Consider the following 54,942-nt stretch of genomic DNA (forward strand, 5'->3'; position numbering starts at 1 on the left):
GCCGATGGTACTGCAGGGGGGACCCTGTGGGAGAGTAGGACACCGCCGGACACCATTCACGATGGCCACCCAGAAATGGGTGGCCATCGCTGTTTAACCGGTCGGTCTCTGTTCGAGGACGAACAGGGCCGGCCGGAGCGACGATGACCGTCGTCGCCCGACTCCGGAACGAGGAGCAGCGATGACTCAGCACGACCCGACGCCCTCTCCGGAATCGAGGCCGCTCCAGAACGGCTTCGACGTCGTGGAGGAACACGTCCTGTCAGACGAGCTCCTCCGGATCGAGCAGACTGCGCTCGACAAGAGGGCAGCCGGATACGTCCAGCTGCAGGAGCAGCTGCGCATCCGACTCGAGAACGCCGACCGCGACCGATGACCGAAGACTCGCGACTCGACTCGGCTCTCGCCGAACGGGGCATCGCCCGGTCCCGCACCCATGCCGCTCGGATGATCGCCGACGGTCTGGTGACGGTGGACGGCGTCCCTGCACTGAAGCCCTCGATCCGCGTCCGCGACGATCAGGACGTCGCGGTCGCCGGCCTCGACCACTACGTCAGCCGGGCCGCCCACAAGCTGCTCGCCGCCCTCGACACCTTCGCGACGGTGCGAGTCGCCGGCCGGAACGCTCTCGACGTCGGGGCGTCGACGGGCGGGTTCTCGCAGGTCCTGCTCGAGCGCGGCGCCGCCTCGGTGATCGCCCTCGACGTCGGGCACGCGCAGCTCGCTCCCCGGATCCGGTCCGACGATCGCGTCCACGTGGTGGAGGGGTTCAATGCGCGGGATCTCACCGCCGCCCGGCTCGCCGAAGCCGCCAGGACCGAGATCGTCCCGGACCTGGTCGTGTCCGACGTGTCCTTCATCTCCCTGCGGATGGTTCTGCCTCCCGTCGCCGCCGCCGTGGATCCGCTCGCCGACTTCGTGGTGCTGGTGAAGCCGCAGTTCGAGGTCGGCCGCTTGGGAGTGCGGGAGGGGATCGTCCGGGATCCGGAGCTGCGTCGCGAGGCCCTCTCGGACGTCCTGTGGTCGGCGTGGGACCTGGGGCTCGGCGTCGTCGGGCTGGCCGAGTCGCCACTCCCGGGGGGCGCTGGGAATCGCGAGTATCTGGCGCACCTCCACCGCGACCGCGGAACGATTCCGACAGAATGGAGGGACGCGGTCACCGCGCTCACCACCGGATGACGCGATCGTGTCCGCCGCTGTCGACCGACCAGAAGGACACACCCTCGATGCAGTCCCCTCGTGACGAGCGCAACATCCTCGTCGTCGCCCACACCGGACGGACGGACTCCCTCGATGCGGCGGTCCTCGTCGTCGAGCGCCTCCGGAACTCCGGCGCCCACCCCGTCCTCTGCGCCGACGACAAGGGCGACATCGTCGCGGTCGCTCCGGATCTGAGCGACGTCGCCGTGCTCGGGTCCGACGTGCCGCTCGAGTCCATCGAGCTCGTGTTCGTGCTCGGCGGGGACGGGACCATCCTCCGCGCGGCGGAGATCGTCCGGTCCGGGACGGCCCCTCTGCTCGGCGTGAACCTCGGCCACGTCGGGTTCCTCGCGGAGAGCGAGCGGGACGATCTCGACGACGCCGTCGCCCGTGCGCTCGACGGCGACTACGCGGTCGAGGAGCGGATGACACTGCAGGTGCGCGTCAAGATCGACGAGGCCGTCGTCTACGAGACCTGGGCGCTCAACGAGGCCACCGTCGAGAAGGGCAGTCGCGAGCGGATGCTCGAGGTCATGGTGGGCGTCGACGGACGTCCGCTGTCGAGCTTCGGCTGCGACGGCATCGTCGTGTCCACTCCGACCGGTTCCACCGCTTACGCCTTCTCCGGGGGCGGCCCCGTCGTGTGGCCGACCGTCGAGGCGATGCTCCTCGTTCCGCTCAGTGCCCATGCGCTCTTCGCACGGCCCCTCGTCGTGGGCCCGTCGTCGAGCCTCGCCGTCGAGGTCAAGGAGAGGACCGACGGCGTCGGCGTCCTCTGGGCCGACGGCCGGCGCGCCTACGAGCTGCCGCCGGGAGCGCGCGTCGTCTACCGTCGCTCGCCCGTGCCCGTGCGCTTCGCGCGCCTGCACGACGCCCCCTTCACCGATCGACTCGTGCACAAGTTCGGTCTCCCCATCCGCGGATGGCGGGGGTCGGCGGAGACGGAGTAAGGCCCGATGCTCGAAGAGCTGCAGATCCGCGACCTCGGAGTGATCGCCGAGGCGACGCTCCCGCTCGGACCGGGCTTCACCGCGGTCACCGGCGAGACCGGCGCCGGCAAGACGATGGTGGTCACGGCGCTCGGCCTCGTGCTGGGCGCGCGCTCGGACGCGTCCGCGGTGCGCTCGGGAGCGAAGCAGGCCTGGGTGTCGGGGCGCTGGCTGGTCCCCGAGGAGGGCCCGGTCGCCGAGCGCGTCCACGACGCCGGCGGCGATCTCGACGGCCCGGAGCTGCTCCTCGCGCGGTCCGTCTCGGCGGAGGGACGCGGGCGAGCCGTCGTCGGCGGCCGGAGCGCACCGGTCAGCGTGCTGAGCGAGCTCGCCGATCAGCTGGTCGTCGTGCACGGGCAGTCGGACCAGATCCGCCTCCGCTCCGCCGCGGCGCAGCGCGAGGCGCTCGACCGGTTCGGCGGACCCGGTCTCGCCGACGCCCTCCGCGACTACGCGAGCGCCTTCGAGCGCTGGCGGGCCAACCGGGAGGAGCTCGACTCGCTCACCGAGGCCCGGGAGACGCGCGCCCGCGAAGCCGAACGGCTCCGCTCCGCCCTCGCCGAGATCGAGGTGGTCGCCCCCCAGCGCGGGGAGGACGTCGAGCTCGCGGCGCAGTCCGCCCGGCTCGGGAGCATCGAGCAGCTCCGGCTCGCCGCCGGCGAGGCCCGCGAGGCGATCTCGTCCGAGGAGCTGGACGGGCGGGACGCGCTCGGGCTCCTCGAGACGGCGCGGCGCGTGCTGGAACGGGCGGCCGAGCACGACGCCGCCCTGCAGCCGACGGTCCAGACGCTCGGCGAGGCGGCGGTGCTCCTCGTCGACGCCGCCGGCGGGCTCTCCTCGTACCTGGCGGAGCTCGACCTCGACGGCGCGCACGACCTGGAGCTGATCGAGAACCGGCGCGCGGAGCTGTCTCTGCTCGCCCGCACCTACGGACCGACGCTGGACGACGTGCTCGACCTGGTGGACTCCTCCGGACTCCGCCTGCTCGAGCTCGACGGCGACGACGAGAGGATCGCGGCTCTCGAGGCCGACACCGCGGCCGACGCGGACCTCGTCGACCGCCTCGCGACCCGGCTGACCGAGCTGCGGACCGCGGCGGCCGCCGAGCTGGGGGAGCGGGTCAGCGACGAGCTCACCGCGCTGGCCATGGCGGATGCGCGCCTGCACGTGAAGGTGACGGCCGCGGGGGAGCCGAGCATCCACGGGCGCGACTCCGTCGAGATGCTGCTCCAGCCGCACACCGGGGCCGCACCCCGGCCCCTCGCCCGCGGAGCCTCGGGAGGCGAGCTCTCGCGGGTGATGCTCGCGATCGAGGTCGTGGTCGCCGCCAACGACCCCGTGCCGACGTTCGTCTTCGACGAGGTCGACGCAGGGGTCGGCGGAGCGGCGGCGATCGAGATCGGCCGACGGCTCGCGCGGCTCGCCGAGACGTCGCAGGTCATCGTGGTGACCCACCTCGCGCAGGTCGCCGCATTCGCCACGAACCACCTCCGCGTCGAGAAGGGCTCGGACGGCGCGGTGACCTCGAGCGCCGTGACGCAGCTCGACTCCGAGGAGCGGGTGTCCGAGATGGCGCGCCTGCTCTCGGGGCTCACCGATTCCGCCAACGCTCTCGCTCATGCGCGGGAGCTCCTCGAATCGAGTCGGCGGGGCTGATCGCGAGCGGCCCGGGACGACATCGATCCGTCCCGGGCGGTCCGCCGCCGCCGTTCTGCTGTTACGGTGGAACCCCGTGGTGGACTTTACGAACGCGGGCCTTTCCTCTTCTTCTCCCTCGGATCCCGAGGGCTCCTCCGGGTCCTCGACCCGGAGCGCTTCGACGGCCGGGCAGGACGCCCCCTCGAAGATCACGAAGCACATCTTCGTCACCGGCGGTGTCGTCTCCTCGCTCGGCAAGGGACTCACGGCCGCGAGCCTGGGCAACCTGCTGACCGCGCGCGGGCTGCGCGTCGTCATGCAGAAGCTCGACCCGTACCTCAACGTGGACCCGGGGACGATGAACCCGTTCCAGCACGGCGAGGTCTTCGTGACCGACGACGGCGCCGAGACCGATCTCGACATCGGCCACTACGAGCGCTTCCTCGACATCAACCTGAACCAGGCCGCGAACGTCACGACCGGCCAGATCTACTCGCGGGTCATCGCGCGCGAGCGCGCCGGCGAGTACCTCGGCGACACGGTCCAGGTCATCCCGCACATCACGGACGAGATCAAGCGGCGCATGCGCCTCCAGTCGGAGGACGACCCGCAGCCGGACGTCATCATCACCGAGATCGGCGGCACCGTCGGCGACATCGAGAGCCAGCCGTTCATCGAGTCGGCCCGCCAGGTCCGCCACGAGCTCGGCCGCCGCAACGTCTTCTTCGTGCACGTCTCGCTGGTGCCCTTCATGGGCGCCTCCGGCGAGCAGAAGACCAAGCCCACCCAGCACTCCGTCGCGGCGCTGCGCTCGATCGGCATCCAGCCGGACGCGCTGGTGCTGCGGAGCGACCGGCCCGTGTCGGAGTCGAACAAGCGCAAGATCGCGCTGATGTGCGACGTCGACGAGCAGGCCGTGGTCAACGCCAAGGACGTCGCGTCGATCTACGAGATCCCGCAGATGCTCAACGAGCAGGGCCTCGACGCCTACATCATCGACCAGCTGGGCCTCCCGGCCGGCGAGGTCGTCTGGGACGGCTGGTCGCGACTGCTCGAGGCCGTGCACGAGCCCAAGCACGAGGTCACCATCGGCCTGGTCGGGAAGTACATCGACCTGCCCGACGCCTACCTCTCCGTGACGGAGGCTCTGCGGGCCGGCGGCTTCGCGCAGCAGACGAAGGTCGCCATCCGCTGGATCGCCTCCGACGGGCTCGAGGACCCCGAGGCTGCGGCCAAGGCGCTCTCCGAGCTCGACGGCATCTGCGTGCCCGGCGGCTTCGGCATCCGCGGTATCGAGGGCAAGCTCGGCGCGCTGCGCTTCGCGCGGGAGAACGGGATACCGACCCTCGGGCTCTGCCTCGGCCTGCAGTGCATGGTCATCGAGTACGCCCGCAACGAGGCCGGCCTCGAGGGGGCCTCGTCGTCGGAGTTCGACCCGGAGACGGAGTTCCCCGTCATCGCGACGATGGCCGAGCAGGTCGAGATCCTCGCGTCCGGGGACATGGGCGGCACGATGCGCCTCGGCCTCTACACGGCCGAGCTCGCCGAGGGCTCGATCGTCGCCGAGGTGTACGGCGCACCTGAGGCTGCCGAGCGCCACCGTCACCGCTACGAGGTCAACAACCGCTACCGCGACCGGATCGCCGAGGCGGGGCTCTGGTTCTCGGGCCTCTCGCCCGACGGCCACCTCGTGGAGTACGTCGAGCTGCCCCGCGAGAAGCACCCCTACTACGTGGGCACGCAGGCGCACCCGGAGCTCCGCTCGCGCCCGAACGCCGCGCACCCGCTCTTCCGCGGCCTCGTGACCGCCGCCCTCGAGCGCCAGGAGGCCTCGCGCCTCTTCCCGGCATCGGAGGCGGGCGCCGATGAGTGAGCCGCTGTCGGACGAGCTCGTCGAGCCGGAGGTCCTGACCAGTGAGCGCGTCTTCGACGGGATGGTCTGGGGCGTCCGCGCCGAGACGTTCCGCTACGGCGGCGGCGAGCTGCGCCGGGAGTTCCTCGATCACACGGGAGCCGTCGCCGTGCTGGCCCTCGACGACGAGGACCGCGTCGCCCTGATCAAGCAGTACCGGCACCCTGTCCGCACCCGCGAGTGGGAGATCCCGGCCGGCCTGCTCGACGTCGAGGGCGAGGATCCCCTGGTCGCCGCTCAGCGGGAGCTGGGCGAGGAGACGGACCTGCAGGCCGAGCGCTGGGACCTGCTCTCGGAGTTCGCCACCTCGCCGGGCGGCAGCGACGAGGTCATCCGGATCTACCTGGCCCGCGGGCTCTCGTCCACCGGCTCCGCCTTCGATCGCGAGGCGGAGGAGGCGGACATGGAGCTGCGGTGGGTGCCGCTGGACGAGGCGGTCGAGGCGGTCCTCGCCCGCCGGGTGCAGAACCCCTCGCTGACGATCGCGGTGCTCGCGGCGCACGCGTTCCGCTCGCGCGGCTGGGACGGGCTGGGCGACGCGTCCTCGCCGTGGACGCGCCACCCGCGGGTCCGCCACCCCCGGGGGTGAGCCCCCGCGCCTGCGCCGAGGCGTACCTCCGGCAGGCGAGCGTGGAGCGCGGGCTCTCGGCGCACACGCTCGCGGCCTACCGGCGCGACCTGGAGCTCTACCTCGGCTGGCTCGAGGAGCGCGGCACCGTCGATCTGGCGCAGCTCGGCCGGGTCGACGTGGGGGCGTTCTCCTCCTGGCTGGCCGCACGCCCGGAGCGGCCGCTCGCGGCGAGCTCGCGCGCACGGATCCTCTCGAGCGTCCGAGGGCTGCACCGCTTCGCCCTCGAGGAGGGGGTCGTCGCGGACGACGTTGCCCGGGACGTGATGCCGCCGAAGGTCCCGATGACCCTGCCGAAGGCGGTCACGGTCGAGCAGATGGCGGCACTGCTCGACGCGGCGCGCGGCGAGGAGCTCGCGGACCTGCGGGACCGGGCCCTGCTGGAGCTGCTCTACGCGACGGGCGCGCGCATCTCGGAGGCGGTGGACCTGAACGTCGACGACGTGGTCGCCGCGGAGGTGGTGCGGCTGACGGGCAAGGGGTCCAAGCAGCGGATGGTGCCGCTCGGCCGCTTCGCCCGCGAGGCGGTCGACGAGTACCTCGTCCGTGCGCGGCCCGAGCTCTCGCGGAGGGGGCGCGCGACGCCGGCGCTCTTCCTGGGGGTCCGCGGGAGCCGCCTGTCGCGGCAGAGCGCCTGGCTGGTCATCCGCGCCGTCGCCGAGAAGGCCGGGCTGGACCGGGAGATCTCGCCGCACACCTTCCGGCACTCGTTCGCGACCCACCTGCTCGCGGGCGGTGCCGACGTCCGCGTGGTGCAGGAGCTCCTCGGGCACGCCTCGGTGGCGACGACGCAGATCTACACGCTGGTGACGGCGGACACGCTCCGGGACGTCTACACGTCCGCGCACCCGCGAGCGCGGCGCTAGAGCCGCGGCCCCGCGCGGCGGGGCGCGGCGGCCGAGGAGCGGGGCGCCGGTACACTCGTCGGAGGCCGCGCGGGAGCGCACGCCGCCACGGAAGCGAGGACGACGCAGGTGACACGCAAGACGGACGACAAGGCCGAGCTCACCGGTCTCGAAGCCCCGACGCTCGGCCCGACCGGCCGCCCTCTGCGCGACTTCCCGCTGCCGGTGGAGCTCACCGGTCACGGCCCCGCTCGGATCATCTCGCTCTGCAACCAGAAGGGCGGCGTCGGCAAGACGACGACGACCATCAACCTGGGCGCGACCCTCGCCGAGTACGGCCGCCGCGTGCTGGCCATCGACTTCGACCCGCAGGGCGCCCTCTCGGCCGGCCTCGGGGTCACGACCTACGACGCCATCACGATCTACGACCTGCTCCTCGGCACCGTGAAGGACCCGGCCGAGGCGATCCGGAGGACCCGCGTGCCGGGCCTGGACGTCATCCCGGCCAACATCGACCTCTCCGCCGCCGAGGTCCATCTCGTCAACGAGGTCGCGCGCGAGCAGATCCTCGCTCGCGTGCTCCGCAAGGTGAGCGCGGACTACGACGTCATCCTGATCGACTGCCAGCCCTCGCTGGGTCTGCTCACGGTCAACGCGCTCACCGCGAGCCACGGCGTCCTCATCCCGCTCGAGTGCGAGTTCTTCGCGCTGCGCGGCGTCGCCCTGCTGATCGAGACGATCGACAAGGTCCGCGACCGGCTCAACCCGGTGATCGAGCTCGACGGCATCCTGCCCACGATGTACGACTCCCGCACCCTGCACTCGCGTGAGGTGCTCGACCGGGTGGTCGACGCCTTCGGCGACAGCGTGCTCGAGACGGTGATCGGCCGCACGGTGAAGTTCCCGGACGCCAGCGTGTCCGGCGTCCCGATCACCCAGTTCGCGCCCGAGCACAACGCCGCGAAGGCGTACCGCAAGCTCGCCAGGGAGCTGATCTCGCGTGGCGCGGTCGCCTGAGGTCCTCCTCGAGGAGCGCGCCGCTCCCACCGGGTTCCACCTCGCGCTGACCAACTTCGAGGGTCCGTTCGACCTCCTGCTGAGCCTCATCGCGAAGCAGCAGGTCGACATCACCGAGATCGCGCTGAGCGCCGTGACGGACGAGTTCCTCTCGTACCTGCACGGGATCGACTCGCTCGAGGGGCTGGACCGCGCGTCGGAGTTCCTCGTCGTCGCCGCGACGCTCCTCGACCTGAAGATCGCCGGACTCCTGCCCCAGGGCGAGCTCGTGGACGCGGAGGACGCGGCGCTGCTGGAGGCGCGAGACCTGCTGTTCGCCCGGCTCCTGCAGTACCGGGCCTTCAAGCAGGTGTCGTCGTGGTTCGCCGAGCGGATCGCGATCGAGACCGCCCGCCACGTGCGGGACGTGCCTCTGGAGGAGGAGTACCGGTCCGCGAAGCCGGAGCTCGTCTGGACCCTGTCGCCCGCCGACTTCGCCGCCCTCGCGACCGTCGCCCTCGCTCCGCGCGAGCTGCCGACGGTGGGCCTGGACCACCTGCACGCCCCGCAGATCAGCATCCGGGAGCAGGCCGCGCACGTCGTGGCGATGCTGCGCGCCCGCGGGAGGGCCACGTTCGGCGAGCTGATCGCGGACGCCGACGAGAAGGGCGTGATCGTCGCGCGCTTCCTGGCCGTGCTCGAGCTCTACCGGCACGCCGTGATCTCGTTCGACCAGCCGGAGCCGCTCGGCGAGCTCACGCTGCGCTGGGTCGCCGAGCAGTGGAGCGATGCGAGCCTCGCCGCGCTCGGAGCCGACTATGACTCCTGACGCCGGCCCCGGGACCGTCGCGTTCGAGATCGACCGGGCGGTCGAGGCGATCCTGATGGTCGCGGACGAGCCGCAGCCGCTCGCCTCCCTCGCGACCGCGCTGTCGAGGCCGATCGCCGTGGTCCGCCAGTCGATCGAGCGCCTGGTCGCCGACTACGACGGCGCCGACGGGGCGATCCGCCGGGGCTTCGAGCTGCGCGAGGTCGGTGCCGGCTGGCGGATCTACGTGCGCCGCGAGTACGACCCGGTGGTCAAGGACTTCGTCCTGACGCAGAACCCGACGCGGCTCTCGCAGGCGGCGCTCGAGACGCTCGCCGTGATCGCCTACAAGCAGCCGGTCTCGCGCGGTCAGGTCGCGCAGATCCGCGCGGTCAACGTCGACTCCGTCGCGCGCACCCTCCTCGGCCGCGGCCTCATCGCGGAGGTCGGCCACGACCCCGAGACGGGCGCGGTCCTCTACGGCACCACCGAGCAGCTGCTCGTGCACCTCGGCCTCACCTCGCTCGACGAGCTGCCGAAGATCTCCCCCCTACTGAGCGACGGAAGAGACGGATTCGATGAGCGCGCCTGACAGCGGCCCCGACGGCGAACGACTGCAGAAGGTCCTCGCGGCAGCGGGGGTCGCCTCCCGACGAGTGGTCGAGGAGATGATCGTGGCGCGGCGGATCCGCGTCAACGGCGAGGTGGCGGACGAGCTCGGCCGCCGCATCGATCCGGCGACCGACCGGATCGAGGTCGACGGGGTCGCGGTGCAGCTGGACACCTCGCGCCGCTACGTCATGCTCAACAAGCCGATCGGCGTCGTCAGCTCGCTGGCGGACGAGAACGGACGCACCGACCTCAGCCTCTACACGAAGAACTTCGAGGAGCGGCTGTTCAACGTCGGGCGCCTCGACGCCGAGACCTCGGGCCTGCTCGTGCTGACCAACGACGGCGAGCTCGCCCACGTCCTCGCGCACCCGTCGTTCGGAGTGACGAAGACCTACATCGCGAAGGTGCACGGGCAGGTCCTCCCGCAGACGATCGCGACGCTGACCTCCGGGATCGAGCTCGACGACGGACCGGTGGCCGCCGACAAGGCGCGTCTCCTCGGCCGGCCGGAGGGCCGCTCGAACGCCTCGCTCGTCGAGATCACCCTGCACTCCGGTCGCAACCGGGTCGTGCGCCGGATGATGGCGGCGGTCGGCCACCCGGTGATCGAGCTCGTCCGGCGCCAGTTCGGGCCGCTGCACCTGGGCACCCTGCGCTCGGGCGATCTGCGCGACCTGACCCGGGAGGAGCTGGGCGCGCTGCTCACGATCGCGCGGCAGGGCGGCGAGGCGGTGGCGGCCGCTCCCGCGGTCCCCTCGAAGAAGGCGAGCGCGGGTGCGCGGCGGCCCCGGCCTGACAGCGGCGAGCGCGTCGCCCCGGCGGAGCGCGGCTCGGCCGGGCGATCCTCGGATCGCGGCGGATCGTCCGGACGGTCGTCCGACCGCGGCGGCTCGGCGGGACGGTCGTCCGATCGCGGCGGCTCCTCCGCCGGCGGCGGGCGGAGCGACGGTCCTCCGCGCCGGTCCGGCGCCGACAAGCAGCGCCGCGCCGATCGCTAGGCTGTCGGGGTGAACGAGCTCCTGCACCCCGCGCCGCCCGCGATGCGGACGACCGGGACGGTGCGGGTGGTCGGCTCCGGACTGCTCGGCGCCTCCATCGGCCTCGGCCTCGCCTCCCGCGGGATCGACGTCGTCCTCGACGACGCCTCGCCCGCGAGCCTCTCCCTCGCCATCGACTACGGGGCCGGCCGCGCCGCCTCCGCCGACGACCGGCCCTCCGTCGTCGTCGTCTGCGTCCCCCCTGACGTCACCGCGAGCGTCGTCGAGCGCGAGCTCGCGGCGCACCCCGAAGCCGTCGTCACCGACGTGGCGAGCATCAAGGCCCAGCCGCTGCGCGAGCTGCGCTCCCGCGGCGTCGACCTCGCCCGCTACATCGGCTCGCACCCGATGGCCGGCCGCGAGCGCGGCGGACCGGTCGCCGCGCGGGGAGACCTCTTCGTCGGCAGACCCTGGGTGATCTGCCGCGACGGCGAGACCGCGCCCGACGCGCTCGCAAGGGTGGAGGGCCTCGCTCTCGACCTCGGCGGCACCATCGTCGAGATGGACCCGGAGGAGCACGACCTCTCGGTCGGCCTCGTCTCGCACGCCCCGCAGGTGATCTCGTCACTGCTCGGCCAGCGCCTCCTCGACGCCCCGAACGCGGCGCTCCGCCTCGCCGGGCAGGGCGTCCGCGACGTCTCGCGCCTGGCGGCCTCGGCCCCCGAGCTCTGGATGCAGATCCTGGCCGCGAACCGCGAGCACGTCGTCGCGGTGCTCGACGCCTTCCGCGACGACGTCGCCGCGGTCGCCGACGCGCTCCGCGACCTCGAGGCGCCCGGCTCGCGCCGCGTGCTCGCCGAGCACCTGGCCGCGGGCAACGCCGGAGTGGCGCGCCTGCCCGGCAAGCACGGCCAGGACCAGCGCTTCTCGACCCTGATCGTCCTCGTCGACGACTCTCCCGGAACCCTCGCGCGGCTCCTGGTGGAGATCGGCGAGGCGGGCGTCAATCTCGAGGACGTTCGCCTCGAGCACGCGCAGGGGCGCCGAGTGGGTCTCGCCGAGATCTCGGTGGTGCCCGAAGCGGTCGCGCCGCTGACCGAAGAACTGACCATACGCGGCTGGAGGATCGCCGGATGAGCACCGAGCAGAACAGGCAGGAGGGCGGCCTGAACAGGATGACGCCCGCCCGCCGGGCACAGCAGAGCATCCCGGAGGACGGGGGCGCGGCTCCCGAGCGCGAGGCGCGCTCCGAGGCCGCCGAGCAGGGCGACTTCGGCGAGGCCGTCGTGGTCGCCATCGACGGCCCGGCCGGCAGCGGCAAGTCCAGCGTGTCGAGGGCTGCCGCCCGCCGCCTCGACTTCGAGTTCCTCGACACGGGAGCGGCCTACCGCGCGCTCGCCTGGCACGGGCTCGACCGCGGCCTCGACTTCGAGGACCAGGACGCGATCGTCGACGCGCTCGACGGCTTCGACTACTCCATCGGCACCGACCCCGAGTCGTACTCGGTGTGGGTCGGTCCGACCGAGGTGACCACCGCCATCCGCGAGCCCCGGGTGACCGCGCGCGTCTCGGCCGTGGCGAAGGTCCCCGAGGTCCGTCGGAGGATCACACTGCTGTTCCGGAGGATCATCGGCGAGACGCGTCGGGAGGGCATCATCGTCGAGGGCCGCGACATCACGACGGTCGTCGCACCGACCGCTCCGGTCCGGATCCTGCTGACGGCGAGCGAAGAGGCTAGAATGGCCAGGCGTTCGCGCGAGGTCACCACGGAATCCGCCGAGGCGACGGGTCAGGCGCTGCGGTCGAGGGACCGCGCCGACTCGCAGGTGGTCGACTTCATGAACGCCGCAGAAGGAGTCACTCTTCTCGACTCCACTCATCTCGACTTCGAGCAGACCGTCGACGCGGTCGTCGCCGAGGTCCGAACTTCGAGAGCAAGGGCCGGTCATGGCACAGGACACGCACGTCGGTGACGACGAGCTGAACTTCGGAGACGACGACCTCGTCGAGCGCCTCGGCGACCTCGACGAGCAGCTCGCCTCCTCACGCGCGCAGGCGCTCCGGAGCGGACTCGAGGACTACGACCTCGACGAGGAGGACCTCGACCTCCTCGAGTTCGCCGGGGAGGACTCGGACGAGGTCCGCTACCTCCCCGCCCTCCCGGTCGTGGCGATCGTGGGCCGCCCCAACGTCGGCAAGTCCGCGCTGGTGAACCGCATCCTCGGCCGCCGCGAGGCCGTCGTCGAGGACACCCCGGGCGTCACGCGCGACCGCGTGTCCTACAAGGCGGAGTGGATCGACAGGGCGTTCACCATCGTCGACACCGGCGGCTGGGAGCCCGACGCCCGCGGCATCGACGCCTCCGTCGCCATGCAGGCCGAGATCGCCATCGACCTCGCCGACGCCGTCATCTTCGTCGTCGACGCGAACGTCGGCGCGACCGCGACCGACGAGCACGTCGTGAAGCTGCTGCGCAAGACGAAGAAGCCGGTCTTCCTCGCCGCCAACAAGGTGGACGACGCCCGCCAGGAGCCGAACGCCGCCTCGCTGTGGTCGCTCGGCCTGGGCGAGCCCCGCCCCGTCTCGGCCGTCCACGGCCGCGGCGTCGCCGACCTTCTCGACGCGGTGCTCGAGAAGCTCCCTCTGGAGTCGGCCGTCGCCAAGCGCGAGGTCGGCGGGCCGCGCCGCGTCGCGATCCTCGGCCGCCCGAACGTCGGCAAGTCCAGCCTGCTCAACAAGGCGGCGGGGGAGGAGCGGGTCGTCGTCAACGAGCTCGCCGGCACCACGCGCGACCCGGTCGACGAGCAGGTCGAGATCGCCGGCAAGGTCTGGCGCTTCGTCGACACCGCGGGCATCCGCCGCCGCGTGCACCTCCAGCAGGGCGCCGACTTCTACGCGTCGCTGCGCACCTCGACCGCGCTCGAGAAGGCCGAGGTCGCCGTCGTCGTCCTCGACGTCTCGCAGCCGATCTCGGAGCAGGACGTCCGCATCATCGACCTGGTGCTGGAGTCGGGCCGGGCGCTCGTGCTCGCCTTCAACAAGTGGGACCTCCTCGACGACGAGCGCCGCCGCTACCTCGAGCGCGAGATCGAGACCGACCTCGCCCACGTGGCGTGGGCGCCCCGCGTCAACATCTCGGCCCGCACCGGCCGCCACCTCGAGAAGCTCGTGCCGGCGCTCGAGCTCGCCCTCGAGTCGTGGGACACGCGCATCCCGACGGGCAAGTTCAACGCGTTCCTCGCCGAGCTCACCGCGGCGCACCCGCACCCCCTCCGCGGAGGCAAGCAGCCCCGCGTGCTCTTCGGCACGCAGGCCTCGTCGCGCCCGCCGACATTCGTCCTCTTCACGACCGGGTTCCTCGACCCGGGCTACCGCCGCTACATCGCGCGCCGCCTGCGCGAGATCTACGGCTTCCAGGGGTCGCCGGTGAACGTCAACATGCGCGTCCGCGAGAAGCGCGCGCGCTGAGCGCAGCCGTACCGTGTCCGGCCCGTGGGAGCTCCTCCCGCGGGCCGTCCGCGTCTCCGGGAGGAGCGGTCGTCGAGTCGAGGGGGCGGATGCTGCTGCCGAGGCGTCACGGCCGAGCGGGACAGCTCTCTCGAGAGGGAGCGAGGAGCCGCGCGGTCCGGCTTGCGGAGTTGCGGCCGCCCTCGAGCCGAGCGGTCGACTCTCTCGGCGAGCGTCTGCGCAGCGGCGCCCGACGAGGCCGGTCAGTCGCCGGTGGCGAAGGGCCACCACGGCGGCAGGAGCCGTCGGTAGGCGGCGAGGTAGCTGCCGGGATCGCGGGGCGCGGGCAGACGGAGCCACTGCTCCATCAGGCCGACGGAGCCCGCCGCGAGGAACGAGGCCGTCGCGTCCTCGAGGAAGCCGAGCGGTGCGTCCGCGGCCGGGACGTCGAGGATCCCCGTGTCGAGCGTCGCGGAGACGGCGGTGCGGAAGTGCCCTGCCAGCATCGCGCGGAGGCCCGAGTCCCCGCCGGGGGCGTCGAAGGCGCGGAGGTAGAGGTCGCGGTGGCCGTCCAGGTGGCCGAGGACGCGGGAGGTGCCCTCGCGGATGCTCGCGTCGGTCGCGGCACCGCTCCGGAGCTGCTGGAGGTAGCCCTCCCGGATCGCGTCGAGCTCGTCCTGCAGGGCGGCGCAGAGCAGCTCCGCGGCGGACGAGGCGTGGGCGTAGAAGGTGGAGCGGTTCACGCCGGCGAGATCGGTGATCTCGGAGACGGTGAGGGTGGCGACGTCGCGGCCGGTCGCGAGTTCGATGATGGCCCGGTGCAGGGCCACCTGTGATCGCTTCTGCCGCGCATCCACTGCTGACGCCTCCCGAGCTGCCGACGGCGCGTCGACCCGTGCCGACGCGTTCCGCGCAGCGAGTCTACGGGGCCCGCTCGTTTTCACTTCCGGCGTCGGCATCCGCTAAGGTAGTCGAGTTGCCCGGGCCTCGGCCCGGTCTGCCACGGGCTGTGGCGCAGCTTGGTAGCGCACTTGACTGGGGGTCAAGGGGTCGCAGGTTCAAATCCTGTCAGCCCGACGGAAAGCCCTGATGAGACCACTGGTCGTCGTCAGGGCTTCCGTCGTTTCCGGGCCTCGTCGTGATGCTGCGGGCCGCTCACCGGAGCGCTGCGGCGACCTCGGCGAAGGCCTCGCGACGTCGGGCGGAGCGCGCCTCCCGCTCGGCGGGATCCCGTGCCCAGAGCGCCTGTCGCGACGGGTGGAAGGTGCGGATCACCGTGAGGCCGCGCTCGCGCTCGATCGCCGGGTGCCGCCTGAGGAGGCGCCGCCAGCCGTGATCGGCGTCGCCGCCCTGCAGGAGGACCACCTCGACGTCGGGGGCGAGCGCGAGCAGATGCAGGACGGTCTCGACGCCGGCGTCGAGCTGCTCGGCGTTCGGCGCCTGGTTGATGTACCAGGGGTAGGCGTTCCACGGCAGCAGGTCGACGGGGGCGAGCCCCACCTCGTCCATCAGCCCGGCCATGAGCTCGGCCGTCGGGTCGTCGTTCTCGGTGCAGAGGAAGCCGCTTCCGATGCCGTCCTGAGTGGCGGGGCCGGGATCGCGGAGGACGCTGAGGACGCGCGCCTCCACTCCGCCGTGCAGGGGCGCGACGTAGGGCAGCCAGCCGCGTCCGTAGGGGTTCCGCAGCTCGTCGACCCAGCGGTTCACGGGAGCCACGTGCGGTGCGTAGCGCTGCTCCCACTGGGCGCGGCGGAAGGAGAGGTCGGCCATGGAGCGGGGCATGTCCGCACTCTAGAGGGTGACCGGGGCGGCGCGGCACCCTTCCTGGTCGTCGGCCGTGCCGGCGGCGTCCGGACTGAGAGGCCGGAGCGGCATGCACGGCGTCTCCCCGACCGCCCGCAAGGGCGGCGGCAGGCCGGCTCCCTAGCGTCGGTGGACGTGACCCACTCCGCTCCGCTCGCCCGCTGGTGGCGCGAACGCTGGTGGGCGCGGCTCACCCTCCTCGCGATCCTGTGCGGTTCGACGGCCCTCACCGGCTGGAATCTCGCCCGGGGCGGAGACGCCGTCTTCTACGAGGCGGCGGCACGGTCGATGTCGGAGTCGTGGCACGCGCTGGCGTTCGGAGCCTTCGATCCCGCCGCCACGGTGACGCTGGACAAGCTGGCGGGGTTCGCGGTGCCGCAGGCGCTGAGCATCCGGCTGTTCGGCATGTCGACGTCGTCGATCGCGCTGCCGCAGCTGATCGAGGGGCTGATCACGGTCGCGGCGTGCTCGGTCGTCGGGCTCCGGTGGGGCGGCCGGGGGCTCGGGCTGGTCGCGGCGGCAGCGGCGGCGAGCACGCCGATCCTCGTGTCGATGTTCGGGCACCCGATGGAGGACGGGCTGCTCACGGCGGCACTCGCCGTGGCGCTGGTGTGGTGGCAGCGCGCGGTGCTGACGGAGCGGTGGTGGCCGCTGCTGATGACCGGGCTGTCCATCGGGATCGGCTTCCAGGCGAAGATGATGCAGGCCTGGTTCGTCCTGCCGGCGCTGGTGGTGGCGACTCTCGTCGGGGTGCGCGGGTGGCGCCGAGCGCTCGCCTGTGCGGGCGGGCTCCTGGCCGTCGCGGTGGGCGCCTCGGTGGCGTGGATGGTCGCGATGCAGGCGGTGCCGGCAGGGGACCGGCCCTACATCGACGGGTCGACGGGGAACGACGTCTTCGCGATGGTGTTCGGGTTCAACGGGCTCGACCGGCTGATCCCGGGAGCGGTGCCCGGCGCCGTCGTCGCTTCCGCCCACGTGGCGACGATGGGCGGAGCAGCGGGGTCTTCGCCGGCCAAGCTGCTGCTGGCGCAGTACGCGACGCAGGTCGGCTGGCTGTATCCCGCGGCGCTCGCCGGGCTGGTGCTCGGCGCCGTGCGCTGGTGGCCGCGGCGGGGGAGGCGGGGAGGTGCCCGCGGTGCCTTCGCCCTCCTGGTCTGCCTCGCGGTGTGGCTGGTGACAGCGGCGGGCGTGCTCTCGGTGGCGACGGTGCCGCACATGGCGTACGTCGCGGCGATCGGCGTGCAGCTGGCGCTCCTCGCCGCGCTGGGCTGGGCGGAGGGGGTGCGGCTGCTCGCGTCGCCCCGGGTCGGCGCGCGGCTGGTGCTGCCGCTCCTCCTGGTCGGGCAGACGGCGTGGAGCACGGCGCTCGCCGTGGGCGGGCAGCTGCCGTCGGTGCTGGGCCTGCCGCTCGCGGCGCTCGCCGGAGCAGGGCTCGTCGTGGTCGCGGTGGCGGCCCGGTGGAGTAGGGGCGGTGCGGCGGCGAGCAGAGGCGCGGCCCGGCATCGTTCGATCGCGCTCGCAGCGGCCGTCGTGATCCTGGCAGGGCCGATCGCGTTCAGCCTCCAGGTGCTCGACGCGTCCCTCGACGGGTCGGGCGGGGACGCGCTCGTCGGCCTGCGCTTCCCGCAGAGGGCCGAGACCTCGGCTCCGTTCGCGGTCTCGTCGCCGGACGCGGTCGGCGGGCACGACTCGATGACCGCCGACGAGACCGCACTGGTCGCCGCTGCTCGTGCCGCCGGCGGCGGGGTGGACGGAGCGCCCCTGTTCCTCACCGACTCCTGGGCGATCTCGGCGCCGATCATCACGGCGACCGGCGCGAGCGTGCTCACCGACGGCGGCTACTCCGGCCAGGCGCGGGTCTTCACCGAGCAGGACGTCGCCGGGATGATCGCGGCAGGACGCACGCCTCTGCTGGTTCTGAAGAACTCGGCGCCACCGACCGAGTCGGTGCGGAAGGCCGTGGTGGCGGACGGATGCACACAGCTGCAGGAGTGGGGGCCGGCGGCGACGGAATCGGGAGAGCACGCCTCCGCGGTCACCGGGTTCTCGTTGTGGCGGTGCGTGGCGATGCCGCACGGCTCGGCGGGCGGGGTGTCGGGTGCCGGCCAGTGACGCCGTAGGGCAGTTCTCGCCTGGACGAGATCGGCTCCCGCCGGAACGATCGCCCTCGTCCTTGCGCTCGACGGGTCAGGCCAGGCCGAGGAGGTCGAGCGTCCAGGCGTGAGCGAGGACGTTCTCCTGGTGGGACTCCTCGGGCGTCAGTCCGCTGAGGTGACCGCCCGAGGTCGCACGGAGGACGACGTGCGCGGGATCGTCGCGCTCAGCCACTGCCCGGTAGGCGCTTGCGTATTCCGCGATCGCCGACGCGTCGACTCGGGCATCGCGGAGACCGGCTCGAATCCACGCGCGCGGAAGCGGTCGGCTCCGCCCCACCATTGTGGCGATCGTCGCGAGTGGAGAGAGCCCGCTCGCGAGGATCCAGTCAGGGTCACCGAACTCCTCACGGTCGGACGCCGCCGCGGCTGCGGAGCGATCATCGAGCGCGCCGACGGGATCGAGGAAGGGATGCACGAGGTGGAGGCCACGGAGTTCTGCGGGGCGACGGAGGCAGACCATCGCAGCGACCAGCGCGCCCGCGCTCGCCGCGGTGAGAAGGAGCCGGTGCGAGTCGATCCCTGGAAGCTCACGAAGCAACGCCAGGCAGGCGAGGAGGTCCTCGATCGGGCGCTCGCGGCCGAGGCCGGTCGCCTGCCGATGCCACTCCGGGCCGTTCTCTCCGCCCCCGCGGACATGGCAGTAGGCGATCGCGGCTCCGCGCGCGAGGAGGTCGTCCGTGAAGGGATCGAACGGCCCCTCGAGGCTGATGCCGTAGGCGCCGTAGACGTGGACGACGACGGGACAGCTGTCGGCGCCGTCAGGAGTCATCAGGGTGAGCGGGACGAGGGTGCCGTCCCGGCTCGGCGCAGTGAGTGACGTGACCTTCATCCGTTCTGTGACCTCGGTGGCGAGTGCCTTACCCGGTACAGGGGTGACGCAGTGGGCGCGGTGAGCAGGGGAGGAGACGAGCATGATCGGGTGGCGGGTGATTGGATCGACGGCGGGAACAAGGGTCCCGGCCGCCGGCGCGAGCCAGAGCGCGTCTGCCCCGCCGCCGGGCAGCCACACCGCTCTCCTGCCGGACGACCGACCGAGTACGAAGAGCTCACCCTGGGCCTCCTGCAGGTGCTCCGCCTGAAGGGCCTTCGGAACGGGAACCTCGAGAGGACGCGTCGAGCCGGTCATCCGGACGACTCCGTGCCGTCGATACAGGACCGCGAGGCCGCCGCTGCAGGCGGAGACATCCGCGTTCTCCGTGCCGAGGTCGAGGCGACGGCACGTCGGGGGACTGCTCTCCTCTCCGGTCAGCACCCAGTACCGGGAGTCGCGCGCCCCTCTCGATGCGAGTACGGCGATCGCCCCGGCGACGCTGCGCAGATCGAGCCTCCGAGCCTGATCGGGCTCTTCGAGCAGCACGTGGGGAGTCGTCAGGCTGCGATGCCACCAGACCGCCTGCCAGGGCCGACCCGCGTCGTTCCGCCTTATCCAGAGGAATCCGTCCGAGAACGATCGGATGCGCGGGGAGACGGGGCGCTCGTCCTGAACGATCTCGACGGCTCCGCTCCTGGTCGCGACGGCGACGCGGATGCGGTGATGCTCATCACCGTCCTGATCGCTCACAAGTGCGAAAGCGGCGGCGCCCGGCGAGAGCACCAGAGACTCCTGCGGTGCGATGACGAGGGTGTGCTGCACGGGGCGCCCGTCGGGATCCCGGAGGAGCACCTGCCGGGGGCCTGTCGGCTCCGCGGCTGCGCTCGACGGCTGCAGAGCTGCGAGATGTCGCAGCCGTCCGGCGATCGCAGAAACCCGAGGCGGCAGTGCGTCGCGACCCGTGATCACGTCAGACACCCTGCTCACGCAACCTCGGTCCAGGGGGACGGCGAAGCCGAGCCTGCGCGGGAATCAGGAGGATCAGCGAGAGCACGATCCACGAGCCGATGAGGCCGAGAACGACGCTCGGGACCGGCCAGATCACTACCCCTTCGCCCAGTGCTGCGCGACTGACGAGCCAGCAGACCGCGCCGGTGGCGGCGACGGGTGCGGCAGCTGCTGTGGAAGCGGCGAGGGACATCGCGAGGCTCTCGGAGACGACGAGCCCGATGATCTGTCGGCGCTGCAGGCCCGCTGCCTGGAGCAGGGCGATCTCGCGCTCGCGGTTCTGCGCAGAGAGAGCGACGACAGTGGCGCTGGTGGCGAGCATCGACACGGCTACGACTGCGACGATCGTCAGAACATCGGTGAGATCGGCGCGGGTCCCGGGCCGGACCGCCGTCGTCATGGCGACGACGGACTCCACCGCGCACAGGAGCACGGCGATCGCCCCCAGCCCTGCCGTGAGCGGCGCGATCGTGGCGGTGCTGACCTGCACCCGGGCTGCTGCCGCGCGGATTCCGAGAGCCGCGACGACGAGACCCGATCGGGCGGAGAGCGCGTGCAGAGCCCGGAAGACGAGCGCGATCACCTCCGGGCAGAGGAGGTAGACGGCCACGAGGACGCTGCCTCCTACGTCGACGGCCAGGTTGAACATCGGCGCCGGTCCGGTCGCTCCGAGTTCTCGAGCAGAGGCGGATGCCGTGACAAGGCCGGAGGCGATGAGGAGGAGGGCGATGCCGCAGCCGATCCGCACCGCGCGCATCGCCGTACCCGGTCGACCGCTCCCGACTTCACGCAGCGCGGCGCTCGGCGGCGTGCGGGCGGCGCGGCGCGCGGGCAGGACTCCGCCCGCCAGAGCGGTGAGCGTGCCGAGCGCCAGCGTGACCACCGGAGCCCAGGGCGCGAGCGAGAAGCTCGGAAGATCGACCTCGGACGAGACGGCACCGTTGAATGCGGGAACCGCCCAGAACGCCAGCAGTGTCGAGAGGAGCGCTCCGATGCCGGCGCCGAGGAGACTCACGATGCCGAGCACGAGGAGAGTGACGACGAACACCTGGGCTCGGGAGGCGCCCAGCAGGAGCCAGAGCGCGTGCGTGCGCCCTGTGGCCAGAACGCTCGCTCGGCCGACGATCGTCAGGGCGACCCAGCCGACGAGCGCCACGACAGTGTAGATCGTGATCGAGAGGATCCGGAACTCCCCGAGCGCGACGCCGGCCTCCGTGACAGCGGCGGTGAATGCGGGGTCGCCGGTCCAGGCGAACTGCTGAACGCACAACCCGATCAGCGTCGCCATCAGGGCGACCACAGCGATCGCGGGAGACCATCGGCGCCACTCGTCGGCGAACAGGCGTACGACGTAACGGGACACGAGTCAGGCCCCGGCCTCTTCGAGGATGCTCAGCAGCTCATGGCTGGTGCAGCGTCCGGTCGTCCGCACGGTCCGACCATCGTGCATCACCACGACCGTGTCCGCGAGGGCTGCGGCGTCGAGATCGTGCGTGACCATCACGATCATCTGGCCCTCGTCCGCCATCGTCCTCAGAGTCGACAGGACGACCCGCGAGCTCTGCGAGTCGAGGGCGCCGGTCGGCTCGTCGGCGAAGACGATGCCGGGCCGCCGTGCAAGGGCGCGGCAGAGAGCGGTCCTCTGCTGCTCACCTCCCGAGAGCGTTCGCGCCGGCGCACGGCGCCGGTCGCGCAGGCCGAACGATTCCACGAGTCCACCGATCAGGTCGTGCGGCACGGGTGATCGGTCGAGCCTGAAGGGGAGCGCGATGTTCTCCTCGACATCGAGGAAGGGCACGAGGTTGTACTGCTGGAACACGAACCCGATCTGGGCGCGGAGCATGCGAGCGCGATCGGCCGCTGACAGCCTGTTCACGTCCCGGCCGTTGACCTCGACGACGCCGGACGTCGGCCGGTCCAGTCCGCTGAGGCACATCAGGAGAGAGGACTTGCCGGAGCCGGAGCGGCCGACGACAGCGGTGAGCCCGCCCCCTTCCAGATCGATGTCGCAGCCCCGCAGGACGGTCGTCCGCTGCCGGCCTACGGTGATGACCTGCTCGACGGCTCGAGCCTGGAGGGTGGGGATCATGAGCGTTTCTCCTCGACGAAGGTGGGGACGTCTTACTCGTGAGACGCCCGCGATCCACGTCATGCTGGATCGCGGGCGCCCGGTAGCGACTATCAGCAGTTGCCCCACGTGATCGAGCTGGGCCAGCCCGGGCACGGCGAGATGACGCTGAAGGTGCTGACGCGCGCGGCGTCGTGCGCGTCGGCCTCACCTTCGAGGGTCTGGAAATCGAGGATCCGGTTCATGTGATCACCTCCTCTCCTCGTCTCGGGCCGACTCGGTCAGAGTCCGAACGGCAGGGCGGAGCGTCCGGTCTCGAGCTCGTCGAGCGCTGCGAGCACTCCGAGCGAGCCGGTCAGGTAGTCCGACGAGAGTCGGAGGTTCTGGTTGCCGCGGAAGAAGACGCCGGTGTCGTCGAGCACGGCGTGCAGGCGCAGCGACCGGACGTGCGAGCGGAGGACCTCCTCGAGTTCCGCGCTCGGGCGGTGCAGTACGCGGCGGCGGAGGTAGACGAGGAATCCGGACAGACCGTGGGCGAGTGAGGCCTGCGCGCACTGCTGGTAGGACGCGGCGGCGTCGATGGACGCGAGGGGATCGGCGAAGAGCTCCTCGCCCGTGACCCGCCGCAGCTCCAGGATCGCCAGGCCGGGCCCGGTCGAGCCGATCCCCAGGTAAGGAAGAGTCCTCCATCCCTCATCGAACTCGAGAGTGTTGTTCCGGGTGATCGCACAGCGCGCCAGATCGGCGTCGACGGCTCGTATCGCGAGCGTGATGTACAAGTCGTCGCCAGTGGCTTCGTGGAGTCGGGCGAACAGGATCGCGGCCGCAGACCATCCGTGCAGGAGGCCGACGGAGGCTCCTCGGACGTCCTCATCGAGCAGCGTGGTGAGATGGTGGGCCGCCTCCGACGGGTCCCCTCCGTCTGCGAGCTCGGCGAGCCCTGCACCGGCCCACCCCGACCACAGCGTCGGACCTGAAGGGGCGGCCGAGGGCCTGCGGTCGAGGACCTCGAGTGTGCGCGCGAGTCCTGCCTGGCGAGCCGCGTAGCGAATTCCCTCGCGTCCGCAGAGACCACGCGACCGCACCTGGGCCACGCGAGCGGCGAGCCAGTGATCGGCGGCCTCGAGGTCGACATCTCCGGATCGTCCTAAGACAGCGACGACTCCAGCCGCGCCGTAGGGGAATCCGGCACGGTGGTCCGCGCTGTCGCGGGCGAGGACAGGGATGTCTCCGGGAACGACCGGCGAGTCGTCCGTCCACTGAAGCACCGATGCGACACCGCGGGCGATCTGGCCGCGCAGCTGGTCGTCCGAGAGGGCGGCGAGTCGACCGACGTCTTCGTCGATCGACCTCTGACCGGAGGCGGGGAGTACGTCGAGGGTGGAGGTCCTGATCGACCGCAGCACGGCGGGCGGAACCGCGAGATCGTCTGCGGCTGCTCGGAGGAGCTGCTCGATCTTCGCGACGTTGCCCTGGTCGGCGATCGTCGCTTGGGGGAAGAGGAGATCGAGTTCGAGGATGCCGAGCGACCACTCGTCCGCTTCCGTCCTCTTCAGGCCTTCCAGGGGCTCGTAGCCGGGCGCTCCCTCGCGACAACGCCACTCCGGATCCATTCGATGCGCGAACTCGAAGTCGAGGAAGCACGGGTGCGTGCCGTTCCGCATGATGACGTTCTTCGGGTGGATGTCGCCGAGCAGCCATCCTGCGCGGTGCACGGAGGCGAGAGCAACGTCGAGGCGAGCGACGGTCGTGGTCAGCCAGGAGGTGTATGCAGGGTCACCGACGCGCCACGGTGCTGGTCGGAGCAGCGGAGTCCTCGTCATCCATTCGCGCTTCAGATCGTTCCCCTCGATGTGCTCCATGACCAGGTATCGGTGCTCCCAGGCCGTGAAGGATCCGTAGAAGACGGGTACGCAGTCCAGGGACTGCAGATCGACGAGCACCTCCTCCTCATGAGCCAGGCGAGTCACGGCGTCGACTCCGTCGGCGTCCAACCCGGCGTGCGGGCGCGCCTCCTTGAGGACCACGATCGTCCCGATCGGCACGAATTCGTCGGTCGTCGCTTCAGCGAGATAGACACCACCACCGTTCGAGAAGTGCAGCGCTGAGAGCATCGTGAAGCCGAAGGCGACCTCTTCCTCGTTCTCCGCCCCGACAGTGACGGACTCCGGTAGTGAAGCCCACGGGGGAGGTGTGAACGTCGGCCGCCGGACGTCCTCCACCTCGTTCCCGTCCGGGTCGAGCACCGTCGAGACGAAGCCGCTCTCCGTCTCGGACGGGACGAAGGCGCCGTAACGGAAGTGCACAGGCCCGGACTTCCACCGCCGGTCGGACAGTACGTACGGGCCTCTGAACCCGCGAAGACGGACGTCGAGGTCCTCGAGCGCTCGGGCGAACTCGTCGTCCGAACCGGGATACACGGTGATGAACTTCCCAGCTCCCGCTCGATCGGCGTACTTGCCGTTCTGCATCAGAAGGTGAGAGGTGGTCGAGAGATGCTTGAAAGGCAGTCGGGAGGCGAAGCAGTAGCGTGCAGCCGCGGCGAGGACCTTCTCCGCGTCATCGAGTGTCGACGAGAGGTGGAGCTTCCATCCCTGACGAGGGAGGAGGCAACCGTCCGGCATCCAGTTCCGCCACGGCCGCGACTCCCTCACCTGCCAGTCCTCCGGAGCGAAGGACGCGACGTCGAAGGCGTCGCCATCGATGTCGTCCCCCTCCTCGGCGACCGCGTAGAACGGGTTGCCCGGGCGGCAGTACCGGAGATATTCGAGGTCGAGCGGCATCGCTTCCCTTTCCTGTCCGACTTGTCTCGCGGTGCGGGATGCGGCTCCCGGCGCTGACTTCGAGGCTAGGAAGGTCCGCAGTCGACCACCTCCCGCCGAAGTCACGGATGAGGATGACCGGAGTCACGGTGAGGGCGTGACTGCGGTCACGGGTCGGCATCCCGGAGTCGGAGCTACAGTTGTCGACATGGGCTCAACTCCGGAGACGGCGGCGGAGATCTCTGCGCCGTCAGCGGCAGGACACGAGCGGGTCGCGGTCGCGCCGTCCCTGTCGAGCACCGTGGACAGGACCGTCATCGCACTTCAGGCGATCGCCCTGTGCTGCCTCGTCCTGGCAGGGATCCTGGGCGTCGTGGACTCCGCGCAGAGAGGCACGGGTGCAGCGGTCGCGGTCACATGGCTCGCGCTGGTGCCTGTGATCGCCGGGCTCTGGGCCGTCCGGCCCCGACTGATCCGAGCGGGACACGGGGTCGCCGTGACGACGGTGTCCATCGTCGCGGCGACGCCGGTCGTCGTCTTCGGCCGGCTCGATTTCACGATCCCGGTCCTCCTCCTCGTCGTGGCGTTCGCGGTGGTCGACGTCTCGCTCCGCGCAGGGGCGCACGCGATGATCTGGATCGCCTCCGTCGGACTGGCCCTCCATGTCGGGGGCGCCGTCGGCTCGGGGAGGGCGCTGCTCTCCGGAGTGCTCGACGGTCTGCTCAACGTGGTGCCCGTGGCCGTGCTGATGTGCTTCGGGATCGCCCTGGGACTCTCTCTTCGCGGCTTCGAGAGCGAGCGATCCGCCGACCAGCGTGTGATCAGGCGGTTGCATCGCGCCTCCGAGACGGAGAAGGAGCTGCTGCTGTCGGACGAGCGCGCCCGGAGCGCACGCGAGCTCCACGACGGCCTCGGGTACAAGCTGACCCTCGTCTCGATGAGTCTCGAGCTCGCTGATCGCCTGCGCTCCGCCGATGCCGAGCAGGCGTGGGCCGAGGTCCGCACCGCCCGATCCACGTCGAGCGAGGCTCTCGCGGACATGCGGATGTGGGTACGAGCGCTCAGTCCCTTCCGGGACGCGGGCGCCCGCGGCCTGGCTGCGCTGGAGTTGATCGCGGAGTCCTTCCGCGGCACGGGCGTGACCGTGGATGTGGTCGGCGACGAGGCGTCGGACCGTGTGCTCACCAGCGACGATGAGACCGCGCTCGTCGTCTACCGAGGCGTGCAGGAAGGGCTGACGAACGCTCTGCGGCACGGCGCTGCCCGCAGAGTCCGCATCGATATCGAGACGGACGACGTCCGGCTCGAGCTCTCGCTGCTCAGCGACATCGGCGCGGGAAGGAGCAACGGGATCAGCGACGGCGAGCCTGTGCTGGGGTTCGGGCTGCGCGGCCTCGACGATCGCGCGACGGCTCGCGGAGGTCGGTTGACGGCGCGGCGCATCGGCGACCGGTTCCTCCTGCGCCTCTCGATCCCTCTCGGAGGCGCCGACGGGGAACGGGAGAGCCGCGCCTCGTGACGGAGACGACACCGAGGCGAGTGCTGCTGGTGGAGGACCAGCAGATGATCCGCCGTGGGCTGGTCATGCTCCTCTCGACGGTCGAGGGTGTCGTGGTCTCGGCCCAGGCCGAGAACGGACAGGCTGCTCTGCACATTCTGCGCACGACGGAGGTGGACGTCGTCGTCACCGACGCGCGGATGCCGGTCATGGGCGGCGTGGAGCTCGCCGCCGAGTGTGCGCAGCTCCATCCGCGTCTGCCCGTCCTCCTTCTGACGACCTTCGACGACGACGCGCTCGTGCAGGCGGCCCTCTCGGCCGGCGCTTCCGGATTCCTCCTGAAGGACACCTCGGTGGAGGGTCTCGTCGTGGCCCTCGACGCGGTGATCGCCGGCGGGATGGTGATCGATCCGCGCGTCGCCCGGCCGGCCGTCCAGCCGGGTCGCACCGGCGAGAGCCCGCTGACGCTGCTCACGCGGAGCGAGCGGGTGGTCGCCGAGCTGGTGGCCGAAGGGCGGAACAACAGGGAGATCGCGGCCGCCCTCGTGCTCGCCGAGGGCACCGTGAAGAACCACGTCTCGGCGCTGCTGCGCAAGCTCGGCCTCCGCGACCGCACCGCCCTCGCGCTCACGCTCTACAAAGGCTTCCGCCCCGACGGCGCCTGAAGGCGCTGGTCGGATTGCGGCCCAGGCGCGGCCGTCCTCGGGCGCCCGACCCGCCGCCTATCCTTGAGGGCGATGTCGAACTCCCGCGCCGAGGCCGCCTACCTGCGCTCCCTCGGCGCCTTCCGGACGCCGACCCTGGATCTCCTCCACGGCCGGTACGCCCCGTTCGTCGTCGCCGCCCTGTCGCTCGTGTTCACCGTCGACCGGCAGGCCGTGGCGGTCGCCGACGCGCACGCCGAGGTGGGGGAGCTGCTCGAGGAGCTGCGCTCGGCCGGGTACGACGAGGGCGAGCGCGCTCTGCCGAGCGGTACGGCGCGCGAGGTGTGCCGCTACTGGGTCCGCGTCGGCTGGCTCGTGCCGCAGATCGAGGGCGAGGCCGAGGTCTACCGGCTGAGCGCCCACGCCGTGAGCGCCCTCGAGATCACCGGGCGCACCGGAGGTGGACGCACGCGCGTCTCGAACTCGCGGGTGCGCACCCTGCTGGAGGCGGTCGAGCGGCTGGCCGCGGACGTCGATCCCGACCCGGAGGCCCGCCTCTCGCGGCTCCGCGAGGAGCGGGCGCGCCTGGACGCCGAGATCGCCGCACTCGAGGAGGGCGCCGGTCTCGAGCCGGCCGACGACGAGCAGCTCCTGGAGGAGGCCGAGAACGTGGTGCACCTCGCCCGCGAGCTGCCGGCCGACTTCGCGCGGGTGGCGGAGTCGATCAAGGCGATGCAGCGCGACGTGGTCGCGGACCTGCGCCGCGACGTCCGCCCGACCGGCGAGGTGCTGCGGGAGTACCTCGAGCGAGGTCAGCACGTGATGCAGGCCACCAGCGAGGGCCGTGCGTTCGCCGGAGCCCTCCGCCTCCTGGGCGACCCCGAGCGGATCGACGCGCTCGCCGATCAGCTGCACACCGTGCTCGTGCAGCCGTTCTCCCGCCTGATGGACCCCGCCCAGCGCGCGGAGCTGGCCGCGATCGGCCGCCGGGTGGAGCTGGGCGTGCAGGAGGTCCTGACCGCGCAGCGCCGCGCGTCCCACGTCATCACGGGCCAGGTCCGCACCCACGACCCGGCTCGCGACCGCCAGGTGGACGAGCTGCTGCGCGACGTGATGGCGGGGCTCCAGGAGTGGACGGGCGGGATTTCGCCGGACGCGCCGGTCGCGCCGCTGCGGCACCTGCCCGTCGCCGGGATCGGCCACCTGCGCCAGACCCTGGGAGACGTGCGTCCGGCCGGCGGGCCGGCGCCCCTGGCCGGAGACGACGGCGACGCCGAGTTCGTCGGCGACGACAGCCGGGCCTGGGGCGGTCCCCGCTACGCGGAGCTGGAGGCCTACGTGGCGGAGCTCGGCGACGAGTTCGATCTGGCGGACGCGTTCAGCGCGGCTCCGGAGGACACGCGACGGCCCGTCGACCTGCTCGGGCTGCTCGAGATCGCGCACCGGACGGGCCTCGTCGACCGCGAGGGCTACTCCGTCGTGAGCACGCGCCGACCCGACGGGACCGTGCGCCGCTTCGCCTTCGGATCCGTGACCGCCCGCACCGAGGAGGAGACCGACGATGAGTGACACCCTGGCGACCGACGGGACCGCCGCCGATCCGTTCATCGCGCCCGTGTCGATGGAGGAGGACCCCGACGAGCTCTTCCCCGGCGACCGCGGCGTCCTCGACACCGAGGTGCGCCGGGTGCTCGTGCACGTGCTGCAGCGCCGCTTCCTCCTCGCCGACCGCCACCGCGAGCAGTGGGCCGTGCTCCAGGAGCACCGGCAGCTGATCGAGTCGCGGCTGAACGACCTGTTCGTGCGGCTCGTCGTCGACCACGAGCGCGGGGTCGCCTACAAGCAGCAGGTGCGCTCCGACGAGGTGGAGATGCCGGTGCTGCTGCGCGACCTCCCCTACACCCGCGCCGAGACGCTGGTGCTGGTGCACCTGCGCACGGTCCATCAGCGGGAGTCGGCGGCCGGCGAGGCGTCGGCGCGCGTGGACGTCGAGGAGGTCGAGCAGACGGTGCTCAGCTACTTCGCCGACGCCGAGCGCGACACCGCCCGCCGGCAGCGCATGGTCCGCAAGGCGCTGGAGCGGCTCGGCCGCGACGGCATCGTCGACGAGGAGTCCGCAGGGCGGTACCGGATCAGCCCGATCGTGGAGATCGTGCTGAGCGCGCCGAAGCTGCGGGAGCTGAGCGACTGGCTGCGCGGGCGGGCGGGCGAAGACGCTTCCTCGGTGGTCGCAGAAGCGGCGGTCGCCGAGGAGCCCGGCTCGGACGATCCGGAGCAGGCGGACGACGACGCGCTCGAGGACGACGGCCTCGACGAGGACGCGGACCCGCCCACGGACGGCGTCCTGCCCGGGACCGATGTCGCGGACGACGAGCCGGCCGACGACGAGCCGCTGGACGACGAGCCGACCGACGACGACACCCCCGACCCGGAGGACGACCCCCGATGACGATGCTCGACACCCTCTTCGGCCTGATCCCCGCCGCCTCCCGCGGTCAGCAGTGGCTCGCCGAGGACCTGCAGCTGGTCAACTGGGGCGGCTACGACGGCGCGCACCGGGTCCGCTTCTCGCCGGGGGCCACACTGCTCTGCGGCGGCTCCGGCTCCGGCAAGTCCACGCTGATGGACGCCTACATCGCCCTGATGATGCCGCACACCACGCCGTTCAACGGCGCCTCGAACGGCGGAGTGACGGGCCGTCCGCGCGGCGAGGACCAGCGCAACATCCTCTCCTACGCGCGCGGCAAGCTCGACGAGTCGCGCACGGACGAGGGCACGACCATGCGCGTCCTGCGCGGCGACGGAGTCGACACCTGGACCGCCGTCGCGATGACCTGGGTCGACCACGACGGCTCGCGCTTCAGCGCGGTCCGCGCCTGGTACGTCCCGGCCGGCTCCCGGGTGCTCGAGGAGACCGTGCGGATCCGCGCGAGCGCCGAGGGCCCGGTCGACCTCGCCGCGCTCGACCGGGCGGCGGCGCACCGCTTCTCCGACGCGTCGCTGCGCGCGGCGGGCCTGGATCCGCTCGGCACCGACCGCGAGTTCTCGGCGCGTCTGCACGCGGTGCTCGGCATCGGAGCGGCGGGAGCCGGATCGAAGGCGATGAGCCTGCTCGCCCGCATCCAGGCCGGTCAGCAGATCACGACCGTCGACGACCTCTACAAGCGGCTCGTGCTCGAGGAGCCCGAGACCCTGGCCTCCGCCGACGCGGTCGTCGCCCACTTCGACGAGCTCGAGAGCACCCGGCAGCGGATGCTCACCGCGCGCCAGCAGGTCGCGGCACTCGAGCCGTTGCGGGGCCTGCGCCTGCGCATCGCCGCGTCCGCGGAGCGCGTGCGCCTCATCGACGCGCTCGGGGAGTTCGACGCCCCGGTGTCGCCGGCGGCCCTGTGGCGCGCTGAGCAGCGCCTCGGCCTGCTGCGCGACGTCGAGGTCGAGCTGCGCGAGCGCACCCGCGCCGTCGACGCCGTGCTCCGCGAGAAGCGGGCCCTCGCCGAGGCGGCGGAGTCGGAGCGGGACGGGCTCGCCGAGGTGCTGCGGGCCTCCGGCGGCGACCGCCTCGAGACGGCCCAGCGCGAGCTCCGCGAGGTGGAGCGGCGGCTGGGCGCGGCGCGCGAGAACCGCGCCCGGCTCGAGGAGGACCTGCGCGCTCTCGGCGAGCCGGAGACCACCCGCGAGCGGTTCGAGGCGGTGCTCGCCCGGGCGGCGAGCGCGGCCGACGCCAAGCGCAGCACCCGTGCGGCCTGGTCGGACGCGGTCGCCGAGCGGAAGGCCGCGGCGCGCGATCTCGCCGAGCTCGAGGCGGAGCAGCGCTCGGCCTCGGACCGTCGGGACAGCATCCCCCGGCCTCTGCACGAGGCGCGCGAGCGGATCGCGGAGGCAGCCGGCCTCACCGCCGACGACCTGCCCTTCGTCGGCGAGCTGGTCGAGGTGCGTGCCGAGTTCGAGCCCTGGCGCGAGGCGTTCACGCTCGCCCTCGGCGGCTTCGCGACGACGCTGATGATCGACTCCGCCCACCTCGACCGCTTCCGCCGCGCCATCGACTCCCTCCGGCTCCCGGTCCGGCTCCGCTACGAGGGCGTGGAGACCGGGCTCGAGGAGGTGCGGGGCCTCGACCCGCAGACGCTGCCCGGGCGCCTCGACTACCGCGCCACCGCCTTCACCGGCTGGCTACAGGACCGGCTCGAGGACCGCTTCGGCTACGTGTGCGTCGACAGCGCTGCGGAGCTCGGACGCCACCGGCTCGCCCTGACCCTCACCGGTCAGCTCTCGCAGGGGCAGCGCGGTGCGCACGGCGGCCACGGCGCCGCGAACGTCCTCGGCTTCTCCAACTCCCGTCGACTCCGCGAGCTGAACGCCCTGGTCGAGGCGGCCCGGGCCCGCAGCGCGGCGGCCGTCTCGGCGGCGTCGGCGGCGGAGGAATCCCTCGATGCACTCGACGACCGGATGACGCGCCACGCCCGCCTCGCGCTGGTGAGCTGGGAGACGGTCGACGTCGAGTCGCTGCTCGCCGAGCAGGAGCGCTGGGAGGCGGTCGGCGCCGAGGCTGCGGAGGCGAACCCCGAGCTCGCCGGGCTGCAGCAGCAGATCGACGGGCTGCGCGGCCGCCTCGAGCGCCTCCGCCAGGAGATCGCCCGCGCCGGTGTGGAGCGCGAGCGGATCGAGGCGGAGTGGGCCGTCGTGGTCGACGACGTCGACGCGAGCCAGGCGGTTCTCGATGCGGCGGAGCGCGCAGGACGCGAGCTCGACGACGACCAGCGCGCCTTCCTGGACGCCCGGTTCACGCTGACCGAGGCCGCGGCGTCCGGCAGCGCCTCGGACGTCCTGGTCCGCTTCGACGCAGCGCTCGCCACGGCAGCGCAGCGACTGGCGGAGGACCGCCGCTCCGCGGCCGAGTCGCACGAGCAGCAGCGAGAGAGCGCCGGCCGGATCATGATCGGCTTCCTCGACCGCTGGCCGAACCCCAACCTGCTCGCGGACCCCGAGGCGTCCGCGGGCGACTTCGAGCGGCTGCTCGACGCCCTCGAGACCAGCGGCCTGCACCGGCTCGAGACCGAGTGGCGCGACAGCCTGCTCACGCTCTCCGGCAACGACCTCACGAGCTTCGACTCCACGCTCGGCCGCTCACTGCGGGAGATCCGCGAGCGGATCGAGCCGATCAACGTGATCATGCAGGATCTGCCGTTCTACGACGACGGCCACCGTCTGCAGATCACGACGCGCGAGAACCAGTCGGAGGTGCGCCGTCGCTTCCGCCGCGAGCTCCGCGAGGTGCGCGCGCAGATCCAGGCCGTGTCCGCGGAGGAGGAGCGCGAGCAGGTCTACCGGCGGATGTCCCGGCTCATCCAGCGGCTGCGGCGCACCGCGCCCGACTTCGGCGACCTCGTCGACGTCCGCAACCACGTCCGGGTCAGCGCCGAGCGCGTGGACGCCGTCACCCGAGCGCACGTGGCGCTGTACGACCACATCGGCGAGAAGTCCGGCGGGGAGTCGCAGGAGCTGATCGCCTTCATCGTCGGAGCGGCGCTGCGCTACCAGCTCGGCGACGCGGGAGCCGACCGCCCCCGGTACGCCCCGGTCTTCATGGACGAGGCGCTGATCAAGGCCGACGCCCACTTCACCAAGCGGGCGATCGGTGCGTGGCGCGGTCTCGGCTTCCAGCTCGTGATCGGTGCCCCGAACGACAAGTACAGCGCGATCGAGCCGCACGTCGAGGTGGAGTACGACATCCTCAAGGACACGCGCGGACGCTCCTGGGCCAGGCCGAAGGTGGGCCTGGCCCCCTAGGACTGCTCGCCGATCTTCGCGTGGCTGCGCGAGTAGGCGAAGTAGATCGCGAAGCCCACGGCCAGCCAGATCAGGAAGCGCAGCCAGGTCTCGATCGAGAGGTTGAGCATCAGGTAGGTGCAGATCAGGGCCGAGAGCAGCGGGAGCCACGGGTTCAGCGGGACCCGGAAGCCGCGCTTCAGGTCGGGCCGCTTGCGGCGCAGCACCACGACGCCGACCGAGACCAGCACGAACGCCGAGAGCGTGCCGATGTTGACCATCTCCTCGAGCACGCCGATCGGAGTGAGCCCGGCGAGCAGCGCGACGACGATGGTCACGACCACGGAGGTGAACCACGGCGTGCGCAGGCGCGGGTGGACGGTGGCCAGGCGCCGGGGGAGGAGCCCGTCGCGCGCCATCGCGAAGATGATGCGCGTCGCTCCGATCAGCAGCGTCAGCACGACGGTGGTCAGACCGGCGACGGCGCCGGCCGAGATGACCGTCGCCATCCAGGTCTGCCCGTGGTAGGCGAACGCATTGGCGAGCGCGGCCGACGGGTCGAGCTCGCGGTAGGGGACCATGCCGGTCACGACGAGGGCGACGGCGCAGTACAGGACCGTGCAGATGATCAGCGAGGCGATGATGCCGATGGGCAGGTCGCGCTGGGGGCGGCGGGTCTCCTCCGCGGTCGTCGCGACGACGTCGAACCCGATGTAGGCGAAGAACACCAGGGAGGCGCCGGCGATGATGCCGCCGACGCCGAACGTGGCCGGCTCGATGCCCGAGAGGAACTGGAGCAGCGGCTGGGTCAGACCGGACGCGGACTGCGAGGGCTCGGCGGCGGGGACGAACGGGGTGTAGTTGGCGGTGTTCACGAACTGCAGGCCCGCGATGATGACGAACAGGACGATGAACAGCTTGATCGCGACGAGCACCAGGTTGACGCGCAGCGATTCCTTGATCCCGAAGGTCATCAGCGCGCCGAGCGCGAGGACGAGCAGGATCGCCGGCACGTCGACCACGCCGCCGTAGGTGAGCGCCGGCGGGAGGGTCACTCCCAGCTGCTGCAGCAGCGACCCGAGGTACGCGCTCCACCCCTGCGCGACCACGCTCGCTCCGAGGAACAGCTCGAGGATCAGGTCCCAGCCGATGATCCAGGCGAAGAGCTCGCCGAGGGAGGCGTAGGAGAAGGTGTAGGCGGAGCCCGACACCGGGACCGTGGAGGCGAACTCGGCGTAGCACATGGCCGCGAGGGCGCAGGCGAATGCGGCGACGACGAAGCTCAGGACGATCGCCGGTCCGGCGATGTCGTGGGCGGCGCGGCCGGTGAGGGTGAAGATGCCGGCGCCGATGACGACTCCGACGCCGAAGACCGTGAGATCGAGCGCGGTCAGCGACTTCTTGAGCTTGTACTCGGGCTCATCGGTGTCGGCGATCGACTGCTCGACGGACTTGGTGCGGAGGAGGCTCACGGTGGTTCTCTCTGTGGGCTGCGGGGTGGAGGCGCGAGGGCCACTGGGGAGGATAGCGGGGCGGGCGCCTCTGCCGCGCCGGGCGTCGCGCGAGTACGCTTCCCGGCCATGAGCAGGATCTTCTCCGTGGCGTTCGCCGACGTGCACCCCCTCTACGTGGCGAAGGCGGAGCGCAAGGGCCGGACGAGGGAGGAGGTCGACGAGGCGGTCCGCTGGCTCACCGGCTTCTCGGACGAGGAGCTGGCCAGGCACCTCGAGAGCAGGACGACCTTCGAGGAGTTCTTCGCGGCGGCGCGCCTGCCTCCGCAGGCCTCGGCGATCACAGGGATGATCTGCGGCGTGCGGGTCGAGACGATCGAGGATCCGCTGATGCAGCGCATCCGGTACCTCGACAAGCTGATCGACGAGATCGCGAAGGGACGGCCGATGGCGAAGGTGCTGCGGGCTCCCGCGGCCGGCTGAGCCGCCGGCCCCGAGCGCTCCTCCACAGGCGCCGATTCGCTCCGGTTCTCCCCGGTCGGGGCCGGCGGGATCTCGCGCCGCCGGCGACGCGAGCAGGGTGTCGGACATGACATCCACACAGCGAACCCCTGCTCCTCCGTCCCGCCGCCGCGATCCCGAAGTCCTGCGGGCGAGCGCGATCCAGGACCTCCTGGCGGCCGTCCCCTCCATCATCGGCATCCGTCCGGAGGAGTCCGTCGTGGTGGTGCCGTTCCTCGGCACGCGCGCCGGGGGAGGCTTCCGGATCCCGCTCCCGGAGACGCTGCGCGGGATGGAGGCGGAGGCGCTGGCGGGCGGCTGCGCGGCCATGATGGAGACGATGCCGCGGGCCACCGGTGTGCTGGTGGTGGTCTGCACCCGTGCGGGCTACGCCGAGGAGCGGGGGATCCCGCATCTCGACCTCGGCCACGCGGTGCTCCGGCGCCTGGAGCGCACGCGGCTGGACATCATCGCCGTGGCCTGCATCGCCGCCGACGGATGGGGGCGCTACACGGACGCCGAGGAGTGCCGCAGGCCACGTCCGCTCCTCGAGATCGAGCGGAGCGAGACCGGCGTCCTCGCCCGAGCGGTGGCCGACGAGCCACTGGACATCGACGCGCTCTCCGTGCTGCCGCCGGTCACCGAGGAGGATCGCGCGCTCGTCGCGGAGGTGCTTCGCCGGCCGCCCCTGGTCGGCGACACGGAACGGCTCGTCGAGCGCTGGCTCAGCGGACCGCGGGACGTCCGCCGCGAAGGACTGATCGTGCGGACCCTGCAGTCGCCGCCCCTCCGCGACCGGGTGACCGTGCAGATCGCGCGGAGCCCGCGGGCAGGAGTGGGAGTGCCGCCCGGCGCGGTGGGCGACGCCCGCGCCGGAACGGACGACGACCACGACCTCGAGCTGTCGGCCCTGCTGCTCGGCAGCGGGCGTGCTCCGGAGCGCGGCCGTCTGGCGCGGGCGACCGGGCTCCTCGCCCGCGCCGCCGCGCTGGCGCCGGAGGAGGCGCGCTCCTCCGTGCTCACCGTTCTCGCGTGGTGCTGGTGGGCGAGGGGAGTCTCGAGCCTCGCGGGGCTCCACCTCGACGAGGCGCTGCGGCTCGACCCCGACGACTCGATGGCCCGGCTCTACGCCTCGCTGTTCGCGGCCCGCCCCCTGCCGGACTGGGTGCTCGCGGCCGCTGCCGAGGCCCTCGATGCCGCGAGCGCCTGAGGTCGGGCGCCGGTCGGTGCGCTCGCCCCGGAGACGGATGCTCTTGCGCGGGGGAGGGGACGGCCCTAATGTGCAACCATATGGTTGTACGAATGGACGCCGACATCGACCTGCTCTTCCGGGCGCTGGCCGACAGCACCCGCCGCGACATCGTCGCCCGGGTGCTGGTCGGCGAGCAGTCCGTCTCCGCACTCGCGGCGCGCTACGAGATGTCGTTCGCGGCGGTGCAGAAGCACGTGGCCGTCCTCGAGCGGGCGGCACTCGTCCGCAAGCGGAGGAGGGGGCGGGAGCAGCTGGTGCAGGGCGAGGTCGCCGCAGTGCGGCGGGCGTCGCGCCTGCTCGACGCCTACGAGCAGCTGTGGGCGGGGAGGATCGACCGCATGTCGGACCTCCTCGACGAGGAGTGACACCCGCGAGCCGACCGGCGCGCGGGATCTGCTGGAGGGAGAGGCGCGATGAGCGTGCTGCAGTCCGTCAAGGACATCGAGGAACTGACCCTGACCGTGACCGCCGAATTCGACGCGGGGATCGAGCGCGTCTGGCTCCTCTGGACGGATCCGCGCCGCCTCGAGCGCTGGTGGGGGCCGCCGACCTGGCCGGCGACCTTCGAGCGGCACGAGCCGGTCGAGGGTGGACGGAGCGCCTACGTCATGACGGGACCGGACGGCGAGCAGGCGCGCGGCTGGTGGCGCGTGACCCGGGTGGAGGAGCCGACGCGGTTCGAGTTCGAGGACGGCTTCGCCGACGAGCGCGGCGACCCGGTCGACGCGCTGGGGATCACCCGGGCCACGGTCACCCTCGACGAGATCGAGCCGGGGCGCACGCGGATGGTCCTCCGCAGCCGTTTCGAGTCGGTCGAGCAGCTCGAGCAGATGGTCCAGATGGGCATGGAGGAGGGACTCCGCCAGGCGATGGGGCAGATCGACGCGATCCTGCTCGAGGACTGAGTCGGCGCCGTCGCCCCGGAGGCCTCGGCGCTCGCCGCGCCGAGCCTCCGTGTGGAGGAGCCGCCCGCGCTACTGCTCGGAGTCGGTGAGGGCGGCGGCGTAGGCGCGGACGGAGCGCTGGTACCGGGGGAGCCCCGGAGCCAGCGCCTCCAGCGCGATCCGCAGGGCCTCGTCGACGCGCCCGGCGCTGTGCAGGGCGAGTGCGAGGAACACCTCCCGCGCGGAGCCCACCGCGGGGTGCGCGGCGGCGCCGGCGAGGAGGTCGATCGCCTCATCGGTGCGGCCGAGGTTCCGGAGTGTCGAGGCGTACTGGATCGTCAACCGCGCCCGCCGCTCGTCATCCAGGCCGGCTGCGAGGGCGCGCTCGTACTCGACCGCCGCCTCCGCCTCGTGTCCCGCGCTGTCGAGGGCGCCGCCCAGCTCGAAAGCGGCGACTCCGTCGTGTCCCGGGTAGCGGGCTGCAAGGACGCGCATCCGCTCGACGACGCCGTCCGGGTCGTCCTGAGCGTCGAGGCGCTCGACCGCCGCGAGCCAGAGGGCGAGCGCGTCGGTCTCGGGGCGGTCGGAGTCGGAGGCGCGTGTCTCGGTCACGCCTCCGACGCTACCGCGCCCGCACAGTGCGGCGGAGCGGGGCTACGAGGCGGTCGAGTCGGCGCCGTCGTCGTCCGACCCGCCGTCGTCGGAGCCGGAGGTGCCCGCTCCGACCGGCGCGGCGCGTCGCCCGGCCTCGATCAGGGCGGTCGACGCAGCCGCTCCGCCGATCAGGGCGAACAGCGCCCAGCCGGCTCCCCACTTGCGCTTGCCGATCAGGGCGTCGAACGAGAGCGCGCCGGGGCCGTCCGCGACGATCGCGGCCGTCGCCGCGACGAGGACGGCGTTGTACTCCCACCCGCCGCCCGCGTTCCACAGGCCGTTGCTCCAGTGCACCTTGCGCACGGCGGTGACCATCGTGGCGACGAGTCCGGCGGCGGCGAGCGGAGTCGCGGCGCCGAGGGCGAGAGCGGCGCCTCCGGCCGTCTCGGTCACCGCTGCGGCGACGGCGTTGCGCCGGGCCGGGTGCATCTCCAGGCTCGACATCATCTGCTCGGTGCCGTCGAGGCCGGGGCCGTCGAACGAGCCCCGCAGCTTCTGCAGACCGTGTCCGACGAAGAGCCCGCCGACGGCGAGACGGAGAACGAGTGAGCCGACCTTCATGGTGACCTCCGGGGTGGGGTGGGGACGTGTAGTGCGAGGGTCCCGGCTGCGCCGCGCCCGGTCAAGGGGTCGCGCCCGGTGAGCGGGCCGCGCGGAAGGTGTGCGCGCTCGGGGAGGGCTCAGAGCAGCGTGTAGGCGGAGGCGTCCATCATCACGGTGCCGTCGGTGCACACCTGGAGCTCGGCGGGGGCGCGGACCGCGCCGTCCGGGGCGTCGAGGACCTCGGCGACGAGGTACGCGGAGGTCCCGACCGTGCAGCCGTAGGCGCCGGGGGAGTGCCAGGCGACCCGGACGTCCGCCCGGGCGCCCGGGACGAGGATCACGGGAGCGTCGGGGTTCGGGCCGGACGCGTCGGCGACCGCGCTGATCCGGTTCCCGTCGGCGTCGGTCGCGTAGACGCCGGGGATGCCCGCGAGAGCGCAGTCGGAGGAGGAGGTGCTGGTGAGCACGAGGTCGAAGGCGCTGTTCCCGGCACCCGACGCGTCGGGGTCGGGGCGGTACTCCATCGTCAGGTCGGAGCCCGTGCAGCGCGCCGCCGCCGGATCCGCGGCGGGAGAACCGGTCGACGAGGGCTCGGGGGTCGCCGTGACCGTGACGGTCACGGTGGGAGTCGGCGTCGGAGCGGGAGTCGGCGAAGACGTCGGGGTCGCGGTCGCGGTCGGTGTCGGGAGCGGCGTCCGCGCGGACGGGGCTCCGCCGCTGCCCGCGCAGCCGGTGAGGACGAGGACGAGTGCTGCTGCTGCCAGCGCGGAGGCGCCGGTCCGGTGCGAGAACGTGCTCATGTCCGCAGTCTGCCACCGCCCGGACCGATCGGCCCCGCGGATCCGCGAGCATTCTCGGAGGTCCCGGTCAGGGAGGCGGAGGACGGATGCGGCGGGCGTCCGGAGGTGCCCCTCCTCGCGCCCGCCGCACCGGGGTCGGCGCTAGACGCGGACGACCATCTTCCCGGTGTTGCCGCCGCGCATCATCGAGAGGAACGCGTCCACGGCGTGGTCGATGCCGTCGACGACGGTCTCGTCGTAGGCGATCTCTCCGTCGGCGAACCAGCCGGCCATCAGCCGGTTGAACTCCGGCGAGTGGTCGAGGTAGCCGGACAGCGTGAATCCGCGCAGCGTGAGACCGCGGGTGATGATGTTCGCCATGTTGTCGGGGCCGGGTGTCTTCTCGGTGCTGTTGTAGCCGGCGATCGCTCCGCAGAGCGCCGCGCGGCCGCCGTCGCGGAAGGCGTCGAGGGCCGCTTCGAGGTGGTCGCCGCCGACGTTGTCGAAGTACACGTCGATCCCGTCGGGCGCGGCCTCGGCCAGCTGCTCGCGGACCGGGCCGGAGTGGTAGTCGAAGGCGGCGTCGTAGCCGTACTTCTCGGTGAGCAGGGCGACCTTCTCGGCCGAGCCCGCGGATCCGACGACCCGCTCGGCTCCGAGGAGGCGCGCGATCTGACCGGCGGCCGAGCCGACGGCTCCCGCGGCGCCCGAGACGAAGACGGTGTCGCCCTCCTTCATGCCCGCGATGGCGATGAGCCCGACGTACGCGGTGAGTCCGGTCATCCCGAGGATGCCGAGGCGGAGCGAGAGCGGCACTCCGGGGATCTCGGGGACGACGCGGAACTGCGACGACTCGGCCTGCACGACGTCGCGCCAGCCGAGCTGGTGCAGGACCGCGCTGCCGACGGGGAACGCGGGGTCGTCGGAGACGGTCACCCGGCCGACGGCACCGCCGGTCATGGTCTCGCCGAGGGCGAAGGGCGGGGTGTAGCTCTTCACGTCGTTCATGCGGCCGCGCATGTAGGGGTCGACCGAGAGGAAGGCGTTCTCGACGCGGATCTCGCCCGCGGCCGGGTCGCCGTACTCGACGGTCGCGGTCCGGAAGTCCTCGGCGACGGGCCAGCCGTCGGGGCGGCGGACGAGCTGGATCTGGGTGCTGGTGACGGTGCTCATAGGACCTTTCGTGGTGGTGGATCGGAGGGGATCAGAGTGAGAGGCCGACGGCGAGCGCGATCACCGCGAGCAGACCCGGGGTCATCTGGGTCAGCGCGGCGCGGCGCTTGGTCGGAGCGGAGAGGAGCAGGACGAGTGCTGCGGCGACCATCGATCCGGCGCCGGCGAAGACGAGGGCCGCGCCGACGGCGGTGGCGCCGATCGCGACGGCGACGATGCCCGCCACGGTGACGACGGCGAGGAAGAGGTTGTAGAAGCCCTGGTTGTAGGCCATCTCCTTCGTCGCCTCCGCCTCGCCGGCGGTCGTGCCGAACGTCGTTCGGGCGCGCGAGGTCGTCCAGAGGACCGACTCGAGCACGAAGATGTAGACGTGCAGCGCCGCGGCGAGAGCGGCGAGCACCAGTCCGAGAACGATCACGGCGGGCCTCCAGGCGATGGTCGTGGTGCGGAGGGCTCCGCACCGATTGTGTAACGACCAGTCCACAATATACTGGAGCGAGCGGTCCGCGCCAGTGCGGCGCCGCAGCTGTCACCCCTCAGGAGGAGCACCGTGGGTCGCACGCAGGGCTTCGACACCGAGCAGGTCGTCCGCGCCGCCCGCGCCGTCTTCTGGGAGAGCGGCTTCGAGGAGGCGTCCCTCCCGGACCTGGAGTCCGCGACCGGACTGCGCCGCTCCAGCCTCTACCACGCCTTCGGCAGCAAGCGCGGGCTCTTCGACGCTGCCGTGCAGAGCTACCTCGACGAGGTGGTGCGGCCCCGGCTCGCCCCGCTCGTCGATCCGCGAGGGGCGTCGCCGACGGCGCTCGAGGAGTACTTCGCCGGGCTGCGGGCGGCGCTCGCCGACTCCCGCACGCTCTCGGCGAAGAGCGGCTGCCTGCTGCTCAACGCCGCGGGCGCGCCGATCGCGCGCGACGACGCCGTGCGCGAGGTGATCGCCGACTACCGGGCCGAGCTGCTGGGCGCACTGCGCACCGGAGCGCTGGCCCGCTGGCCCGACGCGCAGGCGTGGGCGTCGGCTCAGGCGGACGTCCTCGTGTCGCTGCTGGTGGCCGCGCTCGTGCTGGCCCGCGTCGATCCGGCGCAGTCGCTCGCCACCGTGGACGCCGCGCTCGCGCTCGTCCGGTCCTCCGCGCCCTGACGGCCGGCGCGATTAACGCCGGAGCACCGCTCTCGCGCCGGGCCCGCCCTCGCACCCGGCGCGCCGGGTCGGTCCGCACAGCACGACGCCCCCGTGCGCCTCGCGTCCCCGTGGGACGGATGCGCGCGGGGGCGTCGGGCGGGCGGGTTCAGTCGGTTCCGGCGTCGAACGCCGCACCCTCCGAGGCCAGGTCGGTGGCGCGTCCGAGCGCATCGGCCGCTGCAGACCCGCCGCCCTCGGTGATCGCGTCGGCCTCGCCGATCTCGAGCTCGCCGACGAGCTCGGCGGTCGGACCGCCGACGAGGCCGGCGGCCGCGTACTGCTCGAGCCGCGAGCGGGAGTCGGCGATGTCGAGGTTGCGCATCGTGAGCTGCCCGATGCGGTCCTCGGGGCCGAAGGCGGCGTCGCCGACCCGCTCCATCGAGAGCTTGTCCGGGTGGTAGCTCAGCGCGGGGCCGGTCGTGTCGAGGATCGTGTAGTCGTCGCCGCGGCGCAGACGCAGGGTGACCTCCCCGGAGACGGCCGAGCCGACCCAGCGCTGGATGGACTCGCGCAGCATCAGCGACTGCGGGTCGAGCCAGCGGCCCTCGTACATCAGGCGGCCGAGACGGCGGCCCTCCGAGTGGTACTGGGCGACGGTGTCCTCGTTGTGGATCGCGTTCAGCAGGCGCTCGTAGGCGATGTGCAGCAGCGCCATGCCGGGGGCCTCGTAGATGCCGCGGCTCTTGGCCTCGATGATCCGGTTCTCGATCTGGTCCGAGACGCCGAGCCCGTGGCGTCCGCCGATCGCGTTCGCCTCGAGCACGAGCGCGACGGCGTCCGAGAACTCGACGCCGTTCAGCGCGACGGGGCGGCCGGCCTCGAAGCGCACCGAGACGACCTCGGAGGCGATCTCGACCTCGTCGCGCCACGACGCGACCCCCATGATCGGCTCGACGAGCTCGAGGCCGCTGGAGAGCTCCTCGAGGCGCTTGGCCTCGTGGGTGGCGCCCCAGATGTTGGCGTCGGTCGAGTAGGCCTTCTCGGTGGCGTCGCGGTAGGGGAAGCCGCGGGCGACCAGCCACTCCGACATCTCGGTGCGGCCGCCGAGCTCGTTGACGAACTGCACGTCGAGCCAGGGCTTGTAGATGCGCAGGCGGGGGTTGGCGAGCAGGCCGTAGCGGTAGAACCGCTCGATGTCGTTGCCCTTGTAGGTCGAGCCGTCGCCCCAGATGTCGACGCCGTCCTCGCGCATGGCGCGGACGAGGAGGGTTCCGGTCACGGCGCGGCCGAGGGGGGTGGTGTTGAAGTAGGTCTTGCCGCCGGAGCGGATGTGGAAGGCGCCGCACTGCAGGGCGACGAGCCCCTCCTCGACCAGCGCGCTCTTCGCGTCGACGAGGCGCGAGATCTCGGCGCCGTACTGGGCTGCGCGGGACGGGACGCTCTCGATGTCGGGCTCGTCGTACTGGCCGATGTCGGCCGTGTACGTGCAGGGCACCGCGCCCTTCTCGCGCATCCAGGCGACGGCGACGGATGTGTCGAGGCCTCCCGAGAATGCGATTCCGACACGCTCGCCCACGGGCAGACTGCTCAACACTTTCGACATGCCTCCGATTTTAGGAGGAACGGGGACCTCCTCCGTGCCGCGGGAGGTCCGAGCCGCCTCCCGGGGCGCCCGCGCGGGGTGCGCTCCGGCCGTGGGAGCACGTCCTCCGTCGATCCGCGTCGATCGCCGCCGCCCCCGACCGGGGCGCGCGAGCCGGGCGGAGGCTCCGTGGTCCGGAGGCGGCGCCCGCGCAGCCGGCGCGGATCGCCCGCTCCGGCTGAGTGGTTCCGCGCGGCCCGGATGGACGGCCGTGGCGAGCGCGTGCCAGGCTCCGCTCGACCCCGGCTTCCGCCGCCGCCGCCTCCGAAAGGGCTCTCCGTGCCACGACCTCCTCATCGCCTCGCGGCGATGGCCCTCGCCTGCCTGCTCGCCGCGGGCGGTTCCGCCGCTCTGGCGCCGTCCGCCCTCGCGACGCAGGCCGTCGCCGAGACTCCGACCGCCTTCGTCCCGGGGGAGACTCCGCCCGCAGAGGCGCGCGGATCGCAGACCTACACGAACGCCCTCCTCGGCGGCGACTCGCTCGACGCGGGCGAGCGCATCTTCTCGAACGGAGACTCCGCGAGCTTCGAGATGCAGGCGGACGGCAACGCCGTGATCTACGACGCCGGGCGCCGCCCCGTCTGGAGCACCAGGACCCAGGGCACCGGAGCGACCACGGTGCGGATGCAGGAGGACGGCAACCTCGTCGTCGTGACCGGCTCCGGCACGCCCGTCTGGGCGTCCGGGACCGCGGGAGAGACCGGCGCGCTCGCCCTCATCCAGGACGACGGGCAGCTCGTGCTCGTCCGCCCGAACGGGGACACGGCCTGGTCCTCGGCCGACGAGCAGGAGCCCGAGCCGGAGCCGATCGCCGACGTCCTCGACAGCGGGCGCGAGCTCTCTCCGGGACAGCAGCTGACCGCCTCCGACGGCCGCTCGCGCGCCGCGATGCAGAGCGACGGCAATCTCGTCGTCTCCGTGGACGGATCGCCGCGCTGGAGCTCCGTCACCTCCGGAGCGGGCAACCGCCTCGCGATGCAGACCGACGGGAACGCGGTGGTCTCGGCCCCCGGGTCCGGCGTGCGCTGGCAGGCGGGAACGCCCGGGAACCCGGGCGCGCGGATGCGGATGCAGAACGACGGCAACCTGGTGATCACCGCCGCCTCCGGACGGCCGCTCTGGGCGAGCTCGACCTCGCGCGCGCCTGAGATCCGCGACGTCCTCTCCTCCGGCTCGCGGCTCAGCCGGGGACAGCAGCTCACCTCGCCGGACGGCCGGTCGCGCGCCTCCCTGCAGGGCGACGGCAATCTCGCGGTCTACTCGCGGGGGGACGTCCGCTGGGGCGCCGGCACCCAGGGCGAGGGCGAGACGCTCTCGATGCAGTCCGACGGCAACGCCGTGGTCACCTCCGCCTCGGGCCGACCCCTCTGGGCCTCGGGTACGGCGGGCAACCCGGGATCCCGCCTGCAGATGCAGAACGACGGCAACCTGGTCGTCTACTCCGCCTCGGGCCGCGCGCTGTGGGCGAGCGACACCCCTCCGGCGCCGCCCGCGCCCGCCGTCCGGGACACCCTCTCCTCCGGGAGCCGGCTCACCTCCGGACAGCTGCTGCGCTCCTCCGACGGAGGGAGCGAGGCGGTCATGCAGGGCGACGGCAACCTCGTCGTCTACTCGCGCGGCTCGGCCCGCTGGGCGGCCGGCACGTCCGGAGGCGGCAACCGGCTCGAGATGCAGTCCGACGGCAACGCCGTGGTCTACGCGGGCTCCGGCGGAGCGCGCTGGCAGTCCGGCACGGCGGGCAGCCCGGGCTCCCGGATGGTCATGCAGAACGACGGCAACCTGGTGATCTACTCGCCGCAGGGCCGCGCACTCTGGGCGAGCACGCAGGCCGCGGCACCGGCGCCGGCACCGGCGCCCGGCCCGGGACGACCTGCTTATCCCGGCGACGCTGTGAACTGCGACGACTTCCCGGACCAGGCCTCAGCTCAGCGGTACTTCGACCTGTACTACCCGTACTACGGCGATGTCGCAGGGCTCGACAGGGACGACGACGGGTTCGCCTGCGAGTCCAACTGAAGGCAGCGTAGGTCCGCCCCTGCCGGAGGGGCCAGGCCCGAGCGGTCCCTTGCAGGCCTCCGGGCCGCGCCCGCGGGTCTCGAGTGGTGAACACGACCCGCCTGCGCGAGAGGCTCTCCGGCAAACGACCATCGACAAGGCGCCTTGCGCACTGATGCTCCGCTGCCGCCCGAGCTCCCGCGCCGCCGGGCGACCCGGCATGCTGGGGCAGGACTCCGCCGACGACGCGGATCGGAAGGACGCCATGACCCCGACGACCCCCTCCAGCCGCGAGAGCCTGCTGGTCACCCCCGACGAGCTCGCCGAGCTCATGGCCTCCACCGAGCCGCCGCTCGTCCTCGACGTGCGCTGGCGCCTCGACCGGCCCGACGGCCGCCCGGAGTACCTCGCGGGTCACCTGCCCGGCGCGGTGCACGTCGACCTCGATCACGAGCTGGCCGCCCACGGCGAGCCGGAGGAGGGGCGCCACCCGCTGCCTCCGATCGAGGTGCTGCAGGAGGCGGCGCGCGGCTGGGGGCTCCGCCGGGGCCGGTCCGTCGTCGTGTACGACGACGCGCGTAGCGTCCCGGCCGCGCGGGCCTGGTGGCTGCTGCGGGCGACGGGAGTGGAGGACGTCCGCCTGCTCGACGGGTCGCTCGCCGGCTGGATCCGCTCGGGGCGGGAGCTCGAGACGGGCGACGTCCCGCGCGAGCGGGGCGACGTCGAGCTGGCCTACGGTCGGCTCCCGGTGCTGGACATCGACGAGGCGGCGGCGCTGCCCTCGGCGGGCGTCCTGCTCGACGCCCGCGCCCCTGAGCGGTACCGCGGCGAGGTCGAGCCGATCGACCCGCGGGCGGGCCACATCCCCGGCGCTCGGAACGCTCCCGCGTCCGCGGCGCTCGACTCCGAGGGGCGGTTCCGGCCCGCCTCCGACCTGCGCGCCGGATTCGAGGCGCTCGGCGTGCGGGAGCACGCCCCCGTCGGCGTGTACTGCGGCAGCGGCGTCTCGGCCGCGGTCGACGTCGTCGCGCTCACTCTCGCGGGCTTCGCGCCGGCGCTCTACCCGGGCTCCTGGTCGCAGTGGTCGAGCACGCCGGGCCGGACGGTGGCGACCGGGTCGGAGGCCTGAAGCGCCTTCTTCGGATCGCGCGCGGAGCTCAGCTCAGGCGCGAGTGCTCGCCGAGGTGGTGCCAGGTGCGGTTGTGGTAGACGAGCGGCGCCGTGGTCTCGGAGTCCTCGGGCACGTGGGCCTCGAGGGCGTGCACGGCGACGATCGTGGACGATCCCGCCTCCATGCGGTTGATCACCGTGCCGCGGATCCAGGCGGCGGCGCCCGGGAAGAACGGCTCGCCCGTGGGCAGCCGCGACCAGAGCGACGTGTCGGCGAAGCGGTCGATGCCGCTGGTCGAGCCCAGACGCGCCAGGTCGAGCTGCTCCGCCCCGAGCAGGTGCACGACCAGCGTCTCGGACGCCTGGATGGCCGGAGAGCTGGACGAGGCGGACGAGAGCGAGAAGACGAACAGCGGCGGCTCGGCGCTCACCGAGAAGACGGAGGTCGCGGTCAGGGCGACCGGGCCGGTGCCCGGGTCCGCGGTGATCAGCGCGACTCCGGCGGCGTGGTTGCGGAACGCGAGCTTGAAGTCCTCCGGGGAGAGTCCGGCGAAGGCGCGGTGCTCCGGCTCGCGGTCCGGGGTGGTGGCGAGGTTCTCGCGGCTCATCGGAGACTCCTGATCGATCGAGGGTGCGGCACGGGGTGGTGGCCCGCCGTCGCGCCGCAGCACGGCTCCTCCAGACTGGCGCACCGACCGGGGGAGGGCCGCCCTATTGCGGAGTATGACGCCGCCACCTCGGGGAACGCCGATCCGCCGCTCCCTGTTCCCGATCACGCCGCATCGGGTGCCCGTCCTCGGCGCCGGAGCCCGCGCACCCGTCGCTCGCCCTCAGCGCAACCCGTCGCCGCGGCCGCGGTCTGCGCGCAGACTCGAGGGCATGGCCCACCGTCAGCGCACGTCCACCGCGCACCCCGAGAGCAAGACCTGCGCCTCCTGCGGTCGCGAGATCGAGTGGCGCGCGAAGTGGGCACGGGATTGGGAGGACGTCCGCTACTGCTCGGACGCCTGCCGCCGTCGCGGAGTCGGACCGGAGGAGGCGCGCCTCGAGGAGGAGATCCGCACCGTCCTGCTCGCGCGAGCGGCGTCGTCGACGGCGTGCCCGTCCGAGGTCGCGCGCCGGGTCGGCGGCGAGGAGTGGCGGCCGCTGATGGAGCCCGTCCGCCGGGCCGCGCGCCGCCTGGTCGACCGGGGCGAGATCGACATCGTGCAGGGCGGACAGGTCGTCGACCCCTCGCGGGCGAAGGGCCCGATCCGGCTGCGGCGGCGCCCCGGCGGACCCCTGTCGCCGGGCGGCGCCGCGGGCTAGCCTCAGCAGATGCCCAGCAGCGACGCCGTCGTCCTCACCGTCCCCGGACCGCACGGCGACCGGGAGGTGCGGATCTCGAGCCCCGAGCGCGTGCTCTTCCCGGAGCCGGGCATCACCAAGCGCGAGGTCGCGGAGTACCTGATCGCCGTCGGCGAGCCGTTCGTCGCGGCGAACGGCGGCCGCCCCGTCTCGCTGCAGCGCTTCTCCTCCGGGATCGAGGGCGAGCAGTTCTTCTCGAAGAACCCGCCCAAGGGCACGCCCGAGTACGTCCGGTCCGTCCCGGTGACGTACCCGAGCGGGCGGGTGCATCCGCAGCTCGTGATCGACGAGCCCGCGGCCGCCGTCTGGGCGGCGCAGATGAACACCGTCGTCTTCCACCCGTGGGCGTCCCGCGCCGATGCGCCCGACCTGCCCGACCAGCTCCGGATCGACCTCGACCCGCAGCCCGGCACCGACGTCGCCGACGCGGTCGTCGCCGCGCACGCGCTGCGGGAGGTCCTGCGGCAGGCCGGCCTCGACCCGTTCGTGAAGACGTCCGGCAACCGCGGCCTGCACGTCTTCGCGCCGATCGTCGCCGAGCACGAGTTCCTCGACGTCCGCCACGCGGTGATCGCCGCGGCGCGCGAGCTGGAGCGGCGGATGCCCGAGCAGGTCACGACGGCGTGGTGGAAGGAGGAGCGCGGCGAGCGGATCTTCGTCGACTTCAACCAGGCCAACCGCGACCGGACGATCGCCGGTGCCTACAGCCCGCGGCCGCTCGCGCACGCTCCCGTCTCCACTCCGCTGGACTGGGACGAGCTCGACGGCGTCGACCCGCGGGCCTTCACGATCCGCACGGTCCCGGCGCGCCTCGCCGAGCGCGGTGATCCGTGGGCCCGGATGCACGACGCCCCCGGTCACCTCGACGCCCTGCTCGGCTGGTGGGAGCGCGATGTCGCCGCCGGCCTCGGCGAGCTGCCGTTCCCGCCCGACTTCCCCAAGATGCCGGGCGAGCCGCCCCGCGTGCAGCCCAGCCGCGCGAAGAAGGCCTAGCCGAGGACGTCGCCGAGGTCGTACGCGGTCGGCTGCTCCAGCTGCTCCATGGTGCAGGAGGCGGCGTCGCGGTCCGGGCGCCAGCGCTCGAACTGCACGGTGTGCCGGAAGCGGTCGCCCTCGCGCTGGTCGTAGCGGACCTCGAGCACGAGCTCGGGACGCAGACGCACGAAGGAGGTGTCGCGGCCGCTCGAGAACCGGCTCCGCTCGCCCTCGCCGCGCACCGGTGCTCCCTCCGCGTCGCGCTCGACCGCGGGTGCGAGCTCCTCCAGGAGCTGCACGCGACGCTCGTCGCTGAAGGCCGAGGCCCCGCCGACCTGGCGGACCTCGCCGTCGTCGCCGTGCAGGCCGAGCAGGATCGAGCCCACGCCCGGCTTGGAGGCGTGCTCGCGGTACCCGATCGCGATCACGTCGGCCGTGCGGTGGTGCTTGACCTTGAGCACGGCGCGCTTCCCGGGGGAGTAGGGCGCGGCCAGGGGCTTCGCCACGACGCCGTCCAGTCCTGCGCCCTCGAAGCGCTCCAGCCAGTCGCGCGCCAGAACCTCGTCGTCGGTGGCGCGGCCGAGGTGCAGCGGATGCGGGACGCCGGCCATCACCGCGGCGAGCGCCTCCCGCCGCGCCGAGTACGGCTCCTCGAGCATGCTACGCCCGTCCACGGCGAGCAGGTCGAAGGCGACGAGCATCGCCGGGGTGGTCTCCGCCAGCATCCTCACGCGGCTCGCGGCCGGATGGATGCGCTGCGAGAGCAGGTCCCAGTCGAGCCGCTGGGCACCCGGCTCGCCGGTCGCCAGGACGATCTCGCCGTCGAGCACGCAGCCGTCGGGGAGCAGCCGGAGGAAGGCCTCGACGAGCTCGGGGAAGTACCGGGTCAGCGGCTTGGAGCCGCGGCTCCCGATCTCGCACTCGCCGCCGGAGACCGAGACGATCGCGCGGAACCCGTCCCACTTCGGCTCGTAGGAGTATCCGCCCGCGATGGCGGTCTGCTCCGGCACCGCAGGAACGGCCTTGGCGAGCATCGGGGCGACGGGGAGCGCGAACGGGAGGTCCATGCCCTGATCATCCCGGCCGCGATCCCCGGCCGCACCCCCTTCCGGAAGGCTGTGGACCGGGACGTTCCGGGCCCGCCGCGGAGGTTCGAGGCGTAGCGTTCCCGGCATGAGCATTGACTGGAAGCGCTGGACGCCCGTCGCCGTCGTCCCCGCGGTCGTCGTCGCCGCGGCCGTCGCCCTCCCCCTCTCGGCGAGCGCCGCGGGAGACCTCCCCGAGAAGTCCACCGCCGACCTCCTCGCCTTCGTCGCCGAGAGCGACACCACGGCGTTCTCCGGCGAGATCCGGCAGACCTCGGACCTCGGCCTGCCCGACCTCTCGGCGCTCGGCGGCTCGGCCGGCTCGGCGTCCGCCGACCCCGCCGACTCCCTCGTCGAGCTCGCCACGGGCTCGCACCAGGCGCGCGTGTACGTCGACGCCGAGAAGGGCGCGCGCCTCCAGGTGCTCGACCGGCTGGCCGAGCGCGACGTCATCGCCTCGACGACCGACGGAGTCTGGATCTACGACTCGAGCGCGAACACCGCCACCCACCTCGTGCCTCCCGCGGGCGGAGCCCCCGAGGCCTCGCCGGGCGATCAGGTCGTCACGCCGTCGTCCGCCGCCGAGCAGCTGCTCGCCGCGATCGACCCGACGACCACGGTCGCGGTCGGCTCGGACGTCAGCGTCGCCGGGCGCGACGCGTACGAGCTCGTGCTCACGCCCCGCGACGGCGGCACCCTCGTGGGCTCCGTGACCGTCTCGGTCGACGGCGAGACGGGCCTCCCGCTCGGGGTAGCCGTGACCGCCCGCGGGGGCACCGCGCCCTCGTTCAGCGTCGCGTACACGAGCATCGACTTCTCGACACCCGACGCGTCCCTCTTCTCCTTCACGCCCCCGGCCGGCGCCGAGGTGACGGAGCAGGCCGCTCCGGTCGACGACGCGGCGGACGCCTCCGACGCGCCCGCCGCGGGCACGGCCGAGCACTCCGACGTCGTCACCACGGGCTCCGGCTGGACGAGCGTCGTCGAGCTGCCCGCCGGTGACGCCGACGCGCTCTCCTCGCTCGACGCTGTCACCACGCCGGTCGACGGCGGCCGCATCCTCTCCTCCGCCCTGCTGACCGTCCTCGTCACCGACGACGGACGCGTCCTCGCCGGAGCGGTCCCGGCCGAGACGCTCCGCGACGCGGCCTCCGCTCGGTGACGGCGGGCGAGCTCGCAGTCGAGACGCGGGGCCTCACCAAGCGCTTCGGGCGCCAGGAGGCGGTCTCCGGTCTCGACCTCGCCGTTCCCCGCGGCGCCGTCTTCGGCTTCCTCGGCCCGAACGGCTCGGGCAAGACCACGACGATCCGGATGCTGCTCGCCCTCGCCGCGCCGACCGCGGGCAGCATCACCGTCCTCGGGCAGGCCATGCCCCGGCGCGCGGCCGAGGTCCTGCCCCGAGTGGGGGCGCTGGTCGAGGGGCCGGGCTTCTACCCGTTCCTCTCCGGAGCGGCCAACCTCCGGCGCTTCGACGCCGCGGAGGCGGGCACCTCGTCCCGCACCCGCGACACCCGTGCGAAGGAGGCCCTCGCCCGCGTCGGTCTCTCGGCCGCGGCGCGCAAGAAGGTCGGCTCCTACTCCCTGGGCATGAAGCAGCGGCTCGGCATCGCGGTCGCCCTGCTCTCGCCGCGCGACCTGATCGTGCTGGACGAGCCCACGAACGGCCTCGACCCGCAGGGCACGCGCGAGGTCCGCGCTCTCGTGCACGGACTGAACCAGGACGGCACGACCGTCCTCGTCTCCAGCCACCTCCTCGCCGAGATCGAGCAGCTCTGCACCCACGCCGCCGTCATGCGCACAGGGCGCCTCGTCGCCCAGGGCGGGCTGGACGAGCTGCGCGGGGACGCCGCCTCGGTCGAGCTGCTGACGCCCGACCGCGAGCGCGCGATCGTGGCCCTGCACACCCGGGGTCTGGAGCCGCGCACCGCGCCGGGCCCGCACCCCGCCGATCCGCCGCTGGTCGTCGCCGCACTGCCGCCCGGGCTCGAGGCCGAGACGCTGGTCGCCGACCTCGTGCGGGCCGACGTCCGCGTCCGCGGGTTCGCCGTCCGCCGCCCCTCGCTCGAGGAGCGCTTCGTCGAGCTGACCGGGGAGGGTTTCGATGTCGAGCGCTGACGCGACCGTCCGCCGCGCGGGGATCGGGTCCCTGCTCGCCTCCGAGCTCGCCCTGCTCTTCCGCCGGCGCCGCACCTGGGCGCTGCTCGCGGCCCTGGCCGCCATCCCGATCCTGCTCGCCGTCGCGGTGCGGCTCTCGGGCGGCGACGGAGGCGGGCCGTCCTTCGTGGGAGCGATCGCCGGCAACGGCCTCTTCACCGGCTTCGCGGCCATCACGGTCGCCGTCCCGCTGTTCCTCCCGCTCACGGTCGGGGTCGTCGCCGGCGACGCGATCGCGGGCGAGGCCTCGCTCGGGACGCTGCGCTACCTGCTGGTCAGCCCCGTCGGCCGCGTGCGGCTGCTCGCGGTGAAGTTCGCCGCCTCCCTCGCCTTCTGCCTCGCCGCAGCACTCACCGTCATGGTGGTCGGGATCCTGATCGGCCTGGCGCTCTTCCCGGCGGGACCGGTGACGCTGCTCTCCGGCAGCACCGTCCCGCTCGCCGACGCGATCGGCCGGGCCCTGGCGATCGCCGTGTACGCGGCGCTCTCGCTGGTCGGGCTCTCGGCGATCGGCCTCTTCATCTCGACGCTGACCGATGTACCGGTCGGCGCCATGGCGGCCACCGTCGTCGTCTCCATCGCGGCGCAGATCGTCGGCTCGCTCTCGCAGCTGGACGCCCTCCACCCGTTCCTGCTGACGGACCGGTGGTTCGACTTCGCCGACCTCCTGCGCGACCCGATCGCGTGGAGCTCCTTCGGCGAGAACGCGCTGCTCCAGCTCGCCTATGTCGCCGTGTTCGGGTCGCTCGCGATCGGCCGCTTCACCACTCGCGACATCCTCTCCTGATCCCGGGGACGACGGAGGCCGCCCTCCCGCACTGCGGTGGGGGCGGCCTCCGGGTCGACGGGGTCAGCCCTGCGGAGCGATCCCGAAGCTGACGGAGCCGCCCTCGTCCACCTGCGCGTCGAGGACCTTGTCGCCGAGAGCGACGGAGGCGGCGACGTCGAGGAACACGCGCGCTCCGTCCTGCTCCACGACGGCGTCCGTCGTCTCGGGGGCCGCGGCGACCGCGACAGCGAAGTTGCGGGCGTCGAGATCGGTGCCGCTGATGCGCAGGCCTCCCTCGACAGGGGTCTCGGTCTGCCCGGTGATGGTCTTGACGACGGTGCTGGCGTTGTCGGTGAGGGTGAGCATCGGGTCGTTCCTTCCGTCCGTGGTCGATGAGGGGGCCACGTTGCCGGGATCCAGCGGCACCCTCAAGGCGGCGGAGCGGATGTGGAGGGGATGCACACCTGGACGGTCCGGGGAGTCGCGGCGCTCGCCGGAGCCTCGGCGGGCCGGGGGCGCCGCATCGCCTGCCACACTGGCCGGATGCATCCCGCCGACTCCTGCCCCTGCGGAAGCCGCCGCCACTACGCCGACTGCTGCCGCCCCGCCCACCTCGGCGAGGAGCCCTCGCCGACGGCGGAGCGCCTGATGCGCAGCCGCTACAGCGCGAACGTCCTCGGCAGCGCCCCCTACCTGCTCGGGAGCTGGCACCCCTCGACCCGGCCGCGCCGCATCGACCTCGATCCCGACGTCCAGTGGCGCCGGCTCCAGATCGTCGACACCTCGTTCGGCGGGGAGGGCGACGAGGAGGGCCTGGTCGAGTTCCGCGCCTCCTACCGCTCGCCCGCCGGCCCCGGCCTCGTGCACGAGCGCAGCCGCTTCCTGCGCGAGGACGGTCGCTGGCTCTACGTCGACGGCGAGATGCTCGGCGACGAGACCTGATCCGTCCGGGCCGTCCTACTCTGGAGGCATGGCCAAGGACTTCCGCCGGGCGGACGACGCGTCGCGCTACGAGCTCCACCTCGACGGCGCCCTGGTGGGCGTCCTCGACTACCGCGAGGCGCCCGGCAGCGTCTCCCTCGTCCGCTCCTTCACGACCCCGCCCTTCCGCGGCCGCGGGCTCGCAGGGGAGCTCGTCTCCTTCGCCGTCGACGACATCGAGGCCGCCGGCGGGCGGAGCGTCGTGCCGATGTGCTGGTACGTCGGGCAGTGGTTCGAGCAGCACCCCGAGAAGGCGCACCTCCTCGCTCCCTCCTGAGCCGCTCGCTCACTCGCGGACCGCGGGCTCCACTCCGGCCAGGTCCGGGCCGAGGCCGATGTCGACCAGGCGCAGACGGCCCGCGTAGGAGTCGCCCGGAGGCAGCAGCAGACCGGCCTTGATCGCGCCGAAGGCGACCGTCACATCGGCGCGCAGCACGGTGGGATCGGGGACCGACCCGTCGTCGGGATGGATTCCGCTCGGCAGGTCGACCGCGACGACCACCGGGCGCTCGGCCCGCCGCTCCAGCGCGTCGAGCACCGCCTCGACGACGACGCGCGGCCGCCCCCGCAGCGCGGGCTCCGTCGCTCCGATGCCGAGGATCCCGTCGACCAGGACATCCGCCCGCGCCACCGCCGCGGCGAGGCCGGGCGCGTCGTCGGCCGGCACCTGCCCGCAGCCCTCGTCGAGCGCCACGGCGAGGCCCCGGCGGTGCACCCGCTCGGCCGTGAGGACGAGGACGACGTCGGTTCCGGAGGAGGAGAGCTCGGCGGCCGCGTAGAGCGCGTCACCGCCGTTGTCGCCCGGACCGACCAGGACGAGCACCGAGCCCGGACGGGAGCGGTCGGAGCGCCCGGCGAGCAAGAGGCGAAGCTCGCGGGCGAGGCCGTCGGCGGCGCGCTGCATCAGCGGCTCCCGCCGGGCCAGGTGCGGAGCCTCGGCGGCCCGCACCTGCGCGGACGTGTATCCCTCGACCATGCGCTCCACTGTGCGCGCGGCGCTGCGGGCGTGCAACCCCGTCAGCTCTCCTGGACCGCCCGGTCCGACTCCTCGACGATCGCCCGCATCGCGGCCTCCGCAGCGTCCGCGTCGCCCGAGGCGACGGCGGCGGCCACCGCCCGGTGCAGCCGCACCGCGGTGGAGTCGGCCTCGCGCGGCATGAGCGCGTTGCGGGTGCGGCCGGCGAGGACCTCGGCGACCAGATCGCCCAGCTGCGCGAGCATCAGGTTGCCGGACGCGGCCAGGAGGGAGCGGTGGAAGGCGGTGTCGGCGGCGAGGTAGGCGGACTGGTCGGCTGCACGGGAGTGGGTGGAGAGGGCGTCGCCCGCCTCCGTGAGCGCCCGCCGCTGCTCCTCGGTCGCGTTCGCCGCGGCGAGCCGGGCGGCGAGCGGCTCCACCCCGAGTCGGAGCTCGCTGAGCTGGTGCAGCTGGCGCCGCCGGTCCGGGCCGTCCAGTCCCCACGCGACGACCCGCGTGTCCAGGGCGTTCCAGCACTCCGGAGGCTGGACCCGCGTCCCCGCGCGGCGGCGGGACGTCACGAGCCCGAGCGTCTCGAGGACGCGCACCGCCTCCCGCATCACCGAGCGGGAGACCCCGCGCCGTTCCGCACGCTCGTCGGCGCTGAAGGTGGTGCCCGGCGCGAGCTCGCCGCGCACGATCTGCGAGCCGAGCTCGTCCAGCACCGAGTGGTGCAGCGAGGGCGTCGGCGCGGGCATGCGGTCATCCTGCCATCGCCGGAGTCGCGTCCCGGCCGATCTTCGGGCATGATCGGGACACACGCAGGTTATGTCGGACAAAAGCCGGCCGCTGGCCGTCGGCTCGACCAAGGACGATCATGACACCGACCCTCCTCCCCGCCCTCCGCGCCGCCGCCGGGGACGCGGGTCCAGCCTCCGGAGTGCTGGAACGCCCTGGACACGCGGGTCGTCGCGTGGGGACTGGACGGCCCGGACCGGCGGCGC

General features: G+C 72.8%; 52 protein-coding genes, 1 tRNA gene and 1 pseudogene. 35 read left to right on the plus strand and 19 right to left on the minus strand.

What is annotated here, in order from left to right; genetic code table 11:
- Window positions 1-181 precede the first annotated feature (181 nt).
- From C5C33_RS10910 to der, 14 genes and pseudogenes are all read left to right on the plus strand, one after another.
- The gene (locus C5C33_RS10910; protein ID WP_104261116.1) at window positions 182-376 is read left to right on the plus strand and encodes a hypothetical protein; all 195 of its coding nucleotides are present in this window, start codon (window positions 182-184) and stop codon (window positions 374-376) included.
- Window positions 373-1,179, plus strand: coding sequence for a TlyA family RNA methyltransferase (locus C5C33_RS10915; protein WP_104261117.1), 807 nt, complete (start codon window positions 373-375; stop codon window positions 1,177-1,179). Before C5C33_RS10910 ends, C5C33_RS10915 begins: the two co-directional genes overlap by 4 nt.
- A 47-nt stretch (window positions 1,180-1,226) precedes the next feature.
- Complete coding sequence (locus tag C5C33_RS10920; protein WP_104222498.1) at window positions 1,227-2,150, plus strand: NAD kinase; 924 nt, start codon at window positions 1,227-1,229, stop codon at window positions 2,148-2,150.
- Window positions 2,151-2,156: 6 nt separating this feature from the next.
- A complete protein-coding gene (recN, locus tag C5C33_RS10925) occupies window positions 2,157-3,845 on the plus strand; it encodes a DNA repair protein RecN (protein ID WP_104222499.1) in 1,689 nt (562 codons plus the stop codon).
- Between the two features lie 190 nt (window positions 3,846-4,035).
- The gene (locus tag C5C33_RS10930; RefSeq protein ID WP_104222604.1) at window positions 4,036-5,700 is read left to right on the plus strand and encodes a CTP synthase; all 1,665 of its coding nucleotides are present in this window, start codon (window positions 4,036-4,038) and stop codon (window positions 5,698-5,700) included.
- Window positions 5,693-6,328: an NUDIX hydrolase gene (locus C5C33_RS10935; RefSeq protein WP_104250719.1), complete on the plus strand. Its 636-nt coding sequence runs from the start codon at window positions 5,693-5,695 to the stop codon at window positions 6,326-6,328. The genes C5C33_RS10930 and C5C33_RS10935 overlap by 8 nt, the downstream gene beginning before the upstream one ends.
- On the plus strand, window positions 6,325-7,233 hold the full coding sequence (xerD, locus tag C5C33_RS10940; protein WP_104261118.1) for a site-specific tyrosine recombinase XerD: 909 nt from the start codon (window positions 6,325-6,327) through the stop codon (window positions 7,231-7,233). The genes C5C33_RS10935 and xerD overlap by 4 nt, the downstream gene beginning before the upstream one ends.
- Before the next feature lie 108 nt (window positions 7,234-7,341).
- Window positions 7,342-8,229: a ParA family protein gene (locus tag C5C33_RS10945; protein ID WP_104222502.1), complete on the plus strand. Its 888-nt coding sequence runs from the start codon at window positions 7,342-7,344 to the stop codon at window positions 8,227-8,229.
- Complete coding sequence (locus C5C33_RS10950; protein ID WP_104261119.1) at window positions 8,213-9,037, plus strand: ScpA family protein; 825 nt, start codon at window positions 8,213-8,215, stop codon at window positions 9,035-9,037. The genes C5C33_RS10945 and C5C33_RS10950 overlap by 17 nt, the downstream gene beginning before the upstream one ends.
- Window positions 9,027-9,608 carry an SMC-Scp complex subunit ScpB gene (gene scpB, locus C5C33_RS10955; protein ID WP_104225420.1) on the plus strand — a complete coding sequence of 194 codons (582 nt, stop codon included), beginning with the start codon at window positions 9,027-9,029 and terminating at the stop codon, window positions 9,606-9,608. The genes C5C33_RS10950 and scpB overlap by 11 nt, the downstream gene beginning before the upstream one ends.
- Window positions 9,595-10,365 (plus strand): annotated as a pseudogene (locus C5C33_RS10960) (pseudouridine synthase); the annotation flags it as partial. The gene scpB and the pseudogene C5C33_RS10960, both read left to right, overlap by 14 nt.
- A 303-nt stretch (window positions 10,366-10,668) precedes the next feature.
- On the plus strand, window positions 10,669-11,742 hold the full coding sequence (locus tag C5C33_RS10965) for a prephenate dehydrogenase (protein WP_104261138.1): 1,074 nt from the start codon (window positions 10,669-10,671) through the stop codon (window positions 11,740-11,742).
- Window positions 11,739-12,578, plus strand: a complete 840-nt coding sequence (gene cmk / locus C5C33_RS10970) for a (d)CMP kinase (protein WP_244230649.1) — start codon at window positions 11,739-11,741, stop codon at window positions 12,576-12,578. Before C5C33_RS10965 ends, cmk begins: the two co-directional genes overlap by 4 nt.
- The gene (der, locus tag C5C33_RS10975; RefSeq protein ID WP_104222506.1) at window positions 12,553-14,073 is read left to right on the plus strand and encodes a ribosome biogenesis GTPase Der; all 1,521 of its coding nucleotides are present in this window, start codon (window positions 12,553-12,555) and stop codon (window positions 14,071-14,073) included. The genes cmk and der overlap by 26 nt, the downstream gene beginning before the upstream one ends.
- Before the next feature lie 242 nt (window positions 14,074-14,315).
- Here der and C5C33_RS10980 read toward each other — a convergent pair whose 3' ends face one another.
- Window positions 14,316-14,882: a TetR/AcrR family transcriptional regulator gene (locus C5C33_RS10980; RefSeq protein WP_104222507.1), complete on the minus strand. Its 567-nt coding sequence runs from the start codon at window positions 14,880-14,882 to the stop codon at window positions 14,316-14,318.
- Between the two features lie 173 nt (window positions 14,883-15,055).
- Between C5C33_RS10980 and C5C33_RS10985 the strand changes: the two genes are divergently transcribed.
- A tRNA-Pro gene (locus C5C33_RS10985) sits at window positions 15,056-15,129 on the plus strand.
- A gap of 78 nt (window positions 15,130-15,207) precedes the next feature.
- Here C5C33_RS10985 and C5C33_RS19000 read toward each other — a convergent pair.
- Window positions 15,208-15,834 carry a uracil-DNA glycosylase gene (locus C5C33_RS19000; RefSeq protein ID WP_104247179.1) on the minus strand — a complete coding sequence of 209 codons (627 nt, stop codon included), beginning with the start codon at window positions 15,832-15,834 and terminating at the stop codon, window positions 15,208-15,210.
- 156 nt (window positions 15,835-15,990) lie between these two features.
- On the opposite strand from C5C33_RS19000, the gene C5C33_RS10995 reads away from it, so the two are divergent.
- The gene (locus C5C33_RS10995; RefSeq protein ID WP_104261121.1) at window positions 15,991-17,967 is read left to right on the plus strand and encodes a glycosyltransferase family 39 protein; all 1,977 of its coding nucleotides are present in this window, start codon (window positions 15,991-15,993) and stop codon (window positions 17,965-17,967) included.
- A gap of 75 nt (window positions 17,968-18,042) precedes the next feature.
- On the opposite strand, the gene C5C33_RS11000 is transcribed toward C5C33_RS10995, so the two are convergent.
- From C5C33_RS11000 to lanKC, 5 genes are all read right to left on the minus strand, one after another.
- On the minus strand, window positions 18,043-19,644 hold the full coding sequence (locus C5C33_RS11000) for a prolyl oligopeptidase family serine peptidase (RefSeq protein WP_146085777.1): 1,602 nt from the start codon (window positions 19,642-19,644) through the stop codon (window positions 18,043-18,045).
- Between the two features lie 148 nt (window positions 19,645-19,792).
- On the minus strand, window positions 19,793-21,193 hold the full coding sequence (locus tag C5C33_RS11005; protein ID WP_104222528.1) for an FtsX-like permease family protein: 1,401 nt from the start codon (window positions 21,191-21,193) through the stop codon (window positions 19,793-19,795).
- 3 nt (window positions 21,194-21,196) lie between these two features.
- Window positions 21,197-21,919, minus strand: a complete 723-nt coding sequence (locus C5C33_RS11010; protein WP_104225415.1) for an ABC transporter ATP-binding protein — start codon at window positions 21,917-21,919, stop codon at window positions 21,197-21,199.
- A gap of 92 nt (window positions 21,920-22,011) precedes the next feature.
- On the minus strand, window positions 22,012-22,143 hold the full coding sequence (locus tag C5C33_RS19005; RefSeq protein ID WP_258059251.1) for a hypothetical protein: 132 nt from the start codon (window positions 22,141-22,143) through the stop codon (window positions 22,012-22,014).
- A 36-nt stretch (window positions 22,144-22,179) separates the two neighbouring features.
- Window positions 22,180-24,681 carry a class III lanthionine synthetase LanKC gene (gene lanKC, locus C5C33_RS11015; RefSeq protein WP_104261123.1) on the minus strand — a complete coding sequence of 834 codons (2,502 nt, stop codon included), beginning with the start codon at window positions 24,679-24,681 and terminating at the stop codon, window positions 22,180-22,182.
- Between the two features lie 187 nt (window positions 24,682-24,868).
- On the opposite strand from lanKC, the gene C5C33_RS11020 reads away from it, so the two are divergent.
- The 5 genes from C5C33_RS11020 (at window position 24,869) to C5C33_RS11040 (ending at window position 32,589) form a co-directional block, all read left to right on the plus strand.
- A complete protein-coding gene (locus tag C5C33_RS11020; protein WP_104222531.1) occupies window positions 24,869-26,179 on the plus strand; it encodes a sensor histidine kinase in 1,311 nt (436 codons plus the stop codon).
- Entirely contained in the window at window positions 26,176-26,823 is a 648-nt protein-coding gene (locus C5C33_RS11025; protein ID WP_258063688.1) for a response regulator transcription factor, read from the plus strand. Before C5C33_RS11020 ends, C5C33_RS11025 begins: the two co-directional genes overlap by 4 nt.
- Before the next feature lie 72 nt (window positions 26,824-26,895).
- Window positions 26,896-28,371: a DUF3375 domain-containing protein gene (locus C5C33_RS11030; protein ID WP_104247174.1), complete on the plus strand. Its 1,476-nt coding sequence runs from the start codon at window positions 26,896-26,898 to the stop codon at window positions 28,369-28,371.
- On the plus strand, window positions 28,364-29,251 hold the full coding sequence (locus C5C33_RS11035) for a DUF4194 domain-containing protein (RefSeq protein ID WP_104225411.1): 888 nt from the start codon (window positions 28,364-28,366) through the stop codon (window positions 29,249-29,251). Before C5C33_RS11030 ends, C5C33_RS11035 begins: the two co-directional genes overlap by 8 nt.
- Window positions 29,248-32,589: an ATP-binding protein gene (locus C5C33_RS11040; RefSeq protein WP_104261124.1), complete on the plus strand. Its 3,342-nt coding sequence runs from the start codon at window positions 29,248-29,250 to the stop codon at window positions 32,587-32,589. The genes C5C33_RS11035 and C5C33_RS11040 overlap by 4 nt, the downstream gene beginning before the upstream one ends.
- On the opposite strand, the gene C5C33_RS11045 is transcribed toward C5C33_RS11040, so the two are convergent.
- Entirely contained in the window at window positions 32,586-34,040 is a 1,455-nt protein-coding gene (locus tag C5C33_RS11045; RefSeq protein WP_104261125.1) for an amino acid permease, read from the minus strand. The genes C5C33_RS11040 and C5C33_RS11045 overlap by 4 nt on opposite strands.
- Window positions 34,041-34,148: 108 nt before the next feature.
- Here C5C33_RS11045 and C5C33_RS11050 point away from each other — a divergent pair, with 108 nt between their 5' ends.
- The 4 genes from C5C33_RS11050 (at window position 34,149) to C5C33_RS11065 (ending at window position 36,677) form a co-directional block, all read left to right on the plus strand.
- Complete coding sequence (locus C5C33_RS11050) at window positions 34,149-34,502, plus strand: DUF2200 domain-containing protein (RefSeq protein ID WP_104257296.1); 354 nt, start codon at window positions 34,149-34,151, stop codon at window positions 34,500-34,502.
- Between the two features lie 106 nt (window positions 34,503-34,608).
- The gene (locus C5C33_RS11055; protein WP_104261126.1) at window positions 34,609-35,730 is read left to right on the plus strand and encodes a DUF4192 family protein; all 1,122 of its coding nucleotides are present in this window, start codon (window positions 34,609-34,611) and stop codon (window positions 35,728-35,730) included.
- 92 nt (window positions 35,731-35,822) lie between these two features.
- Window positions 35,823-36,137 carry an ArsR/SmtB family transcription factor gene (locus C5C33_RS11060; protein WP_374953252.1) on the plus strand — a complete coding sequence of 105 codons (315 nt, stop codon included), beginning with the start codon at window positions 35,823-35,825 and terminating at the stop codon, window positions 36,135-36,137.
- A gap of 48 nt (window positions 36,138-36,185) precedes the next feature.
- Complete coding sequence (locus C5C33_RS11065; RefSeq protein WP_104261127.1) at window positions 36,186-36,677, plus strand: SRPBCC domain-containing protein; 492 nt, start codon at window positions 36,186-36,188, stop codon at window positions 36,675-36,677.
- A gap of 69 nt (window positions 36,678-36,746) precedes the next feature.
- Here the strand turns inward: C5C33_RS11065 and C5C33_RS11070 are convergent, their stop codons facing one another.
- The 5 genes from C5C33_RS11070 to C5C33_RS11095 all read right to left on the minus strand — a co-directional run bounded on the left by C5C33_RS11070 (window position 36,747) and on the right by C5C33_RS11095 (window position 40,223).
- A complete protein-coding gene (locus C5C33_RS11070) occupies window positions 36,747-37,268 on the minus strand; it encodes a tetratricopeptide repeat protein (protein ID WP_258068809.1) in 522 nt (173 codons plus the stop codon).
- A gap of 42 nt (window positions 37,269-37,310) precedes the next feature.
- A complete protein-coding gene (locus C5C33_RS11075; RefSeq protein WP_104222539.1) occupies window positions 37,311-37,871 on the minus strand; it encodes a DoxX family protein in 561 nt (186 codons plus the stop codon).
- A gap of 119 nt (window positions 37,872-37,990) precedes the next feature.
- Window positions 37,991-38,653: a DUF4232 domain-containing protein gene (locus C5C33_RS18545; protein ID WP_181069116.1), complete on the minus strand. Its 663-nt coding sequence runs from the start codon at window positions 38,651-38,653 to the stop codon at window positions 37,991-37,993.
- Between the two features lie 141 nt (window positions 38,654-38,794).
- Complete coding sequence (locus tag C5C33_RS11090) at window positions 38,795-39,805, minus strand: NADP-dependent oxidoreductase (protein ID WP_104261130.1); 1,011 nt, start codon at window positions 39,803-39,805, stop codon at window positions 38,795-38,797.
- Between the two features lie 31 nt (window positions 39,806-39,836).
- Window positions 39,837-40,223, minus strand: a complete 387-nt coding sequence (locus C5C33_RS11095) for a DUF1304 domain-containing protein (protein ID WP_104261131.1) — start codon at window positions 40,221-40,223, stop codon at window positions 39,837-39,839.
- A gap of 132 nt (window positions 40,224-40,355) precedes the next feature.
- Here C5C33_RS11095 and C5C33_RS11100 point away from each other — a divergent pair, with 132 nt between their 5' ends.
- A complete protein-coding gene (locus tag C5C33_RS11100) occupies window positions 40,356-40,943 on the plus strand; it encodes a TetR/AcrR family transcriptional regulator (RefSeq protein ID WP_104261132.1) in 588 nt (195 codons plus the stop codon).
- A 148-nt stretch (window positions 40,944-41,091) separates the two neighbouring features.
- On the opposite strand, the gene argG is transcribed toward C5C33_RS11100, so the two are convergent.
- Entirely contained in the window at window positions 41,092-42,528 is a 1,437-nt protein-coding gene (gene argG, locus C5C33_RS11105; RefSeq protein WP_104222545.1) for an argininosuccinate synthase, read from the minus strand.
- Between the two features lie 348 nt (window positions 42,529-42,876).
- Here argG and C5C33_RS11110 point away from each other — a divergent pair, with 348 nt between their 5' ends.
- Window positions 42,877-44,583 carry an excalibur calcium-binding domain-containing protein gene (locus C5C33_RS11110; protein WP_181136235.1) on the plus strand — a complete coding sequence of 569 codons (1,707 nt, stop codon included), beginning with the start codon at window positions 42,877-42,879 and terminating at the stop codon, window positions 44,581-44,583.
- A 244-nt stretch (window positions 44,584-44,827) separates the two neighbouring features.
- Window positions 44,828-45,691, plus strand: a complete 864-nt coding sequence (locus C5C33_RS11115) for a sulfurtransferase (RefSeq protein ID WP_104261141.1) — start codon at window positions 44,828-44,830, stop codon at window positions 45,689-45,691.
- A gap of 28 nt (window positions 45,692-45,719) precedes the next feature.
- On the opposite strand, the gene C5C33_RS11120 is transcribed toward C5C33_RS11115, so the two are convergent.
- The gene (locus C5C33_RS11120) at window positions 45,720-46,280 is read right to left on the minus strand and encodes a flavin reductase family protein (RefSeq protein ID WP_104222547.1); all 561 of its coding nucleotides are present in this window, start codon (window positions 46,278-46,280) and stop codon (window positions 45,720-45,722) included.
- Window positions 46,281-46,551: 271 nt separating this feature from the next.
- Between C5C33_RS11120 and C5C33_RS11125 the strand changes: the two genes are divergently transcribed.
- Window positions 46,552-46,980, plus strand: a complete 429-nt coding sequence (locus C5C33_RS11125) for a DUF2256 and DUF3253 domain-containing protein (RefSeq protein WP_104233370.1) — start codon at window positions 46,552-46,554, stop codon at window positions 46,978-46,980.
- Window positions 46,981-46,989: 9 nt separating this feature from the next.
- Window positions 46,990-48,012, plus strand: coding sequence for a non-homologous end-joining DNA ligase (gene ligD, locus C5C33_RS11130; protein ID WP_181136236.1), 1,023 nt, complete (start codon window positions 46,990-46,992; stop codon window positions 48,010-48,012).
- On the opposite strand, the gene C5C33_RS11135 is transcribed toward ligD, so the two are convergent.
- Window positions 48,009-49,061, minus strand: a complete 1,053-nt coding sequence (locus C5C33_RS11135) for an ATP-dependent DNA ligase (RefSeq protein ID WP_104261134.1) — start codon at window positions 49,059-49,061, stop codon at window positions 48,009-48,011. The two genes, ligD and C5C33_RS11135, sit on opposite strands and share 4 nt — an antisense overlap.
- 106 nt (window positions 49,062-49,167) lie before the next feature.
- Here C5C33_RS11135 and C5C33_RS11140 point away from each other — a divergent pair, with 106 nt between their 5' ends.
- Genes C5C33_RS11140 through C5C33_RS11150 form a run of 3 tightly spaced genes read left to right on the plus strand, consistent with a single transcriptional unit; the run spans window position 49,168 to window position 52,020 of the window.
- On the plus strand, window positions 49,168-50,241 hold the full coding sequence (locus tag C5C33_RS11140; protein ID WP_104261135.1) for a DUF2092 domain-containing protein: 1,074 nt from the start codon (window positions 49,168-49,170) through the stop codon (window positions 50,239-50,241).
- The gene (locus tag C5C33_RS11145; protein WP_104261136.1) at window positions 50,238-51,194 is read left to right on the plus strand and encodes an ABC transporter ATP-binding protein; all 957 of its coding nucleotides are present in this window, start codon (window positions 50,238-50,240) and stop codon (window positions 51,192-51,194) included. Before C5C33_RS11140 ends, C5C33_RS11145 begins: the two co-directional genes overlap by 4 nt.
- Entirely contained in the window at window positions 51,181-52,020 is an 840-nt protein-coding gene (locus C5C33_RS11150) for an ABC transporter permease (protein WP_104255477.1), read from the plus strand. Before C5C33_RS11145 ends, C5C33_RS11150 begins: the two co-directional genes overlap by 14 nt.
- Before the next feature lie 63 nt (window positions 52,021-52,083).
- Here the strand turns inward: C5C33_RS11150 and C5C33_RS11155 are convergent, their stop codons facing one another.
- Window positions 52,084-52,368, minus strand: a complete 285-nt coding sequence (locus C5C33_RS11155) for a hypothetical protein (protein ID WP_104225397.1) — start codon at window positions 52,366-52,368, stop codon at window positions 52,084-52,086.
- Window positions 52,369-52,545: 177 nt separating this feature from the next.
- Between C5C33_RS11155 and C5C33_RS11160 the strand changes: the two genes are divergently transcribed.
- Both C5C33_RS11160 and C5C33_RS11165 read left to right on the plus strand, forming a co-directional pair.
- A complete protein-coding gene (locus tag C5C33_RS11160) occupies window positions 52,546-52,944 on the plus strand; it encodes a YchJ family protein (protein WP_104261143.1) in 399 nt (132 codons plus the stop codon).
- Window positions 52,945-52,972: 28 nt separating this feature from the next.
- On the plus strand, window positions 52,973-53,260 hold the full coding sequence (locus C5C33_RS11165) for a GNAT family N-acetyltransferase (protein ID WP_104222554.1): 288 nt from the start codon (window positions 52,973-52,975) through the stop codon (window positions 53,258-53,260).
- A 9-nt stretch (window positions 53,261-53,269) separates the two neighbouring features.
- Here C5C33_RS11165 and C5C33_RS11170 read toward each other — a convergent pair whose 3' ends face one another.
- On the minus strand, window positions 53,270-53,959 hold the full coding sequence (locus C5C33_RS11170) for an NAD(P)H-hydrate epimerase (RefSeq protein WP_104261137.1): 690 nt from the start codon (window positions 53,957-53,959) through the stop codon (window positions 53,270-53,272).
- A 41-nt stretch (window positions 53,960-54,000) separates the two neighbouring features.
- A complete protein-coding gene (locus C5C33_RS11175; protein WP_104233364.1) occupies window positions 54,001-54,696 on the minus strand; it encodes a FadR/GntR family transcriptional regulator in 696 nt (231 codons plus the stop codon).
- Between the last annotated feature and the right edge of the window lie 246 nt (window positions 54,697-54,942).

It is taken from the genome of Rathayibacter sp. AY1H3 (assembly GCF_002932015.1).

Coding starts and splice junctions, on each gene's coding strand:
- lanKC (WP_104261123.1), bottom strand. CDS start 24,681: ATGCCGCTCGACCTCGAATATCTCCGGTACTGCCGCCCGGGCAACCCG.
- C5C33_RS11135 (WP_104261134.1), bottom strand. CDS start 49,061: ATGGACCTCCCGTTCGCGCTCCCCGTCGCCCCGATGCTCGCCAAGGCC.
- C5C33_RS11035 (WP_104225411.1), top strand. CDS start 28,364: ATGAGTGACACCCTGGCGACCGACGGGACCGCCGCCGATCCGTTCATC.
- C5C33_RS11140 (WP_104261135.1), top strand. CDS start 49,168: ATGAGCATTGACTGGAAGCGCTGGACGCCCGTCGCCGTCGTCCCCGCG.
- C5C33_RS11165 (WP_104222554.1), top strand. CDS start 52,973: ATGGCCAAGGACTTCCGCCGGGCGGACGACGCGTCGCGCTACGAGCTC.
- C5C33_RS11170 (WP_104261137.1), bottom strand. CDS start 53,959: ATGGTCGAGGGATACACGTCCGCGCAGGTGCGGGCCGCCGAGGCTCCG.
- C5C33_RS10965 (WP_104261138.1), top strand. CDS start 10,669: ATGCGGACGACCGGGACGGTGCGGGTGGTCGGCTCCGGACTGCTCGGC.
- scpB (WP_104225420.1), top strand. CDS start 9,027: ATGACTCCTGACGCCGGCCCCGGGACCGTCGCGTTCGAGATCGACCGG.
- C5C33_RS11150 (WP_104255477.1), top strand. CDS start 51,181: ATGTCGAGCGCTGACGCGACCGTCCGCCGCGCGGGGATCGGGTCCCTG.
- C5C33_RS11050 (WP_104257296.1), top strand. CDS start 34,149: ATGAGCAGGATCTTCTCCGTGGCGTTCGCCGACGTGCACCCCCTCTAC.
- C5C33_RS11175 (WP_104233364.1), bottom strand. CDS start 54,696: ATGCCCGCGCCGACGCCCTCGCTGCACCACTCGGTGCTGGACGAGCTC.
- C5C33_RS11110 (WP_181136235.1), top strand. CDS start 42,877: ATGGCCCTCGCCTGCCTGCTCGCCGCGGGCGGTTCCGCCGCTCTGGCG.
- recN (WP_104222499.1), top strand. CDS start 2,157: ATGCTCGAAGAGCTGCAGATCCGCGACCTCGGAGTGATCGCCGAGGCG.
- C5C33_RS10915 (WP_104261117.1), top strand. CDS start 373: ATGACCGAAGACTCGCGACTCGACTCGGCTCTCGCCGAACGGGGCATC.
- C5C33_RS10920 (WP_104222498.1), top strand. CDS start 1,227: ATGCAGTCCCCTCGTGACGAGCGCAACATCCTCGTCGTCGCCCACACC.
- C5C33_RS11120 (WP_104222547.1), bottom strand. CDS start 46,280: ATGAGCCGCGAGAACCTCGCCACCACCCCGGACCGCGAGCCGGAGCAC.
- cmk (WP_244230649.1), top strand. CDS start 11,739: ATGAGCACCGAGCAGAACAGGCAGGAGGGCGGCCTGAACAGGATGACG.
- C5C33_RS11040 (WP_104261124.1), top strand. CDS start 29,248: ATGACGATGCTCGACACCCTCTTCGGCCTGATCCCCGCCGCCTCCCGC.
- C5C33_RS18545 (WP_181069116.1), bottom strand. CDS start 38,653: ATGAGCACGTTCTCGCACCGGACCGGCGCCTCCGCGCTGGCAGCAGCA.
- C5C33_RS11020 (WP_104222531.1), top strand. CDS start 24,869: ATGGGCTCAACTCCGGAGACGGCGGCGGAGATCTCTGCGCCGTCAGCG.
- C5C33_RS19000 (WP_104247179.1), bottom strand. CDS start 15,834: ATGCCCCGCTCCATGGCCGACCTCTCCTTCCGCCGCGCCCAGTGGGAG.
- C5C33_RS11075 (WP_104222539.1), bottom strand. CDS start 37,871: ATGAAGGTCGGCTCACTCGTTCTCCGTCTCGCCGTCGGCGGGCTCTTC.
- C5C33_RS11060 (WP_374953252.1), top strand. CDS start 35,823: ATGGACGCCGACATCGACCTGCTCTTCCGGGCGCTGGCCGACAGCACC.
- C5C33_RS11090 (WP_104261130.1), bottom strand. CDS start 39,805: ATGAGCACCGTCACCAGCACCCAGATCCAGCTCGTCCGCCGCCCCGAC.
- C5C33_RS10935 (WP_104250719.1), top strand. CDS start 5,693: ATGAGTGAGCCGCTGTCGGACGAGCTCGTCGAGCCGGAGGTCCTGACC.
- C5C33_RS11160 (WP_104261143.1), top strand. CDS start 52,546: ATGCATCCCGCCGACTCCTGCCCCTGCGGAAGCCGCCGCCACTACGCC.
- C5C33_RS19005 (WP_258059251.1), bottom strand. CDS start 22,143: ATGAACCGGATCCTCGATTTCCAGACCCTCGAAGGTGAGGCCGACGCG.
- C5C33_RS11030 (WP_104247174.1), top strand. CDS start 26,896: ATGTCGAACTCCCGCGCCGAGGCCGCCTACCTGCGCTCCCTCGGCGCC.
- C5C33_RS11115 (WP_104261141.1), top strand. CDS start 44,828: ATGACCCCGACGACCCCCTCCAGCCGCGAGAGCCTGCTGGTCACCCCC.
- ligD (WP_181136236.1), top strand. CDS start 46,990: ATGCCCAGCAGCGACGCCGTCGTCCTCACCGTCCCCGGACCGCACGGC.
- C5C33_RS11065 (WP_104261127.1), top strand. CDS start 36,186: ATGAGCGTGCTGCAGTCCGTCAAGGACATCGAGGAACTGACCCTGACC.
- C5C33_RS11055 (WP_104261126.1), top strand. CDS start 34,609: ATGACATCCACACAGCGAACCCCTGCTCCTCCGTCCCGCCGCCGCGAT.
- C5C33_RS10910 (WP_104261116.1), top strand. CDS start 182: ATGACTCAGCACGACCCGACGCCCTCTCCGGAATCGAGGCCGCTCCAG.
- C5C33_RS11010 (WP_104225415.1), bottom strand. CDS start 21,919: ATGATCCCCACCCTCCAGGCTCGAGCCGTCGAGCAGGTCATCACCGTA.
- argG (WP_104222545.1), bottom strand. CDS start 42,528: ATGTCGAAAGTGTTGAGCAGTCTGCCCGTGGGCGAGCGTGTCGGAATC.
- der (WP_104222506.1), top strand. CDS start 12,553: ATGGCACAGGACACGCACGTCGGTGACGACGAGCTGAACTTCGGAGAC.
- C5C33_RS11125 (WP_104233370.1), top strand. CDS start 46,552: ATGGCCCACCGTCAGCGCACGTCCACCGCGCACCCCGAGAGCAAGACC.
- C5C33_RS11155 (WP_104225397.1), bottom strand. CDS start 52,368: ATGCTCACCCTCACCGACAACGCCAGCACCGTCGTCAAGACCATCACC.